General features: G+C 56.4%; 41 protein-coding genes, 7 pseudogenes and 1 riboswitch (1 of these 49 running past the window's edge). Of the genes and pseudogenes, 35 read left to right on the top strand and 13 right to left on the bottom strand.

Annotated elements, in window-relative coordinates; translation table 11 throughout:
- A protein-coding gene (locus AKJ29_RS02330; RefSeq protein ID WP_314732184.1) for a glycosyltransferase family 2 protein crosses the window boundary here: on the bottom strand, window positions 1-2,305 show its 5' portion. The gene continues 20 nt to the left of window position 1, outside the view; 2,305 of the gene's 2,325 nt are visible here — the first part of the coding sequence; its start codon is at window positions 2,303-2,305; the stop codon falls past the left edge of the window.
- A 456-nt stretch (window positions 2,306-2,761) separates the two neighbouring features.
- On the opposite strand from AKJ29_RS02330, the gene AKJ29_RS02325 reads away from it, so the two are divergent.
- The 3 genes and pseudogenes from AKJ29_RS02325 to AKJ29_RS20515 form a co-directional block, all read left to right on the top strand.
- A complete protein-coding gene (locus tag AKJ29_RS02325) occupies window positions 2,762-3,655 on the top strand; it encodes a hypothetical protein (RefSeq protein ID WP_055187577.1) in 894 nt (297 codons plus the stop codon).
- 151 nt (window positions 3,656-3,806) lie between these two features.
- Complete coding sequence (locus AKJ29_RS02320; protein ID WP_055187575.1) at window positions 3,807-4,832, top strand: NAD-dependent epimerase/dehydratase family protein; 1,026 nt, start codon at window positions 3,807-3,809, stop codon at window positions 4,830-4,832.
- Between the two features lie 22 nt (window positions 4,833-4,854).
- Window positions 4,855-4,947: pseudogene (locus AKJ29_RS20515) on the top strand (transposase); the annotation flags it as partial.
- Window positions 4,948-4,952: 5 nt separating this feature from the next.
- Here AKJ29_RS20515 and tnpA read toward each other — a convergent pair.
- A complete protein-coding gene (gene tnpA / locus AKJ29_RS02315) occupies window positions 4,953-5,369 on the bottom strand; it encodes an IS200/IS605 family transposase (protein ID WP_055187573.1) in 417 nt (138 codons plus the stop codon).
- Window positions 5,370-6,075: 706 nt separating this feature from the next.
- Between tnpA and AKJ29_RS02310 the strand changes: the two genes are divergently transcribed.
- From AKJ29_RS02310 to AKJ29_RS02285, 9 genes and pseudogenes are all read left to right on the top strand, one after another.
- Entirely contained in the window at window positions 6,076-7,698 is a 1,623-nt protein-coding gene (locus AKJ29_RS02310; RefSeq protein WP_055188927.1) for a thiamine pyrophosphate-binding protein, read from the top strand.
- A 322-nt stretch (window positions 7,699-8,020) separates the two neighbouring features.
- Window positions 8,021-8,086: pseudogene (locus AKJ29_RS20510) on the top strand (DeoR family transcriptional regulator); the annotation flags it as partial.
- Window positions 8,087-8,453: 367 nt separating this feature from the next.
- Window positions 8,454-8,858, top strand: a complete 405-nt coding sequence (locus tag AKJ29_RS20300) for an NAD(P)/FAD-dependent oxidoreductase (RefSeq protein ID WP_200909139.1) — start codon at window positions 8,454-8,456, stop codon at window positions 8,856-8,858.
- Window positions 8,858-10,458, top strand: a pseudogene (locus tag AKJ29_RS20295) (GcvT family protein); the annotation flags it as partial. The gene AKJ29_RS20300 and the pseudogene AKJ29_RS20295, both read left to right, overlap by 1 nt.
- Window positions 10,459-10,518: 60 nt before the next feature.
- A complete protein-coding gene (locus AKJ29_RS20505) occupies window positions 10,519-10,884 on the top strand; it encodes a glycine cleavage T C-terminal barrel domain-containing protein (protein WP_409360019.1) in 366 nt (121 codons plus the stop codon).
- A 28-nt stretch (window positions 10,885-10,912) separates the two neighbouring features.
- Window positions 10,913-11,620, top strand: coding sequence for a helix-turn-helix domain-containing protein (locus AKJ29_RS02300; RefSeq protein WP_055187572.1), 708 nt, complete (start codon window positions 10,913-10,915; stop codon window positions 11,618-11,620).
- Between the two features lie 195 nt (window positions 11,621-11,815).
- The gene (locus tag AKJ29_RS02295; RefSeq protein WP_055187571.1) at window positions 11,816-12,835 is read left to right on the top strand and encodes a putative 2-aminoethylphosphonate ABC transporter substrate-binding protein; all 1,020 of its coding nucleotides are present in this window, start codon (window positions 11,816-11,818) and stop codon (window positions 12,833-12,835) included.
- Between the two features lie 125 nt (window positions 12,836-12,960).
- Complete coding sequence (locus AKJ29_RS02290) at window positions 12,961-14,073, top strand: putative 2-aminoethylphosphonate ABC transporter ATP-binding protein (protein WP_139231445.1); 1,113 nt, start codon at window positions 12,961-12,963, stop codon at window positions 14,071-14,073.
- Entirely contained in the window at window positions 14,073-16,094 is a 2,022-nt protein-coding gene (locus tag AKJ29_RS02285) for a putative 2-aminoethylphosphonate ABC transporter permease subunit (RefSeq protein WP_082392491.1), read from the top strand. The genes AKJ29_RS02290 and AKJ29_RS02285 overlap by 1 nt, the downstream gene beginning before the upstream one ends.
- Before the next feature lie 63 nt (window positions 16,095-16,157).
- Here the strand turns inward: AKJ29_RS02285 and AKJ29_RS02280 are convergent, their stop codons facing one another.
- Complete coding sequence (locus AKJ29_RS02280; protein WP_055187569.1) at window positions 16,158-17,024, bottom strand: LysR substrate-binding domain-containing protein; 867 nt, start codon at window positions 17,022-17,024, stop codon at window positions 16,158-16,160.
- A 130-nt stretch (window positions 17,025-17,154) separates the two neighbouring features.
- Here AKJ29_RS02280 and AKJ29_RS02275 point away from each other — a divergent pair, with 130 nt between their 5' ends.
- From AKJ29_RS02275 to AKJ29_RS02255, 5 genes are all read left to right on the top strand, one after another.
- Window positions 17,155-18,342: a 2-aminoethylphosphonate--pyruvate transaminase gene (locus AKJ29_RS02275; RefSeq protein WP_055187568.1), complete on the top strand. Its 1,188-nt coding sequence runs from the start codon at window positions 17,155-17,157 to the stop codon at window positions 18,340-18,342.
- 20 nt (window positions 18,343-18,362) lie between these two features.
- Window positions 18,363-19,607, top strand: a complete 1,245-nt coding sequence (phnA, locus tag AKJ29_RS02270) for a phosphonoacetate hydrolase (protein ID WP_055187567.1) — start codon at window positions 18,363-18,365, stop codon at window positions 19,605-19,607.
- Window positions 19,608-19,625: 18 nt separating this feature from the next.
- Window positions 19,626-21,077 (top strand): phosphonoacetaldehyde dehydrogenase, encoded by a 1,452-nt coding sequence (phnY, locus tag AKJ29_RS02265; protein ID WP_139231446.1) that lies wholly within the window; start codon window positions 19,626-19,628, stop codon window positions 21,075-21,077.
- A 115-nt stretch (window positions 21,078-21,192) separates the two neighbouring features.
- Window positions 21,193-22,545: a (R)-1-hydroxy-2-aminoethylphosphonate ammonia-lyase gene (gene pbfA, locus AKJ29_RS02260; protein WP_055187566.1), complete on the top strand. Its 1,353-nt coding sequence runs from the start codon at window positions 21,193-21,195 to the stop codon at window positions 22,543-22,545.
- Window positions 22,542-23,381: a DMT family transporter gene (locus tag AKJ29_RS02255; protein ID WP_055187565.1), complete on the top strand. Its 840-nt coding sequence runs from the start codon at window positions 22,542-22,544 to the stop codon at window positions 23,379-23,381. The genes pbfA and AKJ29_RS02255 overlap by 4 nt, the downstream gene beginning before the upstream one ends.
- 49 nt (window positions 23,382-23,430) lie before the next feature.
- On the opposite strand, the gene AKJ29_RS02250 is transcribed toward AKJ29_RS02255, so the two are convergent.
- On the bottom strand, window positions 23,431-24,444 hold the full coding sequence (locus AKJ29_RS02250) for a C-terminal binding protein (protein WP_055187564.1): 1,014 nt from the start codon (window positions 24,442-24,444) through the stop codon (window positions 23,431-23,433).
- Between the two features lie 275 nt (window positions 24,445-24,719).
- Between AKJ29_RS02250 and AKJ29_RS02245 the strand changes: the two genes are divergently transcribed.
- The 4 genes from AKJ29_RS02245 (at window position 24,720) to AKJ29_RS02230 (ending at window position 30,013) form a co-directional block, all read left to right on the top strand.
- Window positions 24,720-25,520, top strand: a complete 801-nt coding sequence (locus AKJ29_RS02245) for a DeoR/GlpR family DNA-binding transcription regulator (RefSeq protein ID WP_055188921.1) — start codon at window positions 24,720-24,722, stop codon at window positions 25,518-25,520.
- Window positions 25,517-26,290: an inositol monophosphatase family protein gene (locus AKJ29_RS02240; protein WP_055187563.1), complete on the top strand. Its 774-nt coding sequence runs from the start codon at window positions 25,517-25,519 to the stop codon at window positions 26,288-26,290. The genes AKJ29_RS02245 and AKJ29_RS02240 overlap by 4 nt, the downstream gene beginning before the upstream one ends.
- Window positions 26,290-27,966 carry a Na/Pi cotransporter family protein gene (locus tag AKJ29_RS02235; RefSeq protein ID WP_055187562.1) on the top strand — a complete coding sequence of 559 codons (1,677 nt, stop codon included), beginning with the start codon at window positions 26,290-26,292 and terminating at the stop codon, window positions 27,964-27,966. Before AKJ29_RS02240 ends, AKJ29_RS02235 begins: the two co-directional genes overlap by 1 nt.
- A 385-nt stretch (window positions 27,967-28,351) precedes the next feature.
- Window positions 28,352-30,013 carry a peptidoglycan-binding domain-containing protein gene (locus tag AKJ29_RS02230; RefSeq protein ID WP_082392490.1) on the top strand — a complete coding sequence of 554 codons (1,662 nt, stop codon included), beginning with the start codon at window positions 28,352-28,354 and terminating at the stop codon, window positions 30,011-30,013.
- A 127-nt stretch (window positions 30,014-30,140) separates the two neighbouring features.
- On the opposite strand, the gene AKJ29_RS02225 is transcribed toward AKJ29_RS02230, so the two are convergent.
- Complete coding sequence (locus tag AKJ29_RS02225; protein ID WP_055188919.1) at window positions 30,141-31,070, bottom strand: LysR family transcriptional regulator; 930 nt, start codon at window positions 31,068-31,070, stop codon at window positions 30,141-30,143.
- A gap of 111 nt (window positions 31,071-31,181) precedes the next feature.
- Between AKJ29_RS02225 and AKJ29_RS02220 the strand changes: the two genes are divergently transcribed.
- The 11 genes from AKJ29_RS02220 (at window position 31,182) to AKJ29_RS02170 (ending at window position 43,388) form a co-directional block, all read left to right on the top strand.
- A complete protein-coding gene (locus AKJ29_RS02220) occupies window positions 31,182-31,652 on the top strand; it encodes a TRAP transporter small permease (protein ID WP_055187560.1) in 471 nt (156 codons plus the stop codon).
- Window positions 31,649-32,959 (top strand): TRAP transporter large permease, encoded by a 1,311-nt coding sequence (locus AKJ29_RS02215; RefSeq protein ID WP_055187559.1) that lies wholly within the window; start codon window positions 31,649-31,651, stop codon window positions 32,957-32,959. The genes AKJ29_RS02220 and AKJ29_RS02215 overlap by 4 nt, the downstream gene beginning before the upstream one ends.
- 46 nt (window positions 32,960-33,005) lie before the next feature.
- Window positions 33,006-34,004: a TRAP transporter substrate-binding protein DctP gene (gene dctP / locus AKJ29_RS02210; protein ID WP_055187558.1), complete on the top strand. Its 999-nt coding sequence runs from the start codon at window positions 33,006-33,008 to the stop codon at window positions 34,002-34,004.
- A 65-nt stretch (window positions 34,005-34,069) separates the two neighbouring features.
- Complete coding sequence (locus tag AKJ29_RS02205) at window positions 34,070-35,170, top strand: NAD(P)/FAD-dependent oxidoreductase (protein ID WP_055187557.1); 1,101 nt, start codon at window positions 34,070-34,072, stop codon at window positions 35,168-35,170.
- Window positions 35,145-35,453 (top strand): (2Fe-2S)-binding protein, encoded by a 309-nt coding sequence (locus AKJ29_RS02200; protein ID WP_055187556.1) that lies wholly within the window; start codon window positions 35,145-35,147, stop codon window positions 35,451-35,453. The genes AKJ29_RS02205 and AKJ29_RS02200 overlap by 26 nt, the downstream gene beginning before the upstream one ends.
- A complete protein-coding gene (locus tag AKJ29_RS02195) occupies window positions 35,440-36,834 on the top strand; it encodes an FAD/NAD(P)-dependent oxidoreductase (protein ID WP_055187555.1) in 1,395 nt (464 codons plus the stop codon). The genes AKJ29_RS02200 and AKJ29_RS02195 overlap by 14 nt, the downstream gene beginning before the upstream one ends.
- Before the next feature lie 9 nt (window positions 36,835-36,843).
- A complete protein-coding gene (locus AKJ29_RS02190) occupies window positions 36,844-37,182 on the top strand; it encodes a RidA family protein (protein WP_055187554.1) in 339 nt (112 codons plus the stop codon).
- A gap of 386 nt (window positions 37,183-37,568) precedes the next feature.
- A complete protein-coding gene (gene xrtT / locus AKJ29_RS02185; protein WP_055187553.1) occupies window positions 37,569-38,990 on the top strand; it encodes an exosortase T in 1,422 nt (473 codons plus the stop codon).
- 27 nt (window positions 38,991-39,017) lie between these two features.
- Entirely contained in the window at window positions 39,018-41,129 is a 2,112-nt protein-coding gene (locus AKJ29_RS02180) for a VIT and vWA domain-containing protein (protein WP_055187552.1), read from the top strand.
- A 61-nt stretch (window positions 41,130-41,190) separates the two neighbouring features.
- The gene (locus AKJ29_RS02175) at window positions 41,191-41,868 is read left to right on the top strand and encodes a response regulator transcription factor (protein ID WP_055187551.1); all 678 of its coding nucleotides are present in this window, start codon (window positions 41,191-41,193) and stop codon (window positions 41,866-41,868) included.
- Window positions 41,856-43,388 (top strand): ATP-binding protein, encoded by a 1,533-nt coding sequence (locus AKJ29_RS02170; RefSeq protein ID WP_082392489.1) that lies wholly within the window; start codon window positions 41,856-41,858, stop codon window positions 43,386-43,388. Before AKJ29_RS02175 ends, AKJ29_RS02170 begins: the two co-directional genes overlap by 13 nt.
- Before the next feature lie 287 nt (window positions 43,389-43,675).
- Here AKJ29_RS02170 and AKJ29_RS02165 read toward each other — a convergent pair.
- From AKJ29_RS02165 to AKJ29_RS02145, 5 genes and pseudogenes are all read right to left on the bottom strand, one after another.
- A pseudogene (locus AKJ29_RS02165) lies at window positions 43,676-45,057 on the bottom strand (IS1182 family transposase).
- 118 nt (window positions 45,058-45,175) lie between these two features.
- Window positions 45,176-46,216 (bottom strand): FecCD family ABC transporter permease, encoded by a 1,041-nt coding sequence (locus AKJ29_RS02160; protein ID WP_055187549.1) that lies wholly within the window; start codon window positions 46,214-46,216, stop codon window positions 45,176-45,178.
- Window position 46,217: 1 nt separating this feature from the next.
- Window positions 46,218-47,165, bottom strand: coding sequence for an ABC transporter substrate-binding protein (locus AKJ29_RS02155; protein WP_055187548.1), 948 nt, complete (start codon window positions 47,163-47,165; stop codon window positions 46,218-46,220).
- Between the two features lie 12 nt (window positions 47,166-47,177).
- The gene (locus AKJ29_RS02150; RefSeq protein ID WP_055187547.1) at window positions 47,178-47,960 is read right to left on the bottom strand and encodes an ABC transporter ATP-binding protein; all 783 of its coding nucleotides are present in this window, start codon (window positions 47,958-47,960) and stop codon (window positions 47,178-47,180) included.
- Window positions 47,957-48,361, bottom strand: coding sequence for a DUF1636 family protein (locus AKJ29_RS02145; protein WP_055188918.1), 405 nt, complete (start codon window positions 48,359-48,361; stop codon window positions 47,957-47,959). The genes AKJ29_RS02150 and AKJ29_RS02145 overlap by 4 nt, the downstream gene beginning before the upstream one ends.
- 100 nt (window positions 48,362-48,461) lie before the next feature.
- Window positions 48,462-48,680: riboswitch (cobalamin riboswitch) on the bottom strand.
- 557 nt (window positions 48,681-49,237) lie between these two features.
- Between AKJ29_RS02145 and AKJ29_RS18550 the strand changes: the two are divergent.
- The 3 genes and pseudogenes from AKJ29_RS18550 to AKJ29_RS02135 form a co-directional block, all read left to right on the top strand.
- Window positions 49,238-49,718 (top strand): annotated as a pseudogene (locus AKJ29_RS18550) (IS3 family transposase); the annotation flags it as partial.
- 197 nt (window positions 49,719-49,915) lie between these two features.
- Complete coding sequence (locus AKJ29_RS02140) at window positions 49,916-56,170, top strand: hypothetical protein (RefSeq protein WP_055187546.1); 6,255 nt, start codon at window positions 49,916-49,918, stop codon at window positions 56,168-56,170.
- Window positions 56,171-56,457: 287 nt separating this feature from the next.
- Window positions 56,458-56,779: pseudogene (locus AKJ29_RS02135) on the top strand (transposase); the annotation flags it as partial.
- Here AKJ29_RS02135 and AKJ29_RS02130 read toward each other — a convergent pair.
- The 3 genes and pseudogenes from AKJ29_RS02130 to AKJ29_RS19145 all read right to left on the bottom strand — a co-directional run.
- A pseudogene (locus tag AKJ29_RS02130) lies at window positions 56,749-57,231 on the bottom strand (transposase). The pseudogenes AKJ29_RS02135 and AKJ29_RS02130 overlap by 31 nt on opposite strands.
- A gap of 86 nt (window positions 57,232-57,317) precedes the next feature.
- Window positions 57,318-57,482, bottom strand: coding sequence for a transposase (locus tag AKJ29_RS20500; protein WP_082392488.1), 165 nt, complete (start codon window positions 57,480-57,482; stop codon window positions 57,318-57,320).
- Window positions 57,466-57,671 (bottom strand): transposase (locus AKJ29_RS19145; protein ID WP_152972423.1); only part of this gene is annotated, 206 nt, incomplete at its 5' end. The genes AKJ29_RS20500 and AKJ29_RS19145, both read right to left, overlap by 17 nt.

The raw sequence follows: 57,671 nt of genomic DNA, 5'->3' as shown, positions 1-57,671 counted from the left end.
TGTCCACGGTAAAGAAAACGCCCTTAGAGTGGCCATGCCTCACAATCTCATCGGGAATGACATCAGGTCCGGCTAAAAACACGTTGGCACCAAATACATGATGCATCCGAGCCAACCGCTCCATCCGGTCACTGGTTAGGTCGGCATAAAACTTAGAATAGTTCTCTGTTGACTTCAACTCTGCAATCTTGTCCCGGTGGCAAGCCACGGAATGCGCATGCGCCTTTGCAATCTCTGGATCCGCTAACAATCGCCCCATCTCAGCCAACATTGCCGGGATCATGCGTTGGATCGACCGATCCTCTACCGCGTTGTTATTCATCCGAAACCAGTAGGCCAATCCCTGGTCTCGATCCACATGGTTCACCCTCCCCCGATCGCGTTTGACCAGAAAGCTCTCAGCCGAACGTACTGCGTAATGATTGAGCTGCACCAGATCATAGCCAACAGTCCGCGCGGTTGATCTCCATGCATTACGGAACATGTCGCGCGGCAGAGGAGTTCCCGATCCGTTGACCCATTTGATTTCGGCCCACAATTGCGGGTTCAGCCCCTTGGGCCTATGAACCCCCAATTTCTTGAATAGGCCGATATTTCGGAACAGCGTCTTGAACCCCCAGGCCTGATGCGGTTTGCGGGTCATTTCCTCGGCACAACAAGTGAACTGAGCCATCACCGGTTCATCACGGTATTCATGCACATCGCTGTTGCCGAATAGGCGCCAAGTGCAGGAGATCATGTTGGCACCATTTGTCGCCCGATACAGATCAGGTAAGGTGCCATTCCCGGTCTTAACGTTGATGAATTCATCAACATCCATGGAGATTACCCAATCGGCATTCTTAACAATATCTTCCTCTTCCCCAGCCTGCAAAGCAGCGTGCTGGGGTTTCAGTCCGGTGCCTTTGAATGGGTTGTCGCGATGTTGTAGAAGGCCCTTCTCTTGCAGCAATTCCAACAGATCATCGGTCCCATCAGTGCAGTCATTCGTATAAACAATGACATCCTGAACCCCGATCGAACGGTGATAGGCTAGCCACTCCAGAATAAACGGGCCTTCGTTTTTCATGCAGGTGATAATGCAGGTACGATGAGCGGTCTCATCAATCTTGGGCTGATCAATCGCAGGCATTCGCACCGGCTTCTTACCAAACTCGCTCTTAGCTAGTGACAGCAAGGCCTTATCTTCAACCAACGAGGTTTTGGGCACAATCCGCGAGATAGTGTCAGTACGGTGACGTAACGCCATGAACCGATAAAAGGGAGCCCATTCATTGGGTTTAGGGTTGGCACCGACAATCCGTGCCAAGCGCCAGACGGATGTCCCTTCAAGCTTGCCTGGTGCTACACACCAGCGTCGACGAAGTTTCGACGCATCAAACTGTACGCAGACATGGTCGCCAAAATGCACTGCCTCATCCTTGCGCACCCGCCAAGGATAGCAATGGCGCCCGGCCAATGTGATGGCTCCGGTTGTCGATTCCACCGCCTGATCAAAGACCGAGGGCCGCCCGTCAACAGGCACCATTAGGTCACAAATGTCGATCAGCGCCACTGCCCTCGCCGCTCCCAAAAACCGTTGATGCGCCCACTCAAAGAGCTGTAACTCCTGTTGCGGCGCCTCCCATGGAGAAGCGGCGGGGACCTCCATTCGGTCCTTACCAGGCCCGTCAGGCGCATTAAACGGATGAGATTCTGCAGGCAGCGTTGGATCTCCGAGTGGTGTATCAAATGTTAGATGCACCACTTTACTTATGTCGGGAATTTGCTTCAGCCCAACCGCAAGCTCTTTCAAAAAGGAACTCGCCTGACCGGGTGGGCTGCGATCCAATATCAGGGCAGCCTGCATACCTTGCCGCGCAGCATGGAACCTTAGCCAGTCGAGCACCGCCTCCACCGCCTCACCATTCCGCGTAGCAAATCCAACATTTAGGCCGGCAAAAATTTCGCATTCTGTTGCATTAATCGCAAGCGCCCCATCTTCCCCATCCACCTTAAGATGCGGTAGACCAGAGGCAATGGCCGAAACAACCACTCCATTGCCGATACTGCGAAGGCCCGTAATCTCGGTGTTCTTTCCAGCGGCGATCTGATTAACCAAAGTGCCCACCGCGATAAATGCTTGAAACTGATCCTTACCAATTTGGATTGCATCCAAAATCCGAGCAGAACCAATTGTTTGAGAACCAACCCTGCGCTCAATCAATTGGGACATCGCCACCACCTCATCCCCTGCGTCACGGGCAGAAAGTTCCATGTATTTTTCACTTTTATTTAGTAACTCAGTACCAATTAACAGATCCAACTACAAGTGTGTGGGGTCAGCATCCACCTGACAAGTTTAGTGTTTGAGCAAAGGAGAGTTTCTGGCTCATCGAAGCAAAGATGGACAAGAATTCCGGAACATCCAAATATGCTGCTGACAAGCTGGTCAGGGGCGTCAAGCGCAAGGCCTGCAAGCACCACTCAGCTGAGGAGAAAGTGAACCACTACCGGCTGACGCCCAGAGAGTTTGATAAGCAAAAAACGATGGACAAACTGGCCGCGCAAGGTCACCAAACCAACCCCAAGGAAACTCCGCGAGATGGAGGAAACTTGGGGCTCAGGCCGCCACAGAGCCTCCGTTCCGATAAGGCTTCAGCTCTCCGAAAAGCTCTGACAACAGGCAATAAGAGACAAATCCAAATGGTGGTTGCGATTCCCGAAGAGCTTTGTATTTATGATTTCTTCAGACACACAACAAACAATAGGGAAGACTTAAGTGTACTCCTCACCCATTGCGATCTACATCGGCTCTCCATTTACCAACGGAGAGCAAATCGCGTGGTCCTTACGAAAAGACCCACAGCTGTTTGATGACGAGGGTTTACTCATCCGGCGCCCCGGCACCTACCAGAAGCAAGTTAAGACGGCACGCAATGATCTCCTTAAAGGAGAGCTTTCTGAGGAACAACGGAGCTTATTTCTACAGCAGGTGATCGGGGATCATCAAGCGTCGCGTATTGTGTTGTCTGATCACTCTTATATCGGTGAAGCGGCATGGATGCTGAACCAAGGATGTTTTTTTCCTAACGCAGCACGAAATACACAAGCTTTACGAAGCTTGTTTCGGGAATATGAGTTGGAGTTTTTTCTCAGCATCCAAAACCCTGCCACGCTTATACCCGCCGCCTTTAGATCGCAAAAGAAAAGAACCTTGGAGGAGTTCCTCTCCGGCTCTGACTTAATCACACTCCGCTGGTCAACAGTGCTTATTGATATATTGGACGCGAATCCGGAGACACCATTGACTGTCTGGTGCAACGAAGAAACCCCGGTGATTTGGCCAAATATACTGCGGGCAGTCGCCGACCTTCCGAAGGAGTTTTGCTTCGGTGGAGAGTTGGATATTATTCAAGGCGCTCTAGAGGATGCTGCTATGACGCGCCTTCAGCAGTATCTAGGTGATCGGCCATGGCTAAATGAAAGCCAAAGAAGGGGGATTTATAGGGTTTTTCTAAATAGGTTTTATTCAGAAGATGTTGTGGAGGAAGAAATTGATATACCAGGTTGGGATCAGGAGCTAGTAGATGAAATGACCGATATCTATATGGACGACTTGAAGTTGATAAATAGAATGCGAGAAGTTCGGTTTCTTACGGACCTGCCCACTTGACTGGATCAATTTGATTGATCGTGCATAGTTAGCATTTGTTCGTATGCGCCCGGCGCGCCAGGCTGGTGCGCTTCAACGACCCGCCCCCATGGTCAACGGGCTAGTGGCGGGGCTGCAAATTTCCCCGTTGCATTGAATTTGGAGACCGCACATGCCGACTGCTCTTGTCACCGGGTCCGCCGGATTTATCGGACATTTTGTCTGCAAGACCCTTCTGGACGAGGGCTGGCGCGTCATCGGGGTGGACTGCCTGTCGGATTATTACAGCGTCGAGCTGAAACGGGCACGCGAGGCGATGTTGCTGGCGTATGATGACTATCGCGCGGTGCATGACAAGGTCGAAACCCCGGGTCTGCTGATGGGACTGTTCGAGGGCGAACGCCCCGAGGTGGTGATCCACCTCGCCGCCCAGGCCGGGGTGCGCTATTCGATCGACAATCCGCGCGCCTATCTGGAAAGCAATATCGTCGGCACATTTGAGTTGCTCGAAGCCGCGCGCACCCATCCACCGCGCCATATGCTGCTCGCGTCAACCTCCTCCGCTTACGGGGCCAACGAACAGATGCCCTATGTGGAGGTCGACCGCGCCGACCACCAGATGTCGTTCTATGCCGCCACCAAGAAATCGACCGAGGCGATGGCGCACAGCTATGCCCATCTGTTTGACCTGCCCGTCACCATGTTCCGGTTTTTCACCGTCTATGGCCCCTGGGGACGGCCCGATATGGCGCTGTTCAAATTCACCAAGGCGATCTTGGAAGGCCAGCCGATTGACGTCTACAACCACGGCGATATGCGGCGCGATTTCACCTATGTCGAGGATCTGGTGCGCGCCATTCGCCTGCTGATCGACGCGGTGCCCGAACGGCCCAAGGCGGCGATCCCAGAGCACGACAGCCTCTCGCCGGTGGCGCCATTTCGGGTGGTCAATATCGGCAACTCCAACGCCGTGCCCCTAACCCGCTTTATCACCGCAATCGAAACCGCGCTGGACATGCCCGCGACACAGAACCTGATGCCGATGCAACCCGGTGACGTGCCAGCCACCTGGGCCGATGCCACACTGCTGCGTGAACTGACGGGATATGCTCCACAGACCTCGATCGAAGACGGGGTGGCCGCTTTTGTCAGCTGGTATCGGGATTATTTTGACAAGCCGGAAGAGATTTTCGCGTAGTTGAGGTGCTTTGAGGCCAAGGGATGCCATCCGCCAGGCTCAGATTACAGAGCAGACGCTCTATCGCTGGCGCAAACAATATGGCGGTATGGGAACAAACCAACTGAAGGAACTGAACAACTACCGGCTGGCGCCGGTAGGATCAGCGATATGCTTTTCCAAGTACTGAAGTACGACGTCTTCGGTGATGGCACCGTTGGTGGTTGAAAAATAACCCCTGCCCCAAAACCGGCAGCCCCAGTATCGCTTCCGGATGGCCGGGAACTCGCGTTGCACCCGATAGGACGAACGGCCCTTCATCTTGCGCACCAGGTCCGAGATGGCAAGTTTCGGCCGCACCGACACAAACATGTGGACGTGATCGCTCGACAGCACCCCGCGCAAGATGTCGACCTCGTTCTCGCGGCAGACCTGGCGGCAGATGTCGCGCACCCGAAGGCGCAGCGCCCTGGGCAGCACCTTGTAGCGGTACTTGGTCGACCACACGATGTGATAGCGATGATAGAAAACGCAGTGTTTGCCGGTATCATATTGCATGTTTCTTTCACGCTAAAGCGTTTCGACTTTAACCTAAGACAGGGGAAAATCGAAACGCTGCAAGAGATATCAATGTCGTGGGCGTTTCGGACTAAACATGTGTGTCAGGTTTATCCCGAAACGCTTTAAGCGTGTAGTTTCCGGCCCCACTGACGAGCGCGGGAATATTGGTGGATGCTACGAGTTTTCGCTGCGGCGCGTTCGGTCCTTTGAAGACCGGGATGGAGAAATCCGGCCCAACACCATAGTTGCCGCAATCGGGATCGGCACAGGTATTGAGGTTGATTTTTGATCCGGCTGGAGGATACACTACCTCCAACGAGAGTTGTGGAATAGACTTGACCACGAGAGAGCCCTTTTTCCTCTTTCGTTCTGACAAGACGGCCTCCACGAGCCAATTGAGACATTGGCCAAAAGCTGAAAAAACAAAGTCTCGATTTCATTTTTCTGCGACGTGTTGCTCCGGGACAAAACTCCCGGAGGGTCACCCCTCGGGCTTTTTTCTGAGCCATTTGGCTGCCGAGCCGTCTCTGTTTGGTCATCGAGAGCCATTTGAAGATAGGATTGCTATCTTCATGCGCAAAATTTCCGTAAATATTGAAAAACACGCGTAAGATACGCGCAAAAACCTCCCATTCAGCACCCTTTGCGCAGTCTTTGCATGGTGTCCTCAATATACTTGCATGACGCACAACAGGAGGTTCCCATGGTTCAGAAAGTCTATGCCTATCAGTCCATCGCCCGTGCTTTGCACGATCACGGTGTCAAAACCATGTTCGGCCTGATGGGGGATGCTAACCTTTTCATGGTGGATAGTTTTGTCCGTGAATGTGAGGGGCAATTTGTGCCCGCAGCACATGAGGGAAGCTCGGTCCTGATGGCGCTGGCTTTTGCGCAGGTTGCGGGGAAGGTGGGGGTGGCCACGGTGACCCATGGCCCGGCTCTGACCAACTGTGTGACTGCGCTGACCGAAGGGGTGCGGGGGCAGATCCCGATGGTGCTTCTGGCGGGGGATACGCCGGTTTCGAACCCACGCCACTTGCAAAGCACGGATCAGCGCGAGGTGGTGAAAACCACTGGTGCCGGGTTTGTCCAGCTGCGGGCACCGGATACGATTGCGGCTGACGTGGATCGGGCGATTTACCGCGCCCAGGTCGAGCGCCGCCCAATTGTCCTGAATATGCCTGCCGATTTCATGTGGCAGGAGGTAGAGCATGAACAGCGCGTGCTGGATGTGTTCACAGCACCCGGCGGGGTTGCTGAAGGGGAAACGCTGGATAACGCAATCGGTATGGTTGCCTCGGCCCGCCGTCCGATGATTTTGGCGGGTGCGGGTGCGATCCATGCCCGTGATCAGATCATCCGCCTGGCCGACCGGCTGGAAGCTCCGGTGGCCACGACATTGAAGGCCAAGGGGCTGTTCAAGGATCACCCCTACAACATGGATATTTTCGGTACACTTTCGACACCCGCCACCTATGAGGCGATTGCAAAGGCCGATTGCATTCTGTGCTTTGGCACCAGCTTGCATGATTACACCTCGGACCGGGGCGCGCTGATGAAGGGCAAGCGCGTTGTGCAGGTCGATGTGTCGCCAGAAGCGATTGGTCAGAGCACCCACCCACATGCGGCTCTTGTTGCGGATGCGGCCCTGACGGCTGAAACCATTCTCTATTGGCTCAACGAAGCTGAGGTTGCCCCAAGCGGTTTTACCCAGAGCCTTGACCCGGCTGCCCTGACCCATCACCCGGTGGGGCCGAACAAAACTGCCGATGGCTGTGTAAATTTTGTCCATGCGCTGGCGCGCCTGGAAGAGGCGCTGCCACAAGACCGGGTGCTGGTCACGGATGGCGGGCGTTTCATGACGGAGGTCTGGTGTCGGATCTCTGCTCATAATCCGCAAAGCTTTGTTGTGACAGCGAATTTTGGCGCTATCGGGCAGGGGTTGCAGGAGGCCGTGGGGGCCGGTGTGGCCGCGCCTGACCGGCCTGTTGTGCTGTTTACCGGGGACGGTGGCTTCATGATGGGGGGCATCAATGAGTTCAACACCGCAGTGCGCCTTGGTCTTGATCTGATCGTGATCGTCGCCAATGACAGTGCCTATGGGGCGGAGCATATCCAGTTCCTTGATCGCAAGATGGATCCCGGTTTGTCCGAATTCCAATGGCCGTCTTTTGCCGCATTGGCGACAGCCTTGGGGGGGCATGGAATAGAAGTGCGCTCAGACGAGGAGCTTGAGGCGGCCATCTCGGCTCTGGAAACGCGCGCGGGGCCGACACTGGTTGAGCTGCGTCTGGATCCCCACGATGTTCCCCGGATGCGGTTCTGAACCCGTTTCCGACCTGTTGGGGGGCGAGAGGGGGGACAAAGGGCGCGCGTCAGCGCCCTTCGAGGAGGTTTGATTGCGGGTTTGCCTGCAATTGTCTGGCCCCCCCCGCACAAGTTTGCAGACAAGGTTTGCATGGCGAAAACGACCGGGTAAAGATGGTCAAACTCCAGGTTGGGCTGAACCGCGCTTGCATAATTTGGCAATATTTGGCGATTGAAACCTTGGAGAACGGCCATGCTTCCTTCAGAGCGCCATGCGATCATCCTGCGAGAAGTGGAGCATCAGCCTGTTGTTTCCATACGGTTCCTGACAGAAAAGCTGGGGGGTCTCACGCGAAACGGTTCGCAAGGATATCGAGGTTCTGGCGGAAGCGGGTGAGCTCAACTAGGTGCGCGGTGGCGCCACGAGCCTGCGCAAGCATGAGCCGCCCATGGCGGACAGATCTCAGGCCAACCCGGATGGAAAGAAAAAGATCGGTCTGCGTATTGCACAGCTGATCCCGGATGGGCCCAGCGTCCGCTGATCCTGGCGGACCATAGCAAGTTTGGTGTGGTGGGGCAGGTTGGAATGAAGCCTTTGCCCGCGTCCGTTTCGGTTGTGGTCGATAAACGCCCAACAGGAAAATTGGCCGAGGTTTTGGCGCAGCAGGGGGTTGGTGTGATTTTGGCATACATGCCAAAACAAGAAAACATTTGCCAAATATCGCAAAGTGTCGCTCGGGTGAGGCAACAAGTCCCTACGCATGGAGCGATGCAATGGCTGACACGCCCCTCCCTCCCCCAGCGCAATATGTCATTATCGGGGGCGGCATTGTCGGCTGCTCGGTTGCTTACCACCTGACCAAGATGGGGCACAAAGATGTGGTCCTGCTGGAGCAGGGGCAGCTGAGCTGCGGCACCACCTGGCACGCCGCCGGTCTGGTTGGTCAGCTGCGCAGCCAGCCCGCAATGACCAATCTGATCCGCTATTCAACCGAACTTTATGCCCAGCTGGAACAGGAAACTGGCCTGGCGACCTGCTGGATGGAATGTGGATCGGTTACCGTGGCGCGCACGGATGACCGGATGACCATGCTGCTGCGCACCGCCGCCGCGGCCCGTGCACAGGGCGTTGAGGTTGAGGTGATCACCCCTGAGCAAGCCCAGGAAAATGGCCGGTGATGCAGGTGGACGACGTCAAGGGCGGGTTGTGGATGCCCGGCGACGGCAAGGCTAACCCCACCGACCAGACCCAATCGCTGGCCAAGGGCGCGCGTATGGGCGGCGCCAAGGTGATCGAAGGCATCAAGGTCACGGATGTGCTGACCAAGGACGGGGTTGTCACCGGGGGCGAGACCGCTCAGGGCGCCATTCAGGCCGAGATCGTGGTGAACTGCGCTGGTCAGTGGGCACGCAATATCGGCAAGATGTGTGGCGTGAACGTGCCGCTGCACTCGGCCGAGCATTACTACATCGTGACCGAACAGATCGAAGGCGTGAACCCCGATCTGCCCGTGCTGCGTGCCCCGGACGGATACATCTATTTCAAGGAAGAAACCGGTGGTTTGGTGATGGGCGGGTTTGAACCCGACGCCAAACCCTGGGGTATGGACGGGATCTCTGACAACTTCTTCTTCCAACCTCTGGAAGACGATTGGGACCAGTTCGAGATCCTGATGGAAAACGCGCTGATCCGGGTGCCAAAAATGGCCGATACAGGTGTACGTCAGTTCTATAACGGCCCGGAGAGCTTCACCCCCGACAACAACTATCTGCTGGGCGAAGCGCCTGAACTGAAGAACTTCTTTGTGGGGGCTGGCTTCAACTCGATGGGCATTGCAAGTGCCGGTGGTGCTGGGCAGGCTCTGGCTGAATGGATTGCCGAAGGGGCGCCGACCTCAGACCTGTTTGCCGTCGACATTCGCCGCTTTGCCAACTTCAACAACAACCCGACCTGGCTGCATGACCGGGTGAAGGAAACGCTGGGTCTGCACTATGCCATGCCCTGGCCGAACCGTGAGCTGGACACCGCGCGCCCGTTCCGTCGCTCGGCGCTTTATGATCGGTTGGCTGCGAAAAGCGCCGTGTTCGGGTCGAAAATTGGCTGGGAGCGGGTGAACTATTTTGCCGCTGAAGGCCAAGAACCAAAAATCGAATACAGCTTCGGCCGTCAGAACTGGCACGAGAATACGAGCAAGGAACACAAGGCCACCCGCGAGGCGGTGACGCTGTTTGACCAAAGCTCGTTCTCGAAATTGCTGGTGCAGGGACGTGACGCTTGCGCCGAACTGAACTGGATCTGTGCCGCGAATGTGGACGTGCTGGTGGGGCAGACGGTCTATACTGGCCTGCTGAACGAACGAGGTGGATACGATCCGATCTCACGGTGCTGCGCCTGAAAGATCAGGAGTTTATGCTGATCACCGGGTCCGCCCAGACCATTCATGACGCGGATTGGATCCGTAAGAACTTCAGCGATGATGCGCATGTGTTCCTGACCGATGTGACCGCTGCCTGGTCGGTGTTGTCGGTGATGGGGCCAAAATCGCGCGACGTTTTGAAAAAGCTGACCAAGGCGGATCTGTCCAACGCGGCCTTCCCCTTTGCCACGGTGCTCGCCAACCGCATGACCTATGTGGGTGAACTGGGCTGGGAACTGATTGTGCCGGTCGAATTCACTGCGGGCGTTTATGACGACCTGATGTGCGAAGGGGCCGAATTCGGCATGATCGATGCGGGTTATTATGCGCTGGAAGGGCTGCGGATTGAAAAAGGTTTCCGCGCCTGGAGTCGCGAACTGCCCCCGGACATCACGCCGATCCAGGCGGGTCTGAACTTCGCTGTGGATTACGACAAGCCCGGCGGGTTCATCGGCAAAGAGGCATTGCTGGCGGCGAAGGAAGATCCCGACCACCTGAAAACCCGCATCGTGCAACTGGTGCTGGAAGATGGCGATGCCCAGCTTTGGGGCGGCGAGGCCGTGCTTTATAACGGGGTCGAAATCAGTGAAGTGCGCTCGGCCGCTTACGGTCACAGGCTGGGGGCTTCGGTCGCGCTGTGTCAACTGGATGCGCCAGAACGCGCCACCGCCGATTTCATTCGCGCAGGCACGTTCCAGATCGACCTGGCCGGTGTGAAATACGCCGCCACCGCCCATATGCGCACGCCCTATGACCTGAAAGGGGAGCGCACCAAGGCGGACGGGTAATTTGCCCGCCAACTGACGGGGACATGAGATGAAACATGATCTTGCTGAACTGAAACCTGCACAGAAAGTCACCACAATTGGCTTTCTGTGCCTCGAGGGGTTCCCTCTTGAACAGCTGTCTGTTGCGCTGAACTACCTCAAATCCGCCAATCAATTTGAAGCGGGCCTGCTGTTTCAAACCCGTGTGGTTTCTTTCATGGGGGGAGAGGTGGAAAGCTGCTGTGGGCTGCGCATGCAGACGCGTATGATCGAGAGTGAACCCCGGCCCTTTCAGTTTCTATTGTCAGATCTTGTGCGTCAGTCCTCAGGGCAGGCGGTGCGCGCAGAGCTGGACAGGCGGTTTCTTCATTTTCAGAGAGGCACAGCGCGGCGTGGTGTATCCAGAATTGCCCCCGCATTCCGTTGTTCCGCTTTGACCGGTGACGGGGTTGTGGGCAAGGCAATTGAGCTTATTCGCCAGAACCTCGAACGGCCCGTTCTGCTGACGCAGATCGCGTGCGATGTCGGGATATCCTTGCGTCAACTTGAGCGAAAATTTCTTGGTGTCACAGGATTGTCACCTAAAGCTTACTATATGGCCGAGCGATTGGAACGCACTGACATGTTGATCAAGGGAACGAGTTTAACAATGCCGGAAATTGCTTTGACCTGTGGTTTTGGTTCCTATTTGTCCTTTTCGCAAAGGTATCGCAAAAACTTTGGCGACACACCAATGCGACGGCTGGCACCCATGTAATTTCTGTAATTTTTTGTTTAAAAATAAGAGCTTGACCCCTGTCCGTCGATGCTTTCCTCGGCTATAGGCAAAACTTATGATGTTGTAGGTTTAATCGACTTTTCTTGTTGATGAAACATGCGACACTGCCTGTGGCTACTGATGATCGTGAAGAATCCAGAGCCTGGTTTGAAAGACCAACAGAGGAGAAATGAAATGAAACGTAAGGCATCCCTTCTTGCTGCTGTGGCAGCGGGTGCATTGGTGGCCACAAGTGCTGTGGCTGAAACGGAACTGACCGTTTACACGGCGGTGGAAGCGGAAGATCTTGCCCGCTACGCTGAAAAGTTCAACAAATCCCACCCGGATATCAAGATCAACTGGGTGCGTGACTCGACCGGAATCATCACCGCCAAACTTCTGGCGGAGCGTGACAATCCGCAAGCTGATGTTGTCTGGGGGCTGGCGGCCACGTCGCTTCTGCTATTGAAATCCGAAGGTATGCTGGAACCCTATGCTCCTGCCGGGGTGGACAAGCTGGACGCAAAATTCATTGACGGTGACAACCCGCCTGCCTGGGTTGGCATGGATGCCTGGGTGGCGGCGGTCTGCTACAATACGGTCGAAGCCGAGAAGAACGGGTTGACCCCGCCGACATCGTGGAAAGATCTGACCGACGCTCAGTATAAAGGTCATGTGATCATGCCCAACCCGAATTCCTCGGGCACCGGTTTCCTTGATGTGTCCAGCTGGCTGCAGCTGTTTGGCGAAGAAGGTGGTTGGAAATACATGGATGCGCTGCATGAAAATATTGCGCGCTACACGCATTCCGGCTCCAAACCCTGTAAACTGGCCGCTGCTGGCGAAATTCCGATCGGTGTGTCCTTTGCCTTCCGCGGTGCCAAGTCGAAAGCTGCAGGTGCGCCGCTGGAAATCATTGTGCCGAGCGAAGGCGTCGGCTGGGATATGGAAGCCACTGCGATTGTCGCGGGCACCGATGATCTGGAAGCTGCACAGAAACTGGTCGATTTCTCGGTCACCAAAGAAGCCAACGAGATGTATAACTCGGGCTATGCTGTTGTGGCGTATCCGGGTGTCGCCAAGCCGGTCGAATACTTCCCAGAAGGCCTGTTGGAGGCGATGATCGACAATGATTTCGAATATGCAGCCAACAACCGCGCAGCAATTCTGAAAGAATGGCAAGCGCGTTACGACGGCAAATCCGAAGCCAAGTAATGCAGGCTTGATCCGGGGGGCCGCTTGCCCCCCGATCTCACTCCGCCACTCCAAAATTTTGCGTGCAACGCTTGCTGCAATGCCCGGTCGGGCTGGCGGTTGGCGTTGTTGTAAGGATCCCCCTCATGATGCAAGCTCCCGCCCCCACCAAGCTTTACCTCAGTATCGACAACCTATGGAAAGCTTTCGGAAATTTCCTGGCCCTCAAGGATATCTCGCTCGATATCAACGAAGGCGAGTTCATCTGTTTTCTTGGGCCCTCCGGCTGTGGCAAGACCACCTTGCTGCGTGCGATTGCAGGGCTTGACCTGCAGACCAAGGGCACGGTCATGCAAGACGGAAAAGACGTTTCCAACCTGCCCCCGTCCGAGCGCGATTTCGGGATCGTGTTTCAGTCTTACGCGCTGTTTCCCAACCTGACGATTGAGAAGAACATCGCGTTTGGTCTGGAAAACACCGGCCGCAGCAAGTCTGAAATTGCGGTCCGTGTGGATGAGCTTTTGAAACTGGTGGGCCTGCCCGACCAGGGCAAGAAATACCCGGCGCAACTGTCGGGCGGGCAGCAGCAGCGGATTGCATTGGCGCGCGCCATTGCCACCAAACCGGGTCTGTTGTTGCTGGACGAACCGCTTTCGGCACTTGATGCCAAGGTGCGCGTCCACCTGCGCCACGAAATTCACGAATTGCAGCGCAAGCTGGGTGTGACCACTGTAATGGTGACCCATGATCAGGAAGAAGCCCTTGCGATGGCCGACCGGATTGTGGTGATGAACCATGGTGTGATCGAGCAGGTTGGCTCCCCCACCGAGGTGTATCGCGAGCCAAAGAACCTGTTTGTGGCTGATTTTATCGGCGAGATGAACCAGATCGAAAGTTCCGTCACCAAAGGTGGCCGTCTGTCGGTGGGGGAAAAAACCTTTGCCTGCCATGAGCACGCATTCACCGACAGTACCCCCGTTGTCGCGGCCATTCGCCCCGAAGATGTCATCCCGCATGAAGAGGGGTATGTCTCGGATGATCCAAACCGCAACTGCATTGATGTGCTGCTGCACGAGATGGAATTCCTGGGGTCCTTCTGGCGCTGCCGTCTGCGCAATGAACGGTTCGGAAGATCTGAACTGATTGCCGACTTCTCGATCAACGCGGTGCGTCGTCTGGGGCTGGGGGAAGGTCGGACCATGGTCATCGAACTGCCCGAAGACCGGCTGATGGCATTTGAACGTCCGGAGGCGTCGTGATGAGTAGCCCGAGCACCAATCTGACAACCATGCCGGAAGGCCCGGTGATCAAAGGCAAGGTCAGCCGCGACGATATCATGATGCGCAGCGGCATGATCGTGATCGCCCTTTATCTTGTCGCCACGCTGGTCTTTCCGCTTTATTCCATGCTGTCGAAATCTTTTTCGACCTATCGGTTTGAGCTTTCGCAATACGAGTTCCAGGTTAGTGATGACAGTGGTGTCTTTGATGGCACGATCCTGTCCGGGGCCGCGCTGAATACCCGCACCGGGGCCTATGAAGAGCTTGATCTCAGCACCGGGTCGGATGGGCGCCTTGGCGTCACCAAACTCTTCCCGGATTTCAGTTTCCGCAGCCCCGTGATGTATCAGATCCGCAATACATCCGAAACGGGCCGGTTCCTTGTTGGATCGACCCTGCAGGACACGACCGAGTGGGTGACGCTGGACAGCAACACGTTCCGCCGGGTGCAGCTGCGCCCGATGAAATCCACGGGGATGGATAACTTCATCAACTACTTCTCGACGCCGGCACTGTTCAATTCAATCAAGAACTCCCTTTGGATTTCAGTGGTGTCGACAATTGTCACGGTGACGCTGGCCTTCTGGTTTGCCTATGCGCTCAATCGAAGCTGCATGCGGTTCAAAGGCGTGTTTCGTCTGGTGGCCATGGCGCCGATCCTGGTGCCATCCCTTCTACCCGGCATCGCGCTGGTCTATCTGTTCGGCAACCAGGGCATGATCAAGGAATTTCTGTTTGGGGCCAGTATCTATGGGCCGATCGGGATCGTGATCGGATCGGTATTCTTCACCTTTCCCCACGCGTTCCTGATCATTTCAACCGCGCTTGCGATTTCGGATGGACGCCTTTACGAGGCCGCGACCAGCCTGCGCTCAACCCCGTGGCGCACCTTTTGGACGGTCACCATTCCCGGTGCGCGGTATGGCCTGATTTCCGCAGCCTTCGTGGTGTTCAACCTCGTGATCACCGATTTCGGCCTGCCCAAGGTGATTGGCGGTCAGTTCAACGTTCTGGCAGTGGATATCTATAAACAGGTCATCGGCCAGCAGAATTTTGAAATGGGGGCCGTAGTCTCGGTGGTGCTTGTCGTGCCTGCGATCCTTGCTTTTGCCATCGACCGGATGGTGCAGTCAAAACAGGTTGCCGCACTTTCGGCCCGCTCGGTGCCGTTCCAGCCAACCCCGGATGCCAAGACCGACCGGATCTTCTTTGTCTACTGCAGCCTGGTTGCGTTTTTTATCATCGGTATGCTGGCGGTGTGTCAGTTTGCTGCGTTGATCAAGTTCTGGCCTTACGATTTGAGCCTGAGCCTCAACAACTACGATTTTGACAAGATGGATGGCGGCGGCTGGGGGTCTTACTTCAACTCGATCAAGCTGGGTCTGTTGACCGCGGTTTGTGGTACGGCGGTCGTGTTCTTCGGGGCCTACCTGGTTGAGAAGTCAAACGGGTTTCGCATCGGGCGGGCTGTGTTCCAGATGTTTGCGATGCTGCCCATGGCCATTCCGGGCATGGTGCTGGGTCTTGCTTATATCTTCTTTTTCAACAATCCGTCGAACCCGCTGAATGCAATCTATGGCACGATGGCGATCCTGGTGATCTGCACGGTGACACACTTCTACACCGTGTCACACCTGACGGCGGTGACGGCGCTCAAACAGATGGATCGCGAGTTTGAAAGTGTGTCCGCGTCGCTCAAACAGCCCACGCTGAAGCTGTTCTCACGGGTGACCGTTCCGGTTTGTCTGCCTGCGGTGCTGGACATCTCGATCTATCTGTTTGTCAACGCGATGACGACGGTGTCGGCAGTGGTGTTCCTCTATTCACCCAAGACCACACTCGCTTCTATTGCGGTGCTGAATATGGATGATGCCGGAGATATTGCGCCAGCAGCGGCGATGGGGATGATGATCTTCTACACCAATGCGGCGGCGCGGATTATCCACCTGATTGCCTCGCGCGGGATCTTGCAGAAAACACAGGCCTGGCGCATGCGCTGAAACCTGTGATAGCGCGGGACAGCTCCGCCACACCCTCGTGTGGCGGAGCTTTTTTGGCTTTTGTCAGGGGTGCGATTTTCGTGCAATTTCCATGAAAGCACGAATGACTTTCACGTCGCTGCGCTGGGTCAGGTGGACAAGGGATTCGCTCATCGAGATTTGTGCGCCGGACAAGCTGATTTTTCTGAACCGGGCATCATGCACATATTCGGCAAGTGACACAAAACCGACCCCGGCACCCGAGGCGACCACTTCGCGCACCGCTTCTCGCCCTTCCGCCACGATGGCCGGGGTCAAGGTGATCCCCTGACGAAGAGCTTCTTCTTCAAGTTTCTGTCGAGTTTTTGAGCCGCTTTCGCGAAAGACCAGCGGGTATTTTGCCAGATCTTCGAGAGAGGCCGCCTCCTGAGAGGGCAACAGCAACTCATGTGCGGCAAAGGCGACAATTTCAGACGCACCCAGATCATGAACCGTTATGTCCTGACCGGGAGAGATGCTGCCGATGACACCGATTTCCGCATTGTAGGCGCGCAGTTCCTCGATAACTTTTTCCGTGTTGCCCACCCGTAGGGAAATTGTTGTTTTGGGGTATCTTTTTTTGAACTGTCCCAGAAGCTCGGTGACGTGGTGGGCGGAATCCGCAAGGATCCGCAGTTCACCCTCCATGGCAGCCCCTTTCTGCGAAAGATATTCCTCGATCTGGCTTTCGACCTCAAAATATCGCTTGGTCAGAAGGAAAAGCTGCTCACCCGTTTCCGTCAGCCGTACGCGTTTTCGTTCCCGATGAAACAGCAGCGTATCGTGATCCTGTTCCAGCTTGCGCACCTGTTCGGAAATGGCCGGTTGGGTGAGAAAAAGCGCCTCAGCCGCGCGGGAAAACCCTCCGAAACGGGCCACGTGGTGAAAGGCTTTCAATTGTCTGTGGCGCATCGGATTTTCCCCTGATCTGGTGTGGCCTCGTTGTATAAGCTCAGCCTATATAACGATTGCCAATTGCAATTTCACATATAGATCATCTTGCTGCAATGCTGTTCCTGACAGACCACATCGGAGATGCAAAATGACTGCTCCCATTACTGGAATTGAACCCCCTCGGTTGGGTGAACCCTACCTTCTGACACCGGGGCCGCTGACCACGTCTTATGCCGTGAAAGAGGCCATGCTGAGGGACTGGGGAAGCTGGGATGATGATTTCCGCGCCATGACCCGTCAAATGCGAACCATGTTGCTGGATCTGCTGGGTGAAGGGGGGGATGCATTCGATTGCGTACCGATGCAGGGTTCCGGCTCTTTCTCGGTCGAGGCGATGCTGGCCTCGTTCATCCCGCGCGATGGCAAGGCGCTGGTTTTGGCCAATGGCGCCTATGGGATGCGGTCGGCCCAGACGTTGGAATATCTTGGCCGCGACCACGTTGTTTTGAACAAAGGGGACTATCTTCCGCCGCGGGGCGAAGAGGTGGCGCAGATCCTCGCGGATGACCCGGCGATCACCCATGTGGTTGCGATCCATTGTGAAACGTCGAGCGGTATCCTGAACCCGGTCGAAGAGATTTCCGAAGCGGTCTATGCCGCCGGTCGCAAGCTCCTGATCGACAGCATGTCGGCTTTTGGCGCGATTGAGCTGAAAGTGGCGGATATCCGGTATGAGGCCATGGTGTCCTCTGCCAACAAATGTATCGAAGGGGTCCCCGGTTTTGGGTTCATCATCGCACGCAAAACCGAACTTGAGGCCGCCAAGGGCAACAGCCATTCTCTGAGCCTCGATGTGCACGCCCAGTGGGCGCATATGAACAAGACCGGCCAATGGCGCTTTACCCCGCCAACCCATGTCGTCGCAGCCTTCCTTGAAGCGCTGCGTGCCCATAAGGAAGAAGGCGGCGTTGCCGGGCGTGGCGGACGCTATGCCCGCAACCGCGATGTGATGGTCGCCGGCATGCGTGAGCTGGGGTTTGAAACCCTGCTCAAGGATCGTTGGCTGTCACCGATCATCGTGACCTTCTTCTGCCCGGATGACAAAAGCTTCATCTTTGATCGTTTCTACGAGCTGATGAAGGAAAAGGGTTTTATCATTTACCCCGGCAAACTGACAGTTGTTGACAGTTTCCGCGTCGGCTGTATCGGGCAGATGGATGAACATATCATGCGGCAGGTTGTGACCGCCGCGAAGGAATCGCTGGACGTGATGGGGGTTGCCGATGCAAGCCCGCCCGCGCTGGCCCTCGAAGAACGCGCCAAACTGGCCGCCTGAAGTCATAAAGGAACATAAGAATGACCATCCAATCTCCTGTTGTTGCGAACGGGCGCGCCTATGCCACCCCCAAGGTCTGCGCGATTGCGATCTGCCTTGACGGGTGCGAACCGGAATACCTGGACGTGGCTATCGGCAAGGGCTTGATGCCGAACCTCAAGCGGATGCGCGAAGAGGGCACGGATCGTCTAGCCCATTCGGTGATCCCGTCTTTCACCAACCCCAACAACCTGTCAATCGCCACCGGCCGTCCGCCGGTTGTGCACGGCATTTGCGGCAACTACCTGATCGACCCGGATACCGGTGAAGAGGTGATGATGAACGATGTGCGCTTCCTGCGTGCCCCGACCATCTTCTCGCAATTCTACGAGGCGGGTGCCCGTGTCGCCATGGTGACCGCCAAAGACAAACTGCGCGCGCTGTTGGGAGCTGGCCTGAAGTTTGACGAAGACCGTGCGGTGGCCTTCTCATCTGAGCGATCAGGTGAAACCACCAAGGCAGAGCACGGTATTGACAATGCCTCGGAATGGCTGGGCATGGAGGTGCCAGAGGTCTACTCAGCGGAACTGTCCGAGTTTGTGTTTGCCGCAGGTGTGAAGCTGCTGCGTGAATTCAAACCGGACGTGATGTATCTGTCGACCACCGACTATATCCAGCACAAGTTTGCCCCCGAACAGCAGGGTGCGCTCGATTTCTATGAAATGTTCGACCGTTATCTTGGGGAGCTGGATGAGCTGGGCGCCGCCATTATCGTCACCGCTGATCATGGCATGAAGCCCAAGCACCATGCCGATGGCTCGCCCAATGTGGTCTATTGTCAGGATCTGATGGATGAGTGGCTGGGCAAGGATAAAGCCCGCGTGATCCTGCCGATCACCGACCCCTATGTCGTGCATCACGGTGCGCTTGGCTCTTTCGCCACCTGCTACCTGCCGGAAGGTGCGGATCGTGATGACATCATGGCCAAGCTGCGCGCCACCGATGGGATCACACTGGTTCTGACCAATGCCGAAGCGGTGGCGCGTTTTGAGCTGCCGTCGGACCGGATTGGCGACATCGTCATGCTGTCGGGTGAAAACATCTGCATCGGCACCTCGGAACATCGCCACGATCTGGCCGCGCTGAAAGAACCGCTGCGCAGCCATGGCGGCCTGACCGAACAGGAAGTACCGTTCATCTGCAACCGCGTTCTGGCCCTGCCCGAACGCCCCATCCTACGCAACTTCGACGCGTTCTTCTACGCAACCGAAGCGGCTGCACTGTAATTGAAAGGTCTGACGCACATGAAAGACAAGATCCAGATCCGTGAAGAGGGGATGCGCATCGGCGGCAAGGTGGTCTTTACCAAAGAGGTGATCGAGGTAAAGTATCCCTATACCGATGAAGTGGTCGGAACGGTGCCAGCGGGCACCGCCGAACATGCGCGTCAGGCCTTTGAAATTGCGGCGAATTACAAATCCAAACTGACCCGGTATGAACGCAGCCAGATCCTGCAGCGCGCGGGTGAACTGATCGGGGAACGTCGTGAATACCTCGCCAAATGGCTGACGCTGGAGCTGGGCATTTGCCACCAGCATGCCATCTATGAGACCAAACGCGCCCAAGACGTGTATCAGTTTGCCGCCGCCCAGTCGCTTCAGGATGACGGAGAGATTTTTTCCTGCGACCTGACCCATAACGGCAAGGATCGCAAGATCTTTACCAAGCGCGAGCCGGTGAAGGCGATTTCTGCCATCACACCGTTCAACCACCCGCTGAACATGGTCAGCCACAAGATCGCTCCGTCGATTGCCACCAACAACTGCATGGTGTGCAAGCCGACGGAACTGACACCTCTCACGGCGATCGCACTGGCGGATATCCTCTATGAAGCGGGCCTGCCGCCTGAGATGTTCCAGATCGTGACCGGCTGGCCGAAGGATATCGGCGAAGAGATGATGGTGAATGAGCACATCGACATCATCACCTTCACCGGCGGTGTTCCGGTGGGCAAGCTGATTGCCGAGAAGGCTGGCTATAAGCGGCAGGCGCTGGAGCTGGGGGGCAATGACCCGCTGATCGTCTGCAACGATTTGAGCGATGCCGATCTTGAGAAAGCCGCCACGATCGCCGTGGCAGGCGCCACCGGCAACTCAGGCCAGCGTTGCACCGCAATCAAACGGATCCTGGTGCAGGAAAGCGTGGCCGACAAGTTTGTGCCGATGGTTCTGGAGAAAGCCAAGAAGATCAAGTTTGGCGATCCGCAGGATCCCGAGACCGAGCTTGGCTGTGTGATCCACGCACAGGCGGCCGAACTGTTTGAAAAACGTGTTTTCCAGGCTGAGAAAGAGGGGGCCGAAATCCTTTATCATCCCGGCCGTCAGGGTGCGCTCCTGCCGCCGATTGTGGTCGACAAGGTGCCCCATGACAGCGAATTGGTGATGGAAGAAACCTTCGGGCCCATCGTGCCGATCGTGCGTGTGCCGGACAATGATGAAGAGGTGATGGCGATCTCGAACTCGACCGATTTTGGCCTGTCTTCGGGTGTCTGCACCAATGACCTGAACCGCGCCATTGCCTATATCAACGGGCTTGACGTGGGCACCTGCAATATCTGGGAGCAACCCGGATATCGCATCGAGACCTCGCCCTTTGGCGGCATCAAAGACAGTGGAAACGCGGTCAAGGAAGGGGTCACCGAAGCCATGAAGTTCTTCACGAATGTGAAAACCTATTCGCTCCCGTGGCCGAATTAACCGGCCTGAAAAATGAGTTCTTCCCGTTCCGGGGAGGCTTCTCCTGACTGTTCCCGTAACTGGTGAGGCCTGAGTGTCGGGCCTCACTTTTTTCCTTGAGATGCAGAGGTTTGATATGGCGATGATTGTTCATACTGAAGGCGAGTCCAATACGTCTGACGCCCGCAAAGCGTGGCTTGGCAAGTCCATTGGCCCAAAATCAGAGCCGCTGCTGGAGCGGGACGCCGAGGTGTTTCTGCACCAAAGTCTTTCCAGCCCCTGTGTCAGCACCATTGCCAAGGCGGAAGGGATCTGGATCGAGGATATGGATGGGCGGCGTTACATGGATTTCCATGGCAATTCCGTGCATCACATCGGATGGGGCCATCCCAAGCTGATTGCCGCGATCAAGGCCCAGCTTGATGATCTGCCGTTTGCACCGCGCCGATTTACCAACGAACCGGCGGTGGAACTGGCGGAGAAACTCGCGGCCATTGCGCCCGGGGATCTGGGGAAGACGCTGCTTACCACCGGGGGATCGGATGCCAACGAGGTGGCGTTGAAAATCGCACGGGCGGCCACGGGGCGGTTCAAGACGGTAAGCTTCTGGGATGCTTTTCATGGCGCCGGGTTCGGTGCAGCGAGCGTCGGGGGGGAGGCCACGTTCCGCAGCCATATTGCCGGCCCCCTGCTTGCCGGCGCAGAGCATGTCGCGCCATTTGCCTGCTATCGCTGCCCCTACAACCATACGGGTCCGGATGTTTGCGGACTTGCATGCGCCAAGATGGTGGATTTCGTGCTGGAACGTGAAGGGGACGTGGCTGCAGTGATCGCCGAACCTATGCGCGCTGTGCCCTATGTGCCACCTGCCGGGTTCTGGAAGGCCGTGCGCGAGGCCTGTAATGCGCGCGGAGCGCTTCTGATCATGGATGAGATCCCGACCGGGCTGGGCAAGACCGGAAAAATGTTTGCTTTCGAACATGATGACATTGTTCCTGATATCGTCACCATGGGGAAGAGCCTCGGAGGAGGCGTTCTGCCCATCGCCGCCTGCGTGGCGCGGCGGGATCTGGATGTCTGCGGGGATTTTGCCATCGGGCATTACACCCATGAGAAAAACCCGGTCACCGCCCGTGCCGCCCTCACCACCATTGAGATCATCGAGGAAGAAGGGTTGGTCGACCGCTCTGCTGAATTGGGGCGCCACGCGCTGTCGGTGCTTCAGGAGCGGCTTTGGGATGTGCCCATTGTCGGAGATATCCGTGGGCGGGGCCTCATGTTCGGGGTTGAAATTGTCCAGGATCGTAGCGATAAGACCCCCGGCAATGCACTGGCAGAGCAGATCTATTATCGCTGCTTTGACGCGGGGCTGAGCTTCAAGATCTCGCAAGGTTGTGTTTTGACCCTCTCCCCACCGCTGACCATCTCGCGGGCGGATCTGGATCAGGCGCTTGAGATCGTGGTGCAAGAGATCAAAGAGGTGGCATGACATCCGCTATCGCAACTCTGGTCCTGTCCGCGGCGCTTTTGCACGCAATGTGGAACGCGTTGGTGAAAAGCGCGGGCGACAAAACCATCATGCTGGGCTGCATTGCGTTGGGGCATGTGGTGCCGGGGCTGGTGATAGTGGGGCTTTCACCCTTGCCGGACTTGGCGTCGGTGCCGTTCATGATCGCATCGATTGTGGTGCATTGGGCCTATTTCTATCTGCTCAATGTGGCGTATCGGCTGGGGGATCTTAGCCTGATCTATCCGATTTCACGCGGAGCTGCGCCTGTTCTGGTGGCGTTGGGGGCACAGGTCTGGGTGGGTGAAACCCTTCCCCTGTTTGCCTGGGGCGGGATATTTGCCGTGTCTGCCGGGATCATGATCCTCTCCCGCCCTGCCTTTGCCGGAGCCTTGCCGGGCAGCGCGTTGCTGGCCGCGCTGGGCATCGGAGTGGTTGTGGCAAGCTATACGCTGATTGATGGGGTCGGGGTACGCCTGTCTGGCCATGCGGTCAGCTATATCGGCTGGTTGTTTGTCGCCAAGCTGGTGATCGTGTTCTACGTCTTTCCAACCCGCTGGGAACGGGTGCGGGCGATGCCGCGTTCCGCCCTGATGTTGGGGGTAAGTGGAGGGCTGATTTCCGGCATGGCCTACGGGCTGGTCTTGTACGCGAAATCCATTGCACCGCTTGGGATCGTATCGGCCCTTCGGGAAACCTCGGTCATTTTTGCGGCCCTGATCGGAGTGGTCTGGTTCGGGGAGGGGCCGAAAGGGCAACGGCTGTTGGCAGCGGTTGTGGTTGGCGTGGGGATCGGGGCAATTGCCCTGACCCGGTAAGGTGGCAGGACCCCCGAGTTGCCGGGTTTCGATGCCAGCCATTTTGATATCAGCCCTTGAACGTGACGCCTTTTGTCTGAATGTGCAGCCGTGGATCCGTCGATTTTATCAACACTTCCCGCCCCTCGATAAGCTCTTGGCAGCGTTCCAGAGTTTCGCATTCCAGTCGCTCCATCGCATCTTTCGTATAGAAGGTCAGATGGGGGGACAGGATCACGTTGGGAAGGGAGAACAGGGCGCTCATCGGGTGATCCGTCAGCGATAGGGGTTCGCGGCTGAACACATCCAGCCCCAACCCTGCGATCCACCCTTCACACATGGCGCGCACCAGGGCGTCTTCGTCGATGATGGCGCCTCGGGCCGCATTGATCAGGATGGCGCTGGGTTTCATGAGCCGCAGTTCGCGCTCCCCGATCAGGTGACGGGTTTCGTCATTCAGGACGCTGTGGATGCTGATAAAGTCACTTTCGGTCAGAAGCGCGTCCAGCGTATCGCATTTCTTAACGCCAATCGCCTGCATCTCTTCTTCCGGGGTGTGGGGGCTGTAGGCAATGACGCGGGCGCGAAAACCCTGACCGGCCATGCGCGCCATGGAGCGCCCGATTTTGCCCAATCCGATGATGCCCAGGGTCTTTCCCGCGATATCCGTGCCCAGCCATGTCGGTTCAGGCCAGGCCCATCCCTCTTTATTCATATGGTCATTGAGCGCCGGCAGCTTCTTGGCCAGGGCGATGAGCAGTGCAAAGGCACCTTCGGCCACGGTTTCTTCTGCGTATTCGGGGATATTGACCACGGTCACGCCGTGTTCATTTGCCGCCGGGATGTCGATGGCGTCAATCCCCACACCATATTTCACGATGCCGCGCAATTTTGGGGCTGATGCGATGACCTTGCGGGTGATGGGCGTATAACACATCAACAGCAGATCGGCGTCCCGGATCTCGGCAATCAGGTCTTCTTCGCTGATCCCGTCCGGCAATAGAACCAACCTATGCCCCGCATCTGTCAGGGCCTTGTCCACCAGAGGTGTCTGGAGCTCGCAATCTGTCCGGACGATTTTCATGTTTCTGCTCCCGCTGTCATGCGTTCGAGTTTCCGGTGTGGGGGCGCTGGTCACAAATTCCTTTTTGCAATTGATCCATAAGCGCAGCCTATGATGCACCTGTGCAAATGGGCGGAGCAAAGACCTGTTTTGACAGGTCCTGCCGCTATTTTGGTGTCATGTGGATTGGGAAGTGTCGAGGAGAGTTTGTTGATATCTGAGCGCCATCAGATCTTTTTTAATGGAAAGTGATGGAAACTGTGGGTTAAATGACCGAAATTGACCGAAAGATGCAAATGACCGACGCTTCCAACCTGTCTCACAGAGAGCTTGATCTGCTGACTGCCTTGCGGCGGCTTGGCGGGGCTGCCCGGTCGTCCGAGTTGGCGAAACATCTTGATGTGTCGGAAGAGACCGTGCGCCGTGGGATCAAGGCGCTGTCCAAGACCGGATCGGTCGCAAGGGTCCACGGTGGTGCCTATCTGGTTGGCGGTGCCGGAGATCCGAGTTTCTTTCAGCGTATGGCGCGAAATCCGGAAGAAAAGCGGCAGATTGCCAAGCTGATCGCCCGGCAGGTGGCCGACAATATGACCGTTTTTCTGGATGTCGGATCCACAACCGCATTTGTTGCAGAGCGCCTGCGCAAACACACGGGTCTGACCGTTGTGACCAATTCGATTGCGATCGCGCAGGCAATGCTGGGGACATCCGGAAACCGGGTGCACTTCCTCGGCGGAGAAATGAAAAGCGATGAACGCGGCACTTTCGGTTCGGTCACGGAACGTCAGGCGCAACGGTTTGCGTTTGACCTTGCGGTCCTGAGTGTGGATGGCCTGTCGGAAAAACGCGGGTTTCTTTTTATCAATCCAGTTGAAGCAGCCCTGTCCGAGGTGGTGGCTGACCGCGCGGACCGTGTGGTGATTGGGTTGGATCACCAGAAATACGGGGTCAAAGCCCCGCATTGTGGGCTGGATGCGCACCGGGTGGACCTTCTCATTGTCGATAAAGCGCCAGACAAGGGATTGACCCGGGCGCTGGATGGCTGGGGCGTTAAGGTCGCATTGGTGCCTGCGGGCAAAGGAGGAATGAAAGCATGACGGAACTGTCACATCTTGCCAAACATGCCGAGGCAATGGCGCAGATCGCCGCGCGCTCGTCCCTCTCTTACTTCCGGGGGGCGTTGGGGGTTGAGTTCAAGGCCGATGAAAGCCCGGTTACGCAGGCGGACAAGGCGGTAGAGGCCGAGCTGCGCGCCTATCTGGCAGCGATATTCCCGGACCATGGGATTTTTGGCGAAGAAGAGGGGATGAGCCAGACAGACAGCGCCCATCTTTGGGTGATCGACCCAATTGATGGCACACGTTCTTTTCTGTCAGGCCACCCGCTTTATGGGTTTTTGCTGGCCCATCTGATTGATGGCACCCCTGAGATCGGCGTGATTGGCATGCCGGTGCTGGAGGAAGTGCTGATCGGGCAGCGCGGGCAGGGGGCCAGGCTGAATGGTCGACCCGTTCAAACCTCCAACCAGACCGATCTGGCGCAGGGTATCCTCTATATCAACGAGGGCGAGAAGATCTTTCGGGATCATCCGGCCCTGTTTGATCGGCTGACCCGCACCGGGCAGACCCGCCGGATGGCCTATGATTGCTACCCCCATGCGCTGCTCGCGATGGGGCATGTGAATGCGGTGGTGGATTATGATCTGCAGCCCTATGATTTCCTGGCCCTGTCTGTGGTGATCGAAGCAGCAGGCGGGGTGATGACCGACTGGTCCGGTGCCCCCCTTGGGCTGCATTCCGACGGGCGGGTGGTGTCTGCTGCCACGCCTGAACTTCATGAACAATTGCTGCAAGTGGTGAATGGCTGATGGCGATCCTGAGTTTCCTATTGAGCCTTGCGGGCGCCACCATGCTCCTGCTGTTTGCCGTGCGGATGGTGCGGACTGGAATTGAACGCAGTTTCGGCGCGTCTTTCCAGCGCATGATGACCCAGGAACGTAGCCCTTTGTCCAATTCGGCCCTTGGGGTCATGCTGGCGACCGTGCTGCAAAGCTCGGCCGCCGTGGCGTTGCTCGCATCCGGGTTCGTGGCGGGAGGATACCTGCAATTTCCTGCCGCGCTTGCCATTGTGCTGGGCGGAGATCTTGGCTCTGCCCTGGTGATCCAGATCCTGTCTTTCCGCTTGGATTGGCTGGTGCCGGTGCTGTTGGCCATTGGCGGCTGGCTGTTCGTCAAGGTCGAAGAACGCCGGTGGCGTCAGGCGGGCCGGATCCTGATGGGGGTGGCATTTATCCTCATTTCGTTGCGGTTCCTGCGCGAGGCGATGGATCCGATCCGGGACAGCGCGTTCCTGCCGGCAATTGCGGAATATCTTGCGCGTGACTACCTGACCGCGTTTTTGGTGGGGGCGGCGCTGGCCTTTGTGATGCATTCCTCGGTGGCCGCCATTCTGATGTGTGTGACCCTGGTGCAGATTGATGCCATTCCCTTTGCGGCGGGTCTGTCCCTTGTGCTTGGCGCGAACCTGGGTTCGGCGGTGATCCCGGTTTGGCTGACGCGAGGGATGGGGGTTGCGGCGCAAAGAGTGCCCTATACCAATCTGCTTTTGCGTGGGGTCTGGGCGGTTGTCGCGCTGTTTGCGGTGAACCTGTTCCTGCGCTCCGGCGTGATGGTCTTGCCGGAAACCGGCCAGATGTTGGTGATGGCACATATTGCCTTCAATGCCCTGCTGGTCCTGATGGCCATGCCCTTTGGGAAGGCACTGGCCGCCAGTGCTGAGCGGTTCATGCCCGAACCCGGTCAGAATGAGGGGGCGGGGATTAACCTGCGTGCGGGGTCCGCCCTTGATATCGACAATATCGGAACGCCCGCCCAGGTGATTGCCAGCCTGAAGAAAGAGCTGCTGCGCATGTCGGAAATGGTCGAGGTCATGTTCCGCCCTTCCTTGCAGCTGTATCGTGAAAATAACGGGGAAAAGATCAAGGCGGTGCAGGCACTGGATCACGAGGTGAATGACTGCCTGACCGGGATCCGGGATTACGTGGCCGCACTTCCGAACCGGGAACTGGGGCGGGAGAATGTAAAGGCGGTCCGCGACCTGATGGAATACGCCATTCGACTGGAAACAGCCGGGGACGTTGTGGCCAAGCGCCTTTGTGTGCTGGCGCAGGAAATGGCCAAAACCCATACGACCTTCTCGTTGGATGGCTGGGCCGAACTGACCCGGATGCATGAAAGCATTCTGTCCAACCTGAACCTTGCCAGCAATGTTCTTGTCTCGGATGACCTGGAAAGCGCGCGGCTCCTGAGTTTGGAAAAAACCGAGGTGAAGCGTGCGGAACGGAAAAGCCGCAAGAAGCATTTGAAGCGGTTGCAGATGGGGGAGGTGGCGAGTTTCGAAACATCGGATATCCACCTTGAAACCCTGCGTGCCCTCAGGGAGTTCAACAGCCACATCGCGGCGGTTGCCTACCCGTTGCTTTACAAGCATGGTCAGCTTCTGGAAACGCGTCTGATCGAAGACATGAACGAAGCCGAGGATTGACTGGCGCTCCCCACGGGTGCCAGGTCGCTGTCCCGTGGGTAGAACTGCTCGCAAAAGGCTCTGGCAGGGCTTTTTGCGGAGGGTCTGAGCGCTGCTCCTGCCCGGTTGCGTCTGCAATGCCTAAAGCGTTTCGGGATAAACCTGAAACACATGTTTATCCCGAAACGCTTTGGGCGGCAGATGATGGGGATCCATCCCGCCTTTCAGCGGATTGCGGCTTAGCGGTCCTGACAGGGGAGCGATTGCCCGCACCCAACCTTGACGTGATACCCTGCTGCGGCCCAACCTTATCGCGTTGGACCGTGCAGACCTGTTGTGAAGGTTGGGCGCGGCTGAAGGGAATGCGTGCCGGCCGGGGTCGGTTGTCAGAAGGAGAAGCCGTTTTATGACACGATTTACAATGACATTGACCACCGCCTTGGCAACCATGATGACGCTGGCAACGCCGGGTTGGAGCGATGGGCGCGCCTTTTTTGTCGGCAATGCAGATTACGGTTTCCTGAGCTTTCTGGGGCGGCCTGCGGATATGCAACAAAATGCTGATACGCTGGCCGCGCAGGGGATATCCGTCACCAGCGTGCAGGATGCGAATGCCGCACAGATGCGGCGGGCCTTTACTGAATTTGTCGATGGCATTGATGATGACACCAGTCAGGTTGCGATCATTCTGGCCGGGCGGTTTGCTGCGGGGGCAGGCGGGGCCTATCTGTTGCCTGTCGATGCCGAGGACCCGCTGGACCCGGCCCAGGTGCTGATGCAGGCTTTCCCGCTGGATGCGGCCCTTGCGATATTGGCGCAATATCCCGGACGCGCCGTTCTTGCGTTGGCGGAAGGGGACGTGTCTGCACAGAACAGTGGCCCCGTTTCCGCGGGAGCCGGGGAGTTCACCATTCCGCAGGGGGTCACCGTGATCCGCGGAGAGCTGAGTGATGTGTCGCGTTTTGTTGGCGGAGTGGTTGCAGCACCCGATGCAGACCTGATCCGGGCCGCGCGACGGGCGGATCTGACAGTGGAGGGTTTCGCCCCGCAAACCCTTTCCTTGTTTGATCAGCCTGAACAGGTGCAGGCACAGCCACCCGCGCGAAATGATGGCAAGGATGATGATGATTGGGCGCGGGCCTTGTCTGCAAACTCTGAACAAGCCTATCAGGATTACCTTGACCGCCACCCATCCGGGGCCCACGCAGCGGATGCCCGCCAGCGCCTTGCCTCTTTGCGGGCAACCCCGTTTTACCGGGAAAAAACCGCGGAAGAGAATTTGAACCTCAGCCGTGATGCGCGTCGTGAAATCCAGCGCAACCTGTCTCTGCTGGGCTATGATACCCGTGGCATTGACGGCATTTTCGGGCGCGGCTCTCGCGCCGCAATCACGACCTGGCAGAAGGCCAATGGTCTTACGGAGTCTGGCTATCTGAACGCGCAGCACATATCGCGGCTGGCGGAGCAGGCCCGGTTGCGGGCGGCTGAGCTGGAAGAAGAAGCGCGGTTGCGGCAGATTGAACAGGACAAGCGTGACCGTGCGTTCTGGCAGGAAACGGGGGCGGCCGGGGATGCGGCCGGGCTCAGGGCCTATCTTGAACGGTTCCCGGATGGAATTTATGCCGATCTGGCGCAGGAAAGATTGAAGGTGATCGAGGATCGAGAGCGTACTCAGGCGGTTGCTCAGGACCGGGAGGCATGGGACCGAGCCCGTTCCCGAAATGACCAGCAGGCTTACAGGACCTATCTGTCCCAGTATCCAAAGGGCGCGTTTGCCGACCAGGCCAAAGCGCGGATAGCGGACCTGTCGGTTTCGGATGCAGACAAGGCCCGGATTGAACTGGCGCAAGCCGCTGAGCAGGGGCTGGGCCTGAACAAAAGCGCCCGACAACTGATCGAATCCCGGTTGAAAAGTCTGGGCCTGAAGCCGGGTAAGATTGACGGGAAATTTGACGATGCCACCCGCCGCGCCATCCGCAGGTATCAAGATGCGCGCCAGCTTCCTGTCACGGGTTATATCAATCAGACCACCTTCATCCGCCTGATGGCGGACAGCATATTGCGGTAAGGTGGGCCCGATAGTTGAGCGAGGCACCAAAACGAGACATCACGGAGGCACAGTGAACAGGTGCCTTCAGCCTCGTCTGCAACGCCATCGCTGGAGCTGCGTGCTTTCCGAGGCAGCCCCGCCGTTATCACTTCAACGCGTCTCGGATCTCGGTCTGCATCTGTTCTACCGCCGCGTGAAGCTTGCCTATGAAGGCCTGGCTTGCCATGGATTGCGTGGCGTAGCCCGGGGTCAGGATTGAGACGCTGTTTGATATTTGCGGGCTGAAGCGCCGTATCGTCAGGCGTTCGTTCTCCGGTGTTTGAAGCAGATGGCTATAAGCGGTGATCATATCGCAAACCATCACGCAAACGCCCGCTGCGACAAACTGCAGTCCCGGAAGAAAGGTGCGAAGTTCGATCCGCTTGTTGAAATGGCATCCCGCGGCGTGGAACGCGGCCTCGGTTTGCACCGCGGTTCCGTGCTCATCAAACAGAACGGCCATTGGGCGGCTATCCAGATCATCCGGCGTGACCACCTGTGCACGCGCCAACGGATCGTCTTTTGGCAACACGCAAACGCATTCGAGGTTGTAATCTGTTTGCCGGATCGACGCGCGCGGTTTCGGGGTTTCGGCAAATCCAAGGTCGTATTGTTGCGACGCGATGAGGTCTTCGATCACGTCTGAGGACCTCATGATGAAGGATAGATCAAGATTGTCCCGGTCCTTGAGAAAGCTGGTTAGCAGGCGCGGAAGGAAAGCACTCGACGCTGCGGGGTGACAGGCGATCTTGAGTTTGCCGGATTGCAGCGAGCTGATTCTTTCAAGTGTGCGTTCCGTGCGCTCGACCCGACCCAGGATATCCTCACATTCCTCAAGGAGAAAATAGGCTTCCGGCGTCGGTGTCAGTTTGCCATGAGATCGCAGAAACAGGGCAAAGCCCAGCTGATCTTCAAGGGTCTGAATCATTGTGGACACCGCAGGCTGAGTGCGGCCAACCGCACGGGCGGCCTGGCTGATCGAACCAGATCGCATGACTTCCCGAAACGTGGAAAGTTGTCGAAAGGACAATTGCATGGCCATAAACCTGATTTATGAAGTTAAAGATATTATCAAATTGATTTAATGCCAAATGTCCAGTGTGATGGTGGGATACCCACACTTTGAAACCTGTGGGTCGGGGGACAGATGGATAGATTTGCCAAATATCTGCTGACAGCACTGATCATTTCAGTCGCTTTGGGTCAGTTCGTTCAGGTCATCACACGTTATGTTTTGCAGGTTCCGGTCATGGGGCTGGAAGAGACAATGGCCTATCCGACGGTATGGCTCTACATCCTTGGATCCGTCAACGCCTCGCGCGAGAACACACATATCCGCGCCAATGTCCTTGAGATCTTCATCAAGACAGAGCGCGGGCACACCGTTCTGGCCATCATTGGTGAGATTATCAGCCTGACCGTTGGCCTGTGGCTGCTGTCCTGGGCTTGGGACTACACCCAATATGCCTGGCGGGTCTGGCGCGAAAGCCCCACCCTATACATCCCGACATTCTATTCCGATGTCGCACTGGTCATCGGTTTGGCGCTGATGATGATCTACACCGCCTCGCACCTTGTGCGCCACATTCTCAGCTTGAAAACCGGAGAGACCGCATGATTGAGATTGCCCTTCTTGCCATCGCTCTGTTGGTGATCACGCTTACCCTGGGCGTGCCCCTGCCCTACTGTTTCGGCTCTGCCCTGATGGTCATGTATTTCATGGGGGATGTGACCATGAAGGGGATGATGCTCTGGGGCGTGCAACAGCTGGGCAACCCGGTTTTGCTGGCCATTCCCCTGTTTGTCCTGGCGGGCACGGTGATGTCTGAAAGTGGGATCGCCGCATCGCTCCTGCGCTTTGTGAACGCGTTTATCGGCCACATCCGTGGCGGGTTGGGAGTGGTGGCCGCCGTGTCTTGCGCCGTGATCGGGGCGATCTCTGGCTCGGGCCTGACCGGCATCGCAGCGATCGGCCCGCTTTTGATCCCCGAGATGGAAAAACGCGGCTACCCCCGGGAATACGCCACTGCGCTGATTGCCAACTCGTCGATCCTTGGCCTGCTGATCCCCCCTTCGGTGACGATGATTGTCTATGGCTGGGTCACGGACACGTCCATCCTTGCCTGCTTCCTTGCCACGCTCGGTCCCGGCCTGCTGATCATGACAGCATTCTCCGTGATCAATATCATCATGTCGCGCAAATTCGACCTGGTGCTGGATGACAAACCCTCCTTCTCGGAACTGTCCGGTGAAGTGGCGCGGCGTGGTTTCCATGCTTTCCCCGCCCTGCTGATGCCGGTTATTATCCTTGGCGGCATCTATGGGGGCATTATGACCCCGACCGAGGCCGCCGCCGTTGCTGTGATCTACGCCGTCCCGGTGGGGTTCCTGATCTACAAAGGTCTGAGGTGGAGCAACTTCCTGTCGGCGGGCAAAGAAGCCGCCACCGCCGTGGGCGCGATCATGATGATGATCCTGTTTTCCATGATCCTCAGCCAGATGTTCGTTTTCGAGAGCATCCCGCAGCAACTGGTGCAAGGCATCTTCTCGATCACTGAGAACAAAGTTATTCTGCTGATCCTGATCAACATCATGCTGTTCCTCGTCGGCATGGTGGTCAATGACGTAACTGCGATCATCCTGATTGCGCCGCTGCTCTTGCCCTTGATGAGTGCGATTGGCGTCAGCCCGGTGCAATTTGCCGCGATCATGGGCGTCAACACTGCCATGGGCGGTGTGACACCCCCCTATGCCTCGATCCTGTATCTGGGTGCACGGATCGGCAATGTGAAGGTGACCAAGGTCATCCCCCCCGCGATGAAACTCATCCTGTTTGGCTATGTGCCGGTCGTGTTCCTGACCTCGCTCTGGCCGGATCTCTCACTCTTCCTGCCGCGTCTCTTCGGATATGACGTGGCGCCCTGAAACCACTGAACAACGACCCAAAAAGCACAACACGGAGGAAACACACATGAAACACGCATTCCTAACCACAGCCACCGCTGCTCTTCTGGCGCTTGGCAGCTACGCCACCGCAGCAGACCTGAAGATGAGCCACGTGCGTCCGCAGGATGCCACGATCGACGTGGAACTGCGCGCGTTCTCAGCAGCGGTAGATGAGGCCACCGACGGCGAGGTCAAGATCAACATCTTCCCCGCCTCGGCCCTTGGGGATTACACAAGCGTTCAGGAACGCATCAGCGTGGGTGCAATTGACATGGCAACCCAGCCGGCAGCGGCTGCTGCGGATCGCCGGATGCAGATCAGTTCCTTCCCCTATCTCGCAGGCAACTGGGATCAGGCCCGCGCAGTTTACGGCCCGGGCGGTGTGGTGCGCGAAACGGTCGCCGGGCTTTATGCCGAACAGGACATCACCATGCTGGCAGCATATCCGGTCTATTTCGGCGGCATCTCCCTTAATGTGGAAAACGCAAACCCCGGTTCGGTTGAACCAAACGGCATCAAGGTGCGTGTCCCGGGCATCAAGAGCTTCCAGCTGACCGGCCAGGCGCTTGGCTATATTCCGGCCCCCATTCCCTTCTCGGAAGCGTTCACCGCCGTCCAGACCGGTGTGGTTGATGGTGTGATCGGGTCCGGCGCCGAAGGATATTATGCCTCGTTCCGCGACGTGACCAAAACCTACATCCCCGCCAACACCCATTTCGAAGTCTGGTACATGATCATCTCGAACAGCAGCCTGGCAGAGCTGTCGGATGAAGATCAGGCTGCCCTGAAAGAACAGGCCGCCGTGTTCGAGGCCACCCGCTGGGAAGTGGCTGAAGCAGATCAGGCCAAAAACGAACAGCGCCTTGTCGATGAACTGGGGGCCACCGTGGCCAAGTTGACGGAAGACGACCTTGCCGCGATGGCCGCAAAAGCCCGTGCAGAGGTCTGGCCCGCCGTTCTTGAAGATGTCGGTGTTGAGTGGGGTCAGGCGATCCTTGATCAAGTGGCTGCCGCAGGCAACTGATCTGAATTATGTCAGGGCGGCCCTGTTCGCCCTGACCTTCAAACCGACACCAACGGACTGTAGTCATGGACACCGATTATACAATCATCGGCGGAGGCGTTGTGGGCCTTTCGGTTGCCTGGGGATTGCTCCAGCGTGGCCTGACCGTGACGGTGCTGGATGGTGATGACGGATCGTTTCGCGCCAGCCGCGGCAATTTCGGCCTGGTTTGGGTTCAGTCCAAAGGCATGAACCAACCCCGCTATGCCCAATGGTCACAACACTCTGCCGCAATCTGGGCGGAGTTCGCGCAGGAGCTTGGCGAGAACACCGGCCATGACCTGTCGCTTGAGCAAAAGGGCGGATACGATCTGCACTTCTCCGAAGAAACACTCGCGGCAACTGTTGAAAAATACGAGGTTCTGAAAGCCAAGCTGGGGGGCAATTACCCCTATGACGTGCTTGGTCATAATGCGCTTCGCAAGGAAGAGCCCCATATCGGCCCCAAAGTCGTGGGGGCAATCCTGCACCACCAGGACGGCCATGCAAACCCGCTGAAACTGCTGCTGGCTCTTGCCGCTGATGTGCGCCGGTTGGGCGGACGTGTGTTAACCGGTAAAACCGTGATCGGCGTGTCGAAACCAGATGCCTTTCGCATCACCTGTGCGGATGGCACGTCAGTCACATCAAACAAAGTGGTCCTGTCCGCCGGTCTCGGGGCCGTGCAGCTTGGCCCGACCATGGGGTTCAAAGCCCCCATTCGCCCACAGCGCGGGCAGGTTCTGATCACCGAGAAGATGCCAAAACTGATCAACCGCCCGTCGCTGATTGCACGGCAGGTGGACGAGGGCGGCATTCAGATTGGCGCCACCAATGAAGAAGTCGGTTTCGATGACCGCGTGACACAACCGGGGCTCTCGGGCCTCGCCGCCGAGGCCATCGCTGCCTATCCGGCATTGGCGCGTGCCCAACTGGTGCGCAGCTGGGGCGCATTGCGCGTCCTGTCACCTGATGGCCTGCCGATTTATCAAGAAAGCCCTGAGATGCCAGGCGCTTACCTTGTCACCTGTCACAGTGGCATCACCCTTTCAGCTGCCCATGCGCGTCTTCTGCCTGACTGGTTGGAAGGCACTGACGCAGCCCCAGACCTGGAGGTGTTCAATGAAGACCGCTTCGCCATTTCATGAGCTGGAAAGCGGTCCGCGTGTCGACGTGACATGGGACGGAACACCGCTGCGCCTGCCAGACGGTGCAAACCTTGCCGCAGCCCTGCTGGCCGCCGGGGTGGATGTGTTCCGCCACACCCCCGTTTCCGGCGCGCCGCGCGCACCCTACTGCATGATGGGGGCCTGCTTTGACTGCCTGATCGAGATCGACGGCGTGACCCGTCAGGCCTGCATGATGGATGTCACCGAAGGCATGATCCTCACCCGCCCACACCAAAAGGGGACGCAAGATGAACAGGCGTGATCTTGTCATCATCGGCGCCGGTCCCGCGGGCATGGCCGCTGCCGCGGAAGCGGCCGGGCTGGGGCTGAGCGTTACGGTGCTGGATGAACAATCTCGGGCGGGCGGGCAGATTTACCGCGATGTCGATTTGGCTTCACAGTCGCGCGGGGACATTCTTGGCACAGACTATACCGAGGGCAGACACCTGACCAAGGATCTGCGACAGAGCGGTGTCGAGCATATTTCGGGTGCTGTCGTCTGGGCCATCGAAGAGAAATTCCGCATTTCCTACACCCGCAACGGCCGTGCTGCGCAGATCAAAACCGATCGCATCCTGCTGTCCACCGGTGCGCTGGAACGCCCGATGCCGATACCAGGCTGGACCTTGCCGGGTGTCATGACAGCCGGCGCTGGCCAGATTTTGCTAAAACAATCCGGCCTTGTGGCGCAGGGGGCGGTGCTGGTCGGCGCAGGCCCGCTTCTTTATCTGATCGCCGCCCAGATGGTGCGGGCAGGCATGCCACCCGCTGCACTGGTCGAGACACAGACCCACGGTGACATGATCCGTGCATTGCGGCATATCAGCGGCGCAGTGCGGGGCTGGCCCTACATGGCCAAGGGTCTGAAAATGCTCAAGGAACTCAAGCGTGCGAAGGTGCCCCGCTATACGGGAGCGACAGACATCGCCATTGAGGGCGATGGCAAGGCCGAGGCTGTGACGTTCATCCACAAGGGTCACAAACAGCGGATCGCATGCGAAACGGTTTTTCTTCATCATGGCGTTGTGCCCAACACGCAGGCAGCCCGATCCCTTGGCATTTCCCACAACTGGAACGCGGCGCAAGGGTCCTTTGTGCCTGCGCTTGACGCGTGGGGCCAAAGTGATGTTGCAGGGGTTTTCATCGCTGGCGATGGCGCTGGGATTGGTGGTGCAAAAGTCGCCGTTTACGCCGGACGGTTGGCGGCGTTGAAAATCGCAGAGGATGCCGAACGCCTGTCGCCCCAGGACTGCAATCGTCTGGCCGCGCCCCTGCGCCAAGCCCTGGCACGGGAAAGGGCCGCGCGCCCGTTTTTGGATGCCGCCTATCCGCCCTATGCATCCGCGCTCGATCCCGCCGACAGCACGGTGATCTGCCGCTGTGAAGAAGTGACCGCTGGCGATATCCGCAAATATGCAAAACTTGGTTGCCTGGGGCCGAACCAGACAAAGGCGTTCGGCCGCGCCGGTATGGGCCCTTGCCAGGGTCGTTATTGCGGGCTGACGGTTACGGCGCTACTGGCCGATGCCAACGGGCAATCCCCGGATGAGACAGGCTATTACCGCATCCGCCCCCCACTCAAGCCCGTCACACTGGGCGAGCTTGCGGCAATGGATGACGCGGCGCAAGATGCGACCGAATAGGAGAATGACATGATTGAACGGATCGAAACCGGCCAACGTATGAGCAAGATCGTCAAGCATAACGGTGTCGCCTATTTGTGTGGTCAGGTCGGGGATGGTGCGACTGTCACCGAGCAGACCCGCGACTGCCTATCGCGTGTTGATGCGCTTCTGGAAAAGGCCGGATCGTCCCGCGAACAGATGCTGCAGGTCGTTATCTGGCTGTCTGACATGGCGGATTTCGCCGAGATGAACGCCGTCTGGGATGCATGGGTTCCGACCGGTCACGCGCCTGCCCGCGCCTGCGGAGAGGCAAAGCTGGCCCGCCCGGAACTTAAAGTCGAGATCATCGTGACCGCGGCCTGTTGATCGCCCCCCTCGATCAAACAGAACAAGGTGTAACACTTCATATCAGTGGGAATGGTGTGCCATCAAACCCGGAAAGCGGAAACGATAAAGGATTGTTCGAGTGCGGGCAGCCTTAAAGCGTTTCGGTTTCCCCCTGTATCAGGTAAAACCGAAACGGTTTAGGCCTCGCAATCGCAGAAAAAAACCCAAGAAACGTATAAATCGCGTCATCTAAAGCGTCCGGCCTATTCCCTGAAACATCATGTGGCGCGAATGTCCCGAGAATGCGAAGCATGGCAGGGTATTCGTGCCACAGGTTTAAGGTCGGGCGCGCGAAGCCAGCCCCTGCACATATTCTGCACATCTTGCATCGCTGATCTGCACATCTGTCTGCGCAAAACCGCAGTATGGAACAAAAACGCGATACCTTGCTGTGGATTGGCCTTGCGACGGCCTCGGCCTTGTTGGCCATCGACCCTGTTCGGTGGCTGTTAACCAGTTGGCGCGATCCCTCGTACCAGTCAAACGGAGGCTGGTACGGCGCCGTGATTGTCGGGCTTGCAATCCTGTCCCTTTGCAGCTCGTCCCCAAGCGGGCCAGACGCACGAGGACGCGTTTTTGTTCTATTCCTTATTGCCGCGGCGATCCGGCTGGCGGGGCAGATGTTGGCGATCAACATCCTCAGCGCGCTGGCGCTCGCCATCGACATCTTCGCGCTGGCGACTTTCCTGCGGCTAGATCAGCGCAGGATCTCCCTGTCCCCGTTCTGGTTGTCGGTGTTCTTCCTGTTCTGCCTGCCCCTGGCCCCGATTTTGCAACGTGTTGCGGGTTTTCCCCTTCAGATGATGTCGGCCGAGGTCGCCTGTGTGGCACTCACTCCTTTCTTTGCCGACCTGACCTGTGAGGGCGTGCGGCTTCAACTGAACGGGATCGACGTGCTGGTTGATCTGCCCTGTTCCGGCGCATCGGGCCTGCTGTTGATGGTCAGCCTGTGGTCTTTCATCAACGTGCTGTTTCGCCCCGGTCTTCTGCACGCGATGCTTGCTGGTGTTGTGATCGGGCTGGCGACGGTGGTCGGAAATGGCGTGCGGATCACGCTTCTTGCTACTGGGCTGGGCCAGGGTATCAACACGATGGAGCCCAGCCTGCATTCCGCCATTGGCCTGGTCTCTCTTGCGCTGGTGGCTTTGCCCGTGGTGATTTTCTATCGCCCGCCGCCCGTTGCCCTACGACAAACCCCGTCCCTCACGTTCAAACTGCCCGGCATCCTGCACGTGCCCGCGACCCTGCTGGCGCTTGTCATGGCTGTGGCGGTGGTGAACGCCCCACGCACGCCGCTGGACCGATCGGACAGCGTGACAGCGATCTTCGTGCCCGATCAATTGCTGGGCAATCCGGCACAGCCCGTCCCGCTTACCCCGACCGAACAGCATTATTTTGCCAGCTATGGCGGCACCGCACAGAAGGCTCAGTTCGGACCGATGGGGCTGAACATCGTGCGCACGGCGTCGCCCTTGCGCCATCTGCATTCGCCCGCGACCTGCCTGTTGGGGATGGGATATGACGTCCGGTTTCTGGGCACCCGTTTCGACCCGCTGCCGACCTCGGTATACGAGGCGACCTCGCCTGATGGGCAGGTCTGGACCGTTGCCGTCAGCTTTGTGTCAAAAGACGGCGCCCAGACCGCCGGTGTCGGAGAAGCCGTCTGGAGCTGGCTGAACGGTTCCTCGCGCGTCTGGCAATCTGTCCAGCGCATCACTCCAAAATCCATGCCCGAGCCCCAGCGCATTGCCTTCGAGGCCGCCGCGCTGGCCGCCTTGGACCTTTGATATTTGACCGACGAAAAGGAGTTTTCCATGACCAATCTCACCTCCTGCAACACGCAGCGGCATATCCCGCGCAATCCAGGCCGTCGCTTTCCCCGCATCAATCGGGTGACGCTTCTGATCGTGCTTGTCGCCTATGCCCTTGCCATCCCCCTCAGCGCGTTTTCCCAGACTGATCATGAGGGCGTCGCCGGTCGGGTTGTGGCCCAAGTCGGTGGCGAGACGGTCGAACTGCCCATGCTGGACAGTGCCTATTCGGTCAATATCGAGGGGGACATGGCCACGGTTGAGCTGCGCCAGACCTTCTCGAACCCGTCTCAGATCCCGCTTGAGGCCGAATATCTTTTCCCACTGAACCAGAACGCCGCCGTGTTTGGAATGACCATGCAGGTGGGTGATGAGATTGTGCGGGCTGTCATTCGTGAAAAACAGGTGGCCGAAGCCGAATACAAGCAAGCGGCCTCAGACGGCAAAGCAGCTGCGCTTTTGACCCAGCACCGGCCCAACATGTTCACCCAGAAGATCGCCAACCTTATGCCCGGACTGCCGGTTGAGGTGACGCTGAAATATGTGCAGATGGTGCCCAAAATTGACGGGCAATATGAACTGGTCATCCCGATGATTGTCGGCCCGCGCCACGAAAACCCGGCAGCAGACCAACCCGCCCTAGCGCAGGATGATGACGCCACCTTGCAAAACGCCACATGGACGATCAGCCCCCTGCCTGCCTACCCGCAGGTGGCGGGTCTTGACCTGCCCGACAGCTTTCTATCGGATCGCGTGTCTTTGGACGTGACGATGGTCGCGGGCGTTGAGGTTTCGCAGTTTGCCAGCCCGACCCATCCGCTGGACATCACTGAAACTGATAATCGGCTGGGCGCACGTTTCACTCAGGGCAAGGTGATGGACAACAAGGATCTTATCCTGCGCTATATGCTGGGCGGTGAGGCGTTACAGGCGGCCACCCTGACCCATCATGATGAGCGGGGCGGGTTTCTATCCGTGATGATCGAGCCGCCTGCAATTCCCAATGAGGCCACCGCCACCCCGCGCGAACTGGTCTTCGTCCTGGACACCTCGGGGTCAATGTCGGGCCAGCCGATGGCCGCCAGCAAACGGTTCATGGATGCGGCGCTGAAGGGGCTTCGTCCAGATGATTATTTCCGCATCATCCCGTTTTCCGACACGACCCGTCATTTTGCACAGGGCGCGACCCCGGCAACAAGCAGCAACATCAAAGCGGGGCGAAAGTTTGTCTCGAAACTGACCTCCGGTGGCGGGACCGAGATCGACGATGCCATCCACGCGGCCTTTGCCACCTCCAGCCCCGCAAATACCATGCGCATCGTGGTCTTCCTGTCTGATGGCTATATCGGGGGTGAGGCCCAGGTCCTACGCACCATTCGCGAACAAATCGGGCAGGCGCGGATCTATGCGTTCGGGATTGGCAGCTCGGTCAATCGATATCTGCTGGATGCCATGGCCGAGGAAGGGCGCGGTTACGCACGTTATGTCGGGCTGGACGAAGACGCGATGGAAGTGGCCGAGGTCATGGCTGCCAATCTAAAGACCCCGCTTCTGACCGACATCGAGATTGACTGGGGCGAGCTTGAGGTTTCTGACATTACGCCTGCGCGCATCCCGGATCTGTTTGCGGGCAACAGCCTGCGCATCTATGCGCGCTATAAGGGGGCGGATCAGGGGCAGGTGATGCTGAACGGTCTGGTGCAAGGACGCAAAGCCCAAATGCCGGTGAAGCTGGTCCTGTCCGATCAGAAGGGTGAGGCAGCTCTGCCGCTGATCTGGGCGCGCAATCAGATCGCAACGATGGAGCGTCGCATCGCCGTACGTGACCGCGCCGGGGCAGCGGATGCCGAGATTACGCGACTGGGGCTGGAGTTCTCGCTGCAGACAAAGAACACCTCATTCGTGGCTGTGTCGCAGAAGGTTGTGAACGATACTGACCGCGAAGCAAACACTGCCGGGGTCCCCCTGCCTATGGTGTCTGGTGTCAGCGAAGAGGCTTATCCGCAGGGCTTTTCCGGCTCTTCGGCGCCCGAACCCGAAGCCATGCTTGGTATGATCCTTGTCGCGGTCATGACATTGCTGGGGCTGCGGCCGCGTCGAATGAAGCAGGTGTAATCTGATGAAAGGCCAACATGTAAGGCTGGACATCACCCCTGCCTCTTGCAACATGTCACCTATGGTTACGCATGTTCTGATTGTAGACGATGATCCCAAAATCCGCGACATCATCCGTATCGCGCTGGAGGCCGCAGGGATGCGCACGACCGAAGCCTCGAACGGCGAGATTGCCCTGACACATGTCGCGCGCGAAAAGGTCGATCTGGTCGTTCTGGATATCGGAATGCCCAACATGGACGGGTTCGATTGCTGCAAGGCGATCCGGGCGCGATCTGATGTGCCGGTGCTGTTCCTGACCGCCCGCGATGATGAGATTGACCGCGTGCTGGGCTTTCAATTGGGGGCGGATGATTTCGTCCCCAAACCTTTCAGCCCACGTGAGTTGGTGTTGCGGATCAAGGCGATCCTGTCTCGGGTCCACGCGGCATCGCGCCCGCAAAGCCGCGGTCAGCTGTCTTTAGACAATGCCGGGCATGTCTGCCGGATTGCCGATCACACGCTGGACTTGACCGCAACCGAGTTTCAACTGCTCGCCAGCCTGCTGGCACGGCCAGATCACGTGCATGACCGCAACCAGCTGATCCAGGCCATCTATGGCGCGAACTCGACCATGTCGGGCCGCACAATTGACAGCCATGTCCGCAATATCCGGGCCAAGGCCGCATTGGTGGGCTGCGACGACATCATTGTGACCGTCCATGGCGTCGGCATCAAGCTTGGCCGATGCAGCCTGTGACGCGGATCCGTCAAAAATGGCGCCCCTCGATGGCTTTGGTTGTCGGCTTTATCTGCGTGACTCTCGTGTCGATCCCGCTTGCGGCAATGCTGACCGTGCAGCTGACATCCAACCAATTTGTCCGCGAAACCGAGCAGTCGCTATTAAAGCAAGGCGCCATCTATGCCGAGGTTTACCGGACCGTGTTCGACAACCTGGGCGGAGCCCCGATCGGCCCCACGGTAGGTGACGAACAGATGGCGTTCTGGCGCGAACCACTGCACCCGATTCCCTCCAGAATAGATGTTCGAAAACAACAGGTCCTCCCCCCTCTGCCCGCCGGGAGCCCGGTTGATGCCCACACAGACCCACGCCACGTGGAAACCTTGCCCCGCCTTCGTGCGCTTGCCGAAGCCGCAGGCCGGACGACTTTGGCCGGGGCGATTTTCCTGGATCACGAAGGCGTCGGGCTGGGCGAAGACGGGCTGCATGATTTCGCAGGACTGCCTGAGGTTCAGACCGCCCTGTCCGGGGGGGTCGGTGTCACCCTGCGCACCCGTGACGACGATTATGGCCGCCACCCTCTGAACTCGATCAGCCGCGATACGGGGTATCGGGTGTTCATCGCTTATCCAGTGCTGTCGGACGACCGTGTGATCGGCGTTGTGCTGCTGTCGCGCACCCCCCTTAGCTTGCGCAAATTTGTGTTCCGCGAGCGTGACCCCCTGATGATCATGGGTGTCTTTACGCTGTCCGGTGCGCTGCTGCTCGGGGCACTGTTGCTGCGCCTCATGTCCCGTCCAATTCGTGGCTTGCGCAATGAGGCGCGCGCGATTGCAGCGGGGGACAAGCCCCGCTCGGAACCCTTGCGCCACTATGGTGTGCGCGAGCTGGCAGATCTGGGTGAAAGCATGTTGTCGATGGCGGATACCCTGGACCAAAGGTCAAATGAGATCGCGACCTATACTGATCATGTCACCCATGAATTGAAGTCGCCAGTCACGTCGATCTTGGGGGCGGCCGAGCTGTTGCAAAGCGGCGACCTCAGCCCGGAAAACCGGGCCAAGCTTCTGGGAAATATCAGCAGCGAAACTGGGCGGATGAACATCTTGCTGACACGGCTGCGCGAGATGTCTCAGCTGCGGCAAGAGACACAGAAGGGCCCGGGGGAATTGGCGGCGATGCTGCCGGATATCGACGGGTTGACGATCCGGATCGCCCAAAACAGCACCCGCGAAATCCCTCTTTCGGTCGCACATGGCGAAATTATCTTGCTGCACATGGCGCAGAACGCGCTTGCCCACGGCGCGCGCCAGCTGACGCTTCAGCATCAAAATGGCGTCCTGAGCATCCGCGATGATGGCGAGGGGATCTCGGAAAATGATGCCGCGCAGCTGGCTGATCCCTTCTTCACCACCCGCCGCGACCAAGGGGGCACTGGGATGGGGCTGGCGATCGTATCCGCCCTTCTGGACATCTATGGCGCAACGCTGTGCGTGATCCCGAACGAGGGCGGTGCCGTGTTAGAGATACGTTTCTGACAAGGTGATCATGCTTCAGTTTCTGTCTCATGCATCTTGGGGAATACCAAACCTGCATGTCCTGTTCGTGAATCGAAAGGGGGGCAGAGAGGGGAGGGACATGATCGTTTTGCCTTTTGCGACTCAAAGAGTTTCCATCGCTTCAGTGCAGCGTGATAGCTGCCATTGGTCTCAGGTGCAGAGAAATCCCGCAAAGAGCCGATTTCGTTGAAAAACTCTCTGATTTTGGCGTTTCTGTTCAAGCTATCGCTTTGATTCCTCTTGGATGTGGAAGTCCTGATCGCCCTTCATCCTGTGGCTGGTACCATCGGCTTGAGTTTTGCCAGTTTCCGGAGGTTTTGGGCGGTTGCTGCCAGTGTGAACTCATCTTGAACGCCGCATGGGCCCCGTAATCGGAGCCGTCCGAGGCCAAGGATGCGCTTGAGGTGAGCGAGAGCATCCCGACCTTTTTTCGTCGCGCCTGAGCCTTGGGATTGAAGTCTGAAGTGGTGCATTGCCGGGCAAAGTCTCTGACGATCTCATATTTGTCGTGATGGACCGAACGCGTTTCGGCGTTGGGGCAGCACTTTGCCTTCAGCGCGCATCCTGTGCAGTCTGACTTCAAGGCGCGATAGTTTCTAGATTTCCAAACTGGCGCATTCCGTTTGGGATCAGAATATGTCCGCCATGTATGCCGCATCTCTTTGCCGCCCGGGCAGATGTAGCGGTCGTTCTCATCATCCCAGTCGAAGTCGGATCGCGAGAAGGTCCCGTCGGACCGTTCGCCCTTGTCAAAGACGGGGATGAACGGGAGGATCTGGCGCTTCAGTGTTAGCCAGACCAGATTGTCGGACGACTCGTAGGCCGTGTCAGCGGCGATCCAATCTGGCTTCACGCCAAAGCGCTCTTCGGTCCGGTCCAGCATCTTTCTCATCGCGCCGACCTCAGCGGTCTTGTTCGACCGGCTGGCATCCACGTCCACGATGATCCCATGGTCCGTGTCGATGAGGTAATTGTCAGAATAGGCAAAGAATGCGGGTCCTTTGCGCGCGGCTGTCCATTGGCTGGCAGGATCAGCATGTGCGGCGAACTTTGGCTTGGCCGTTGTCGCGGCCCCAAAAGCCTCATCATCCAGCGTATCGAGATACTCTTGTGCTGCGCGGGGTGCATCATTCGGATTGATCTCCCGGGCCGCCCAGTCCTCGGGGTTGCTCGAGTTCTGCTTCTGAACATCAGCGCTGATCAAACTGGCGTCGACCGCGAAGCCCTGACCACCGAACAACCCCTCGTCCATGCAACGCGCAACAGTCGCCTCGAATACATGGCGGAGCAGATCGCTTTCGCGGAAGCGACCGTGACGATTCTTGGAAAAGGTTGAATGATCCGGAATGCTGACCGTCAGATCAAGGCGGCAGAGCCAACGATAGGCGGGGTGCAGATGCACCTCTTCGCAAAGCCGCCGCTCGGACCAGATACCAAAACAGTATCCGACCAGCAGCATCTGGATCATCAGTTCAGGATCGATCAATGGACACCCCGTATGGCTGTAGAAACCTGCCAGATGTCCCCGGACGCAGCTCAGGTCGAGATGCCGATCAATCGATCACAAAAGATGGTCTTGCGGGACATGATCCTCCAGCGAAAACTCGTAGAACAGTGCCGCTTGTGCCTCCTGCTTCGGTCCCATCACGTGAATTCTCCCGCTCAATGACGGATGCTGCGGAGCGCACTAAAGGCGGAAATAGATATCACCTCAACCCAAAAGCTGGTTGGCAAGCACGTCAACTTTTATTTTCAAGATTTCGAGTTCAACCGGGGCGTTGTCGAAGCAGCCAAATAAAGAACACGCCGCCTATCAGCCCGGTAACGATCCCAATCGGCATGTCGTCGGGAGCAAGGATTGTACGGGCGATTATGTCGGACCAGAGCAGGTAGATTGCGCCGAATAGTGCTGATGCCGGCAGAACCCGGGCGTAATCTCCACCGACCAGAAGGCGCACGATATGGGGGACCATCAGGCCGACAAAACCAATGATGCCCGAGAACGCCACCATCACGCCGGTGATTAAAGCACCGGTCATAAATATCATCAAACGGAAGCGCGCGACAGGAATGCCAAGGGTCGATGCGGTTTCATCACCGATCGTCATGGCGTTCAGGTTGCGAGCGTTCATCCAAAGATAGCTGCCGCAAAAAACCAAGATCACCAGCGGGTAAATCAATTGCCCCCATTGGGCCAGTCCCAGCCCGCCGAGCATCCAGAACACGACCGTATGGGTCGCGCGTGGATCACCCAGAAAGATCAGTATATTGGCCAGCGACATGACGATAAACGACACGGCCACACCCGCCAGGATCAGGCGATCCGCACTGGTGGCTGAGGCAAATTGCGATACGCCCAAAACCAGCAACGTGGCCCCAAGTGCACCAAGGAATGCAAACAAAGGCACCGTCAGAAGCCCGAGAAACATACCGGTATGCAACAGCGCTAGAATAGCTCCGAATGAGCCACCTGCCGAGATGCCCAGCAGATGAGGGTCGGCCAACGGGTTGCGCGTGACCGCCTGAAGGCTACCGCCGACCATAGCCAGACCCGCCCCCACAAAACACGCCAAAAGAGCGCGGGGAAAGCGAATGTCCCAGACGATAGCCTCGCGCCCGGCGGACCAGTTTTGCGCGATGGTATCCGGGGCAATCTTGTTGATCAGAACGCCCCAGACGGTTGGCAGGGGCACAGATATGGCCCCCACACTGACGGCAGCGGACATTGAGAGAAGCAATAGGACAAACCCACCCCCCATCACAAAACGGAAACGAGTATTTCGGTTGCCTGCTGTCGTCGCGATCATATCATTCGCCTCGGAATGCCGCTGCGAGGGTCTTTACGGCCGCAATGTTGCGTGGGCCCGGTGTGGCCTCGACATATTCCAGCGTCACGAAGCGATCATTTTTCACCGCATCCAGATCGGCAAAGGCCGGGTTGGACATCATGAAGTCACGTTTTTCTGCGGCGGTTACCTCGCCGTAGTTTACGATTACAATGATCTCGGGGTTGCGCTCGACCACGGCTTCCCAGCCCACGGTGGCCCAGCTTTTTTCAAGGTCGTTCATGATGTTGGTGCCGCCTGCGGCCTCGATCAATGCGTTTGGCATAGCATAGCGGCCTGCCGTGAACGGGACATCCTCTCCGCTGTCATAGACAAAGACGCGCGGGGCTTTGGCAAGCGGCGACAGAGAGGTGGTGAAGTTGGCAAGATCAGTGCGATAGCCTTCAACCAGTGCATTGGCCTTATTTTCAACACCGAAGATTTTGCCCAGATTCAGCAGATCATTATACATATCATCCATGCTGGCGGCGTCTTTTTCACCGATATGGATGCAGCTTTCGGTCAGTTCATAGACTTTGATGCCAAATTGGTCGAGCGTCTCGGGCGTCACTTCACCCCCGACTTTCATGCCATAGTTCCAACCGGCAAAGAAAAAGTCCGCATCCGCGCCGATCAACACCTCTTTGCTCGGGTATTTCGCAGACAGCTCGGGCAGTTCTTCGACGCCTGCTGTCATCGTCTCGTCCAGCGTTTTCCAGCCAGAGATACCAGTGTAGCCCACCATGCGGTCGGCCAGACCCAAGACCAACATCATCTCGGTCAGGTTTACATCGTGCGCGATTGCCGCCTTAGGCGGTTCTTCAAAGGTCACTTCACGGTTGCAGCTTTGCACGGTGGTTTGCGCAAAGGCCGTTGTCGTCATCAAAGCCAGCAACGCGCCGGATACGAGTGGGGTTTGGGAAAGTTTCATAGGGGACTTCCTTTAGCTCGGCAGATGAAATGAAAGGTGTTGAGTATTGCTGAGGCTCAGCGTTTCGCGATGCGCTGTGACGCGGAAGGTTTGGGACACCTGAAGCTCACTCAGCACGTCCTCGGGTGGGCCGAAACCCTTGCAGTGGCCATCTTCAAGCAAAAGAACGGCGTCGCAGACATCGGCGGCCATGTTCAGGTCATGCAAGGACACGGCAATGGTCAGACCAAGCGTGCGGATCAGCGACAGGATCTCTAGCTGATGGCGGATGTCGAGGTGATTGGTCGGCTCGTCCATAACCAGCACTTGAGGCTGCTGTGCCAGCGCGCGAGCCACCATCACCCGTTGCCGTTCGCCGCCAGATAAGGTGCCGAGGTCCCGATGCATCAGGTGCCGAAGATCCATTCGGTCTATGGCCGCGTCGACAATCTCGGCATCTTGCGCACCGGGGGTCGAGAACCCCAAACGGTGCGGTGTGCGGCCCAGGGTAACGATATCGCGCACGGTTAACCCGAAGGCGCCGGGTTGTTCTTGCAAAACCGCCGCGACCTTTCGGGCGGCGGCACGTGGCGGAAGTGACCAAATATCCTCTCCGTCCACCAAAATGCGCCCTGATGTTGGTTGCTGGTAGTGGTAGATCATGCGCAACAGCGTGGACTTGCCCGCGCCATTCGGACCAACCACTCCCAGCACCTGTCCGGGCTGAAGTTCGAAGCTGACAGGGTGGAGAAGACGCGGCAGAGACCGATGAGGCGCCCAGCTGATATTGTCAGCAACCAGACTTGCGGCGCTCATGACAGGCGTGCCGCGCTGTCTTCGACGGCAAGCATCATGGCCGGAACCCGTGCCAATGTATGTGTGCGCAGCTTACCGGGCCGATCGACGGATGAGCACCAACCATCCCCCAGGACGGCATATTTCTGAGCGAAAGAAACGAGATCATCAATGTCCTGATCGGGGTCAATGCCTCCGAACAGATAAGTTGCTTTGCGTGTGCTGTGATACGCAATCGTGCAGGGCTGCGCACAGCCCGCCATGCAGGCAACGCCCGAGATCTCGAACTCTTCACTGATCGTGTCACCAGCCGCATCAATCGCCGCGCGAAGCCGTTCGATCAGTTCATAGCCGGGGCGACAGGTCTTGCCCTTGTGTTTACATGATGTGCAGATGGTAATTCTGTGATTTGGTATGCCCATGTCGCCCTCCGCGATAGAGCGGGGCAAACACAGGTCGATTTTCACACGGTTTTATCCGTAAAGCCATCACGGCCTCCTGTCGGGACACCCCGCCCGGGTTGAAGTTACACTTTTGATGGCAGGTCTCCTGACTTGCGGGTTGTCGCTTGCCCGAACCTTCCCGAACGCTGGGCGTTCAGTGGTGTTCATCGGGGTCGCTCGCCGCTCACAGTTGCGGGGGCAGTCACGGTTTTGGCGCCTGTTGGCTATTCCTCACCGTATTCCCTTTTCATTCCGAAAGCGCATTTGTCTTTCGGAAACCATCAAGGCTCATTTCAGGCAATAAGTTTCCTAAGTCAATAGGTTTGCCGGATGTATCAAATTGAAAAATGGATTTGGTCGCTGGTAGTGCTAGAGCGGTCGTTGAGTTTCAGGATTCACAAATTTCTCGAGTTTTGCTTCAAGCTTCCAAAAGAGGGGGGGAATGGATGCGAGCAGGTTCATCGTCACGGATCAGCTTTGAAACCAACAAAGTTGCGATGCGGCCGTATCACTTCTGACTGATTAATCCAGCGGCCCCCGAATGCAAAACTTCGTGGAGGAACCGCTGAACAGTGATTTTTGGAGGGATTTATCCCTTTATTTTTCATGTGGTTTTCTATGGGGATACCGCACCCCAAAGCGGGTTGCCAAAAATGAGAAGCCCTATTCCCCTACGAGCAGCTATGGGGCTAGGATGCAATCATTGATTGAACCATGATTTATAAACGTCTTTGGCGTATCCCTTTGTGTTTAAGGTTGGGTGTTTATGGCGTGGAGCAATTGAAGGAACTGAAGCGTTTGCATAATTGGAGCCGGTTAAGCAAACGATCCGGGGGATCGCTTGTCAGGCGGAACAACGAGCGACTGAGAAGGGCTGTTTCGATTTGACGCTGGACCAGTTGATCTTGGTAGAGGCTGCAAAGGGAAATTTCTAAACCCCATCGTCGTCGTACTTGCATTGACCGTGTTCGTTCTGAGACAGCACCGATCGACACAGCGCAAGGTGCCTGTTGGACGTCCCGACGAAGACCGCCTGGTGGCTGATATGATCGAGCTTACACGTTAATATGGTCGTTACGGCTATCGTCGGATCGCTGCGTTACTGCGATACGCAGGTTGGCATGTGAATGACAAACGCGTGGAACGCTTATGGCGGCGAGAGGGGCTGAAAGTGCCAATGAAACAACCAAAGAACGGCGAGCCGGTTGCTGATCTGTGTCGGGAACATGGGATGAGCAGCGCGAGCTTCTATAAGTGGTGATCCCAATATGGCGGCATGGACGCCAGCCTGATGGCGCGGATGAAGGAGTTTGATGAGGAGATCACGCGGATCAAGCCTAAAGCGTTCCGCCAGAAAACTGAAATGCTGGTTGGTGGCGGATCGCGCGAAACGCCCGCAACCTCAATAGGGGGCGGCGGGATGACCTGACCAGTCAACCCTTGCTGGTCTTATGCAACTAAGAAAGTGGCCCTACACTCTGATGCTGCGCTGAGATTGTTATTGTTATTGTTGGTTATGGAGCGATTAGAGGTATGACGATGGATTCCCACGAGCAAAGCGCAGCATCACAATTGGTATCCAAGGTTCTTTCCGATGAAGAGTTGTCGGCTTTGGTATCGGATTATGTCTCAACTGACGTTGCGGCATTCAAGAAATATGCGCAGGCGCTGGATCCGACGCTAACTGAAAACAGCGACTACAGCTCTCTAAGTTTTTCGGTGGGAGCGTCGTATACTGTTGCGGGGGAGTTCGCCTCGCTGGCGACTTTGCAGCCTGATCTACCTACCGCTTTGGGCAAGTCGATTGCGGGGTTTAAGCTTTATCATGGAATGGGGAAGGCTACTGCTGGAACTAAACTGATCGCCAGCTCTATTGAATCGCTGCAAGATGGAAGCCTATCAGACTCCGGAAAAGCGGCTGCAGCTTTCGATATAATGTATGGATTGAAATCTGAGGTGATGGCTGGGCTTACTCTCCTGCCCTATGCATCGGGGCAGTCGGCGTACAATAAGTTATCATATGAGCAAACGAGCGCGCTAATTGACAAGATAAATCAGTTCAAATCTGAATTTGTATTATCAACCTCAGATCGTTTTGAGCTTGATAAGCACATTACAGCGATGGGTAACAATCCGATATCCTTGACGCCTAACCAGCAAGCGAAATTTGACAAGCTCAAGGCTACGCACAATGAGTTAGAAGATCTCGAAGCGGAGCTGACGAAGAGAATCGAGAAAATTAACCAGCAGCAAGATATTATCGCGAAGTCAACGGAATTCAATGTCTTTGATCGCTACGACAAAACAACGGTCTATACAGATAGTATTGCCGCAAACAAGTCTATCTCGGAGGCGCTTAGCGGACAGGCAACCCAAGAATTTAGTGGCGAAAGAATAAGATATAACAAAGATGCGAGCACCGAAGCGGGCAAGTTTGTCATTACCAATTCAAATGGCATCCATACCACGATCGAAGGTGAATTTATATCCATCCGCGGCGATACGGTTGTGTACAAAAAGTCGGATTCGATTTCCGAGCTTCGCGACAAAATCGCCGCTAAGACTCAGGCGCTGGATGTGGATTTTCGTGAATACACTTCCACCGTGGGCGAATTTAAGACACACACGAACTTCATTCAGTTAGTTGAAGCAGACGGCACATACCTCACACTAACGAGCAAGTCTGGAAAGAAAATAAGTAATCTGGACTTTAGTTCATTGGATGCAGATTTTTCAATCGATTCAGATATCAAGATAAACAAACCAGGAGCGTCTTCTGATGCAGCTGGCATAGCGGGTGGGGTCGGCTCAATCATCGGCGGGGTGGCCTTTACAATTTCATCTGCAATTGGTCTTGAAAAAGTTCTTTCGTCAGGCAAGGCGAGCGATGCTGAGAAAGCCGTTGCGAGCCTTATGGTCGTGTCGGCCTCTCTCGAGGCAATCAGTGGTGTTCTGGATGTTTTGAGTGGTCTTGCGAAGTTTGCAAAATTCTCAAAAGCGTTAGGCGTGGCGGGCGCTATCGTAGGGGCAGTGGCCGATCTGGCCTTTGGGGCTGCAACAGTTGTTAAGACATTTAATGACCCAAACGCTACCGACCTACAGAAAGGCCTGTCTATTGCCAACCTGCTGACGCCGGGTTTTGATCTTTTGGCAATTGAGAAAGCTGAGCACTATCGCAATATGTTGGACGATTCCAACCTATCCGAAGCAGATAAGTTCGCGTTCGAGGCCCTTTACAAACAAGCAATATTCAACTCCATCCCGATTTTTAACGCATTTTCTTTCGCATGGGGGGATAACTATCTTGCCACGGAAGTGGCCGGCGACCTGATAGAAAACTACGGCGATGTTGTTGGAGATCCAAATGTTCTGGATGATGGCGATATCTTTGCATTCCTTCAAAACTCATACCAGAAGATTGCCGAGGATTTTTTTGAATCCAAGAAACCGGAGCTTATCAGCAATATTCAAGATCTTGGTCCGCAGGCGCAGCAGATTGTATTGGCTGGCAAGACGGCGAATTACTCGATGCTAACCTCAAACGCGGAAGCCAAAAAAATATATGATAAAATCGTTCCCGAAGCAATCAGGGATGATGCGGATCAAATATATAAATACACCGTGACCATAGTGGACGGAGTTACACAGACCGAGCTTGATAACTCCAATCAGACAGCAGCCCGAACAAGTGAAACAACGACCGCCGGCGCCGCTATCTGGCGAGAAAGCGGTGCTGACTGGCGATTAGGGATGACTAACAACCAGCCCGATAGCATAAAGGCCAATACGGCGATTGTTGCCATTGGAGCGGACTATGCAGGTGACGCCTATCTCTACGATGACCTAGGTATTGACAATACAGTTATCTACCAATCCACCGGCGATCGAAAATACGGTTTCGTGTATGAGGGCCGGACGGTAACCGAAACAAAGTACAAAGAAATCACAGGTACAACTGTCATTGGGAAAGCTGGTGTAGCAACGACGACAGAAACGGTTGCCTATCAAGAGGACGTGTGGCGCCTGTTTCGTAAGTACATTGATGGTCCTGGAGCGGCAAAGCCGAACGTAGATCACATTAATATTGGCCAAGGCCGTGACAACGTGATCGCAGGACATGTAGATGAGCTTCTGCGGATTACTTCGGGAGATTGGCAGGATTTCAGGTCGGTTTCCTCTGTTTCCGGCGATGGTGCGGCTGATCTGGACAGGCTGACAATTACTGACAGTACCTTGAAACGGTTTGAAATCGGCAATCCCAGTGAGACCATTTCCAGCTCAGATCTTCCCAGTGCCGCTGGCGATCGCAGAGTTGATCTGACATGGCGAACAGAAGGTAAGAGCACCGACTCAGTCGCAACAATCGAAGACGTTGAGATGGTCGTTCTGGCGAAGGATGACACCAGCCGGGCAATTCTCTACTCCGAAGAGGGCGAAGGCTTCACGCTCGCAATGACCGGCGGCGGTAGGCTGCCGCTCTACCTTTCTGATGCACCAGATGCTAAATCTTACAAGACGGGGTCAATTATCGGCAGCGACCAAGCTGATTACGTGGAGATAAACAACAGCTTCCGCGTGGAGACATTTTCTGCCGATCTGAAGGGAGGAAACGACCTCCTGCGAATAGACAGCCCAGGCAGAGGATTCTACAGCATTGTCGGGGGTGAAGGCTTCGATGAGCTTCAAATCGATTCTTTCAACGGTCGAAAGACGGCAATATTTCTTGGTGATAACGCCGGATCGCATTTGCAGAGCTATATGAAGGGCTTGAACAAGGCCGTAGAGAATGGCGAAGCTGCTGCTGCAGACGCGGATTTAGTAGGAATCTCTGCGGCAGGCGTCGAAAAGATCCAAATCGACAGCGACGCGGCCGCCTATTTCCAGATCGGTGGAGGAGCTAATCAAGTAATTTTCGGCACAGCATATGCTGACGTTTATGCCGTAAATCTGGACAATTCGAAAACTACTGATATCACGATTGAAGACAGCACTGGCCCTCTAGATTATGTGAACATTGACTTGACCGATGTGTCAGATTTCCGGCTGGAACAAGAGTATTCTGGAAATCGTGATACGGACACCCGAACCATTCGCAGTGAAGGCGCACAGGAAAGCAGCGTGGAACTCACCAGCGATGCAATTGTTTCACTGGGGATTGGAGGTCTCACTGAGTTCACTTATGCGCGCAACAACATTTTCGGTGAACGTGTGGCTGCAGAAGGGCAATCGCTTCCGTCGAGTGACTTGGCGGAATCCCAGGTGGGTTCAGTTGGCGATGACCTCTTTATCGTTCACGGGGACGGTGACCCGAACCTCGTAGAAATGACCATCAAAGGAAGTATGGGAAGTGATCGGGTTCTTTTGACTGGCGTTTACGATATCGACTCACTTACATCGATATCTTATGATGGTCAGGCTGGGCCGACATCGAACAATGTTCTGTCCTTCTCCGGTACAACTGATATCAGAGACTACCACAATACAGTTGAGAAGTATTACTTTCTTAATGACCAATTCGAATTGGATAGAAACCTGATCGACGGTTTGGTCAAGGATGGCAATGGCGGAACTCAACGCGATCTTATCGTACTGACTTCTCCGGGAGACTATGTTGGAAATGGAGGTGCAGATGTGTACTTCGTCGGGCCCAACTCCGGAGGTAACACAGAATTCCGTATCAAAGATTTCTCGGCCGACGACACCTTGTTCTTCTCCGCCCAAATCAGTTTTGCTTCATTGAAACCGATGAAGGTCGGCAATGATCTTGTTATCACCTCCGAATTCGCGACCGATTTGTCCCGAACGATTGTAATAGAGGGCTACTTCAATGCTGCAGCGCGCCAGGGAAAGATCCAGTCTGGCGAAGTGGAATTTACGAAAGAGATGATCAATCTGTCCATAAATTTGGCCCGGTTGCAGGCAAAATCCGATCAAGATTCAGGTGTAGCTGCCGACGGCGAAGCAGATGTAGACGGGGTGTTTTCTGCGCTATTCAATCAGGATGTGACGTTAGAAGGATCCAATGCCAGCGAAGAGATTAATGGAACGAGAGGCGCGGACTCTATTAATGGGGGTGCAGAGACGGATACGATCCATGGTGGAGCAGGAAATGATACCATCCAGGCCGGTTCCAATCGAGAGGGCGGATCTGGATACGATATTCTTAGCTTCGACATGCTTACAGGAAGTCAGAATGTAGATCTCAACGGTGAGCAATCCGTACAGGAAACGCCCGCTGGAACGAGCACTGCAAATGTGATCAACAATATCTCCGGTTTCGAAGGTGTGATTGGGGGCCTTGGGGATGACACCATTACCGGTAACAACAATGCCAATATCATCTCTGGTGGCCGAGGATCCGACTATATTTCAGGCGGCGGTGGGGATGATATTATACTGCCTGGTGCGCTCCCTGGTAGGAGCACAGGAAGAGATTACGAAACCGACACACTCGATGGCGGGACGGGCTTCGACATCGTCAGCTTTGAAGGCGAAAGCGGCGAGCAAATTGAAATTGATCTTGGGGCGAAGCCGGAAGGATGGAGTTACGCACGGGCCTACACTTATCAGCAGTCCAGTACCGTTAAGGAGACTATATCGTATATAAAGCTTCGAAACTTTGAAGGTGTGGTAGGCGGACAGCTTGATGACGAAATCTCGGGCGACGATGTTGCAAACTATCTTTCTGGCATCGGAGGCAATGACAGGCTTTCAGGCCGAGCAGGTTCGGATACGCTTGTGGGGGGCGCTGGCAATGACACTCTGATTGGAGGTGAAGGGAATGATGCCTTAGTCGGTGGTGATGGCGCTGATACCTTTATAATCGGTGGGTCGAATGAAGCCGGTACTCTGGACACGATTTACGATTTCAACGCGGCCGAAGATACGCTCGATATTTCGGGTACTGCATTTACAGTAACAATGGAAGCCGACCAGTTTGTATTCGATCCAGTTTCCAAAACCCAAAGCTTCTTTAAAAGCTCTGCTATAATCGGCAATGGGGAAAGTTCCGTCTTGTTGCATGGCGTAACAGTAGAAGAGGCAAGGCAAATCTTAAGCGGCAAGGCGACCGTGGTTGTCGAAGCCAGTGACAATGGCAGTAAAAAAACAGGCAACGCAGTTTCCAATTTTATCGACGGAAGCGACGGAGATGATTACATCCTCGGTATGGGAGGGGATGACACCATCAAGGCATCATCCGGCGTGGATACTTTGGACGGTGGTGAAGGCTTTGACTATCTGGATTTCTCTGGATCCGAATTTGGCATCCAACACAAAATTGGGACCGAGAGCTTTGATGTTTTGCGCGACAATAGATTTGTCAATGAGGGGGATGTCGTTCGGAATTTTGAGGGCGTCATTGGCAGCGGCTACAGCGACAACTTTTTGACATATACAAGTGACGCAGCCTATCTGGTTGGACTGGGTGGAGATGACAGACTTATTGGGAATATCGGAGATGACACTATTTGGGGTGGCTCTGGAGATGACAACATCCAGGGTCGGCAAGGGAATGATGTCCTGATCGGCGGCACAGGACAGGATACGTTTAGTTTCTTTGGTGGTGAGGATGGAGTAGATGCAATCACCGACTTCGATACCACTGAAGATTACATGTTCCTTCTTTATACGGGGGCGCGTAGCTTTGCTGACCTTAGTATAACAGATACAAGAAATGGAGTTCTTGTTGAGTGGGATACCGATAGCACGGGCCTCACTAAAGCAGGTGTTGTGCTTCAAGGTTTGGTCAGTTCCCAGATTTCTGCCGAAAGTTTCCTTTTCTTATAAGAGAAACCTTCCTCACCACGCCCGGGGAGGCTGTGCTGGTCTCCCTGGGTGAAGTTGTCCCACCTTTTCGCACAGTTTTCAGCTTTTCTGAGTGCGTTAACGATTAATCGATGGAGCTATTTTGAGCAGCCCCACTTGAGTGGTCCATATTGAAAGTTAGTGCATGATCGGCCTTTGGTCCATCGGTACGATGGCCTCTGGCGCAGGTGGGCGGTAGCCCAATGTGGACCTGTCGCGGTTTGATGCCGCTCCTTTGATAGCATTTACTGCAACAAAGGAGGCCGACTATGGGACTGAAACGGACGGACGAATTCCGGGCTGATGCGGTGCGTATCGCGCTGACGAGTGGGCTTACGCGTAAACAGGTGGCTCACGATCTGGGTGTTGGCATGTCGACGCTGAACAAGTGGGTGACGGCACACCGAGACACGGATGTGGTGTCGAAAGAGGATTTGAGCCTCGCGCAAGAGAATGACCGGCAACGACGCGAGAACCGCATCCTCAAGGAGGAGAGGGAGATCTTAAAAAAGCAACGCAGTTCTTCGCGGGCCAAAAGCCATGAGGTTTAGGCTCAGGCCTCATAACCAAAACATAACTGTTGCGGCGAGAGCGATGGCCGAGGGGAAGACTTTGGGGCATCTGTCATATCGGGTGGCGACCCGCGGCCAATCCTTCAGACGCCCGAACATGATCTCGATCACTGCCCGGCAGTGATCAGGCGCCCACGCCCCCCTTTTTGACGCCCAGACTGGACGCTGTACGATGGGCTTTCAGATAGGTCGCATCGATCATGATCGTCGTCGGGTCCGTCGCTTCCGCAGCCACCCCTTCAAATATCCTGGCAAAAACACCCATCTCGCTCCAACGTCTTCGGCGATTATAGAGCGTCTTCGGTGGGCCGTATTCCCTGGGCGCATCGCACCACCGTAAGCCATTGCGATTGATGAAGATTATCCCACTCAACACCCGCCGACCATCACCCCTCGGCTTGCCATGGCTCTTGGAAAAAACGGTCGCAGCCGCGCCATCTGTTCGTCGGTCAGCCAAAAAAGATTGCTCATGATACCCCCTGAAAGTCTGGGGGGGTGAAGCATGCGACCAATGCGATCTCAAGCCGATTAATGGGGCCTGAGCCTAGAGCGTAGACTCATAAGAGCCAAATGACTGTTGCGGCGAGGTGGGCTGCTGCCAAGAAGGTTTGTTGGCATCGAAATGTTCGCAGGCTGAGTTGTCGCCAGTCCTTCAGTCGGTTGAACATGCGCTCGACGATGTTGCGGGTTTTGTAGAGGTCTGCGTCATATTCGAATTGCATTTTGCGGTTCTTGCGCGGTGGGATGCAGGCGGTTGCCTTGGCGTTGCACGAGCCAGTCGCGCAGGTGATTTGCGTCGTAACCTCGGTCTGCAATGACGGTGGTTCCCCTGGCTATATATGGCTCAAGGCATTGATTCGCATGGGTAATATCGGCTCGATGCCTGAGGTCAGATGCAGATGGACCGGCTT

The organism is Aliiroseovarius crassostreae (assembly GCF_001307765.1).
Classification (GTDB): Bacteria; Pseudomonadota; Alphaproteobacteria; order Rhodobacterales; family Rhodobacteraceae; genus Aliiroseovarius; species Aliiroseovarius crassostreae.
The sequence above is the reverse complement of the archived record's forward strand: the minus strand, read 5'-3'. Positions and strand labels throughout refer to the sequence as shown.

Coding starts and splice junctions, on each gene's coding strand:
- AKJ29_RS02320 (WP_055187575.1), top strand. CDS start 3,807: ATGCCGACTGCTCTTGTCACCGGGTCCGCCGGATTTATCGGACATTTT.
- tnpA (WP_055187573.1), bottom strand. CDS start 5,369: ATGCAATATGATACCGGCAAACACTGCGTTTTCTATCATCGCTATCAC.
- AKJ29_RS02310 (WP_055188927.1), top strand. CDS start 6,076: ATGGTTCAGAAAGTCTATGCCTATCAGTCCATCGCCCGTGCTTTGCAC.
- AKJ29_RS20300 (WP_200909139.1), top strand. CDS start 8,454: ATGGCTGACACGCCCCTCCCTCCCCCAGCGCAATATGTCATTATCGGG.
- AKJ29_RS02300 (WP_055187572.1), top strand. CDS start 10,913: ATGAAACATGATCTTGCTGAACTGAAACCTGCACAGAAAGTCACCACA.
- AKJ29_RS02295 (WP_055187571.1), top strand. CDS start 11,816: ATGAAACGTAAGGCATCCCTTCTTGCTGCTGTGGCAGCGGGTGCATTG.
- AKJ29_RS02290 (WP_139231445.1), top strand. CDS start 12,961: ATGATGCAAGCTCCCGCCCCCACCAAGCTTTACCTCAGTATCGACAAC.
- AKJ29_RS02285 (WP_082392491.1), top strand. CDS start 14,073: ATGAGTAGCCCGAGCACCAATCTGACAACCATGCCGGAAGGCCCGGTG.
- AKJ29_RS02280 (WP_055187569.1), bottom strand. CDS start 17,024: ATGCGCCACAGACAATTGAAAGCCTTTCACCACGTGGCCCGTTTCGGA.
- AKJ29_RS02275 (WP_055187568.1), top strand. CDS start 17,155: ATGACTGCTCCCATTACTGGAATTGAACCCCCTCGGTTGGGTGAACCC.
- phnA (WP_055187567.1), top strand. CDS start 18,363: ATGACCATCCAATCTCCTGTTGTTGCGAACGGGCGCGCCTATGCCACC.
- phnY (WP_139231446.1), top strand. CDS start 19,626: ATGAAAGACAAGATCCAGATCCGTGAAGAGGGGATGCGCATCGGCGGC.
- pbfA (WP_055187566.1), top strand. CDS start 21,193: ATGGCGATGATTGTTCATACTGAAGGCGAGTCCAATACGTCTGACGCC.
- AKJ29_RS02255 (WP_055187565.1), top strand. CDS start 22,542: ATGACATCCGCTATCGCAACTCTGGTCCTGTCCGCGGCGCTTTTGCAC.
- AKJ29_RS02250 (WP_055187564.1), bottom strand. CDS start 24,444: ATGAAAATCGTCCGGACAGATTGCGAGCTCCAGACACCTCTGGTGGAC.
- AKJ29_RS02245 (WP_055188921.1), top strand. CDS start 24,720: ATGACCGACGCTTCCAACCTGTCTCACAGAGAGCTTGATCTGCTGACT.
- AKJ29_RS02240 (WP_055187563.1), top strand. CDS start 25,517: ATGACGGAACTGTCACATCTTGCCAAACATGCCGAGGCAATGGCGCAG.
- AKJ29_RS02235 (WP_055187562.1), top strand. CDS start 26,290: ATGGCGATCCTGAGTTTCCTATTGAGCCTTGCGGGCGCCACCATGCTC.
- AKJ29_RS02230 (WP_082392490.1), top strand. CDS start 28,352: ATGACACGATTTACAATGACATTGACCACCGCCTTGGCAACCATGATG.
- AKJ29_RS02225 (WP_055188919.1), bottom strand. CDS start 31,070: ATGCAATTGTCCTTTCGACAACTTTCCACGTTTCGGGAAGTCATGCGA.
- AKJ29_RS02220 (WP_055187560.1), top strand. CDS start 31,182: ATGGATAGATTTGCCAAATATCTGCTGACAGCACTGATCATTTCAGTC.
- AKJ29_RS02215 (WP_055187559.1), top strand. CDS start 31,649: ATGATTGAGATTGCCCTTCTTGCCATCGCTCTGTTGGTGATCACGCTT.
- dctP (WP_055187558.1), top strand. CDS start 33,006: ATGAAACACGCATTCCTAACCACAGCCACCGCTGCTCTTCTGGCGCTT.
- AKJ29_RS02205 (WP_055187557.1), top strand. CDS start 34,070: ATGGACACCGATTATACAATCATCGGCGGAGGCGTTGTGGGCCTTTCG.
- AKJ29_RS02200 (WP_055187556.1), top strand. CDS start 35,145: ATGAAGACCGCTTCGCCATTTCATGAGCTGGAAAGCGGTCCGCGTGTC.
- AKJ29_RS02195 (WP_055187555.1), top strand. CDS start 35,440: ATGAACAGGCGTGATCTTGTCATCATCGGCGCCGGTCCCGCGGGCATG.
- AKJ29_RS02190 (WP_055187554.1), top strand. CDS start 36,844: ATGATTGAACGGATCGAAACCGGCCAACGTATGAGCAAGATCGTCAAG.
- xrtT (WP_055187553.1), top strand. CDS start 37,569: ATGGAACAAAAACGCGATACCTTGCTGTGGATTGGCCTTGCGACGGCC.
- AKJ29_RS02180 (WP_055187552.1), top strand. CDS start 39,018: ATGACCAATCTCACCTCCTGCAACACGCAGCGGCATATCCCGCGCAAT.
- AKJ29_RS02175 (WP_055187551.1), top strand. CDS start 41,191: ATGGTTACGCATGTTCTGATTGTAGACGATGATCCCAAAATCCGCGAC.
- AKJ29_RS02170 (WP_082392489.1), top strand. CDS start 41,856: ATGCAGCCTGTGACGCGGATCCGTCAAAAATGGCGCCCCTCGATGGCT.
- AKJ29_RS02160 (WP_055187549.1), bottom strand. CDS start 46,216: ATGATCGCGACGACAGCAGGCAACCGAAATACTCGTTTCCGTTTTGTG.
- AKJ29_RS02155 (WP_055187548.1), bottom strand. CDS start 47,165: ATGAAACTTTCCCAAACCCCACTCGTATCCGGCGCGTTGCTGGCTTTG.
- AKJ29_RS02150 (WP_055187547.1), bottom strand. CDS start 47,960: ATGAGCGCCGCAAGTCTGGTTGCTGACAATATCAGCTGGGCGCCTCAT.
- AKJ29_RS02145 (WP_055188918.1), bottom strand. CDS start 48,361: ATGGGCATACCAAATCACAGAATTACCATCTGCACATCATGTAAACAC.
- AKJ29_RS02140 (WP_055187546.1), top strand. CDS start 49,916: ATGACGATGGATTCCCACGAGCAAAGCGCAGCATCACAATTGGTATCC.
- AKJ29_RS20500 (WP_082392488.1), bottom strand. CDS start 57,482: ATGCAATTCGAATATGACGCAGACCTCTACAAAACCCGCAACATCGTC.